57 protein-coding genes (2 of these 57 cut by a window edge) are annotated in these 57671 nt (G+C 30.8%); 38 read left to right on the forward strand and 19 right to left on the reverse strand.

The genetic code is table 11. The annotated features are described in order from the left end of the window. From DTL3_RS00265 to DTL3_RS00280, 4 genes are all read left to right on the forward strand, one after another. Nucleotides 1–613: the 3' portion of an L-lactate dehydrogenase gene (locus tag DTL3_RS00265; protein ID WP_045087021.1), read on the forward strand. 305 nt of this gene lie to the left of the window's left edge; only the last 613 of its 918 coding nucleotides appear in the window; its start codon lies beyond the left edge, outside the window; the stop codon is at nucleotides 611–613. 466 nt (nucleotides 614–1079) lie between these two features. Continuing rightward, nucleotides 1080–1829, forward strand: a complete 750-nt coding sequence (locus DTL3_RS00270; protein WP_045087022.1) for an ABC transporter ATP-binding protein — start codon at nucleotides 1080–1082, stop codon at nucleotides 1827–1829. Nucleotides 1830–1894: 65 nt separating this feature from the next. Continuing rightward, the gene (locus DTL3_RS00275; protein ID WP_045087023.1) at nucleotides 1895–2614 is read left to right on the forward strand and encodes an ABC transporter ATP-binding protein; all 720 of its coding nucleotides are present in this window, start codon (nucleotides 1895–1897) and stop codon (nucleotides 2612–2614) included. Continuing rightward, on the forward strand, nucleotides 2614–3876 hold the full coding sequence (locus tag DTL3_RS00280) for an ABC transporter permease (RefSeq protein ID WP_045087024.1): 1263 nt from the start codon (nucleotides 2614–2616) through the stop codon (nucleotides 3874–3876). The genes DTL3_RS00275 and DTL3_RS00280 overlap by 1 nt, the downstream gene beginning before the upstream one ends. 239 nt (nucleotides 3877–4115) lie before the next feature. Here the strand turns inward: DTL3_RS00280 and DTL3_RS09500 are convergent, their stop codons facing one another. Beyond that, entirely contained in the window at nucleotides 4116–4454 is a 339-nt protein-coding gene (locus DTL3_RS09500) for a hypothetical protein (RefSeq protein WP_144403441.1), read from the reverse strand. Between the two features lie 34 nt (nucleotides 4455–4488). Between DTL3_RS09500 and DTL3_RS00285 the strand changes: the two genes are divergently transcribed. Next, entirely contained in the window at nucleotides 4489–5490 is a 1002-nt protein-coding gene (locus tag DTL3_RS00285; RefSeq protein WP_231854014.1) for a hypothetical protein, read from the forward strand. 28 nt (nucleotides 5491–5518) lie between these two features. Here the strand turns inward: DTL3_RS00285 and uvrA are convergent, their stop codons facing one another. The 5 genes from uvrA to DTL3_RS00310 all read right to left on the reverse strand — a co-directional run bounded on the left by uvrA (nucleotide 5519) and on the right by DTL3_RS00310 (nucleotide 12615). Continuing rightward, nucleotides 5519–8371, reverse strand: a complete 2853-nt coding sequence (gene uvrA, locus DTL3_RS00290; protein WP_045087026.1) for an excinuclease ABC subunit UvrA — start codon at nucleotides 8369–8371, stop codon at nucleotides 5519–5521. A 104-nt stretch (nucleotides 8372–8475) separates the two neighbouring features. Further along, on the reverse strand, nucleotides 8476–9699 hold the full coding sequence (locus DTL3_RS00295; RefSeq protein WP_045087027.1) for a uracil-xanthine permease family protein: 1224 nt from the start codon (nucleotides 9697–9699) through the stop codon (nucleotides 8476–8478). 83 nt (nucleotides 9700–9782) lie between these two features. Further along, nucleotides 9783–10622: a dihydroorotate dehydrogenase gene (locus DTL3_RS00300; protein ID WP_045087028.1), complete on the reverse strand. Its 840-nt coding sequence runs from the start codon at nucleotides 10620–10622 to the stop codon at nucleotides 9783–9785. After that, nucleotides 10613–11335 carry an iron-sulfur cluster-binding protein gene (locus DTL3_RS00305; protein WP_045087029.1) on the reverse strand — a complete coding sequence of 241 codons (723 nt, stop codon included), beginning with the start codon at nucleotides 11333–11335 and terminating at the stop codon, nucleotides 10613–10615. The genes DTL3_RS00300 and DTL3_RS00305 overlap by 10 nt, the downstream gene beginning before the upstream one ends. After that, the gene (locus DTL3_RS00310) at nucleotides 11326–12615 is read right to left on the reverse strand and encodes a dihydroorotase (RefSeq protein WP_045087030.1); all 1290 of its coding nucleotides are present in this window, start codon (nucleotides 12613–12615) and stop codon (nucleotides 11326–11328) included. The genes DTL3_RS00305 and DTL3_RS00310 overlap by 10 nt, the downstream gene beginning before the upstream one ends. 480 nt (nucleotides 12616–13095) lie before the next feature. Between DTL3_RS00310 and DTL3_RS00315 the strand changes: the two genes are divergently transcribed. From DTL3_RS00315 to DTL3_RS00360, 10 genes are all read left to right on the forward strand, one after another. After that, on the forward strand, nucleotides 13096–13653 hold the full coding sequence (locus tag DTL3_RS00315; RefSeq protein WP_045087031.1) for a macro domain-containing protein: 558 nt from the start codon (nucleotides 13096–13098) through the stop codon (nucleotides 13651–13653). Beyond that, complete coding sequence (locus DTL3_RS00320) at nucleotides 13650–14993, forward strand: acyl-CoA synthetase family protein (RefSeq protein ID WP_045087032.1); 1344 nt, start codon at nucleotides 13650–13652, stop codon at nucleotides 14991–14993. Before DTL3_RS00315 ends, DTL3_RS00320 begins: the two co-directional genes overlap by 4 nt. A 16-nt stretch (nucleotides 14994–15009) precedes the next feature. Then, nucleotides 15010–17733, forward strand: coding sequence for a DNA polymerase I (polA, locus tag DTL3_RS00325; RefSeq protein ID WP_231854015.1), 2724 nt, complete (start codon nucleotides 15010–15012; stop codon nucleotides 17731–17733). A gap of 307 nt (nucleotides 17734–18040) precedes the next feature. After that, nucleotides 18041–19372 (forward strand): 30S ribosomal protein S12 methylthiotransferase RimO, encoded by a 1332-nt coding sequence (gene rimO, locus DTL3_RS00330; protein ID WP_045087033.1) that lies wholly within the window; start codon nucleotides 18041–18043, stop codon nucleotides 19370–19372. Then, the gene (gene pgsA, locus DTL3_RS00335) at nucleotides 19341–19859 is read left to right on the forward strand and encodes a CDP-diacylglycerol--glycerol-3-phosphate 3-phosphatidyltransferase (protein WP_045087034.1); all 519 of its coding nucleotides are present in this window, start codon (nucleotides 19341–19343) and stop codon (nucleotides 19857–19859) included. The genes rimO and pgsA overlap by 32 nt, the downstream gene beginning before the upstream one ends. A gap of 33 nt (nucleotides 19860–19892) precedes the next feature. After that, nucleotides 19893–20510, forward strand: a complete 618-nt coding sequence (thpR, locus tag DTL3_RS00340; protein ID WP_045087035.1) for an RNA 2',3'-cyclic phosphodiesterase — start codon at nucleotides 19893–19895, stop codon at nucleotides 20508–20510. Beyond that, nucleotides 20497–21618, forward strand: coding sequence for a recombinase RecA (gene recA, locus DTL3_RS00345; protein WP_045087036.1), 1122 nt, complete (start codon nucleotides 20497–20499; stop codon nucleotides 21616–21618). Before thpR ends, recA begins: the two co-directional genes overlap by 14 nt. A gap of 6 nt (nucleotides 21619–21624) precedes the next feature. Beyond that, entirely contained in the window at nucleotides 21625–22113 is a 489-nt protein-coding gene (locus DTL3_RS00350; RefSeq protein WP_052670177.1) for a regulatory protein RecX, read from the forward strand. A gap of 53 nt (nucleotides 22114–22166) precedes the next feature. Further along, a complete protein-coding gene (rny, locus tag DTL3_RS00355) occupies nucleotides 22167–23657 on the forward strand; it encodes a ribonuclease Y (protein WP_171820615.1) in 1491 nt (496 codons plus the stop codon). 288 nt (nucleotides 23658–23945) lie between these two features. Beyond that, a complete protein-coding gene (locus tag DTL3_RS00360) occupies nucleotides 23946–24518 on the forward strand; it encodes a hypothetical protein (RefSeq protein WP_144403444.1) in 573 nt (190 codons plus the stop codon). 104 nt (nucleotides 24519–24622) lie between these two features. Here the strand turns inward: DTL3_RS00360 and DTL3_RS00365 are convergent, their stop codons facing one another. The 12 genes from DTL3_RS00365 to DTL3_RS00420 form a co-directional block, all read right to left on the reverse strand. Beyond that, nucleotides 24623–25129, reverse strand: coding sequence for a ferritin-like domain-containing protein (locus tag DTL3_RS00365; protein WP_052670179.1), 507 nt, complete (start codon nucleotides 25127–25129; stop codon nucleotides 24623–24625). 134 nt (nucleotides 25130–25263) lie between these two features. Then, nucleotides 25264–25908, reverse strand: a complete 645-nt coding sequence (locus DTL3_RS00370) for a YciC family protein (protein ID WP_045087037.1) — start codon at nucleotides 25906–25908, stop codon at nucleotides 25264–25266. Nucleotides 25909–25988: 80 nt separating this feature from the next. Then, nucleotides 25989–26327 carry a hypothetical protein gene (locus DTL3_RS00375; RefSeq protein ID WP_231854016.1) on the reverse strand — a complete coding sequence of 113 codons (339 nt, stop codon included), beginning with the start codon at nucleotides 26325–26327 and terminating at the stop codon, nucleotides 25989–25991. Between the two features lie 77 nt (nucleotides 26328–26404). Beyond that, nucleotides 26405–26935, reverse strand: coding sequence for a class I SAM-dependent methyltransferase (locus DTL3_RS00380; protein WP_052670181.1), 531 nt, complete (start codon nucleotides 26933–26935; stop codon nucleotides 26405–26407). A gap of 33 nt (nucleotides 26936–26968) precedes the next feature. Next, the gene (locus DTL3_RS00385; RefSeq protein ID WP_045088496.1) at nucleotides 26969–27706 is read right to left on the reverse strand and encodes a Nif3-like dinuclear metal center hexameric protein; all 738 of its coding nucleotides are present in this window, start codon (nucleotides 27704–27706) and stop codon (nucleotides 26969–26971) included. Next, a complete protein-coding gene (locus tag DTL3_RS00390; RefSeq protein ID WP_045087038.1) occupies nucleotides 27706–28197 on the reverse strand; it encodes an adenosine-specific kinase in 492 nt (163 codons plus the stop codon). Before DTL3_RS00390 ends, DTL3_RS00385 begins: the two co-directional genes overlap by 1 nt. Nucleotides 28198–28272: 75 nt before the next feature. After that, nucleotides 28273–28743 carry a YbhB/YbcL family Raf kinase inhibitor-like protein gene (locus DTL3_RS00395; protein WP_045087039.1) on the reverse strand — a complete coding sequence of 157 codons (471 nt, stop codon included), beginning with the start codon at nucleotides 28741–28743 and terminating at the stop codon, nucleotides 28273–28275. 265 nt (nucleotides 28744–29008) lie between these two features. Continuing rightward, nucleotides 29009–29803: a Nif3-like dinuclear metal center hexameric protein gene (locus DTL3_RS00400; protein ID WP_045087040.1), complete on the reverse strand. Its 795-nt coding sequence runs from the start codon at nucleotides 29801–29803 to the stop codon at nucleotides 29009–29011. Nucleotides 29804–29931: 128 nt separating this feature from the next. Further along, nucleotides 29932–31302 carry a tyrosine phenol-lyase gene (locus tag DTL3_RS00405; protein ID WP_045087041.1) on the reverse strand — a complete coding sequence of 457 codons (1371 nt, stop codon included), beginning with the start codon at nucleotides 31300–31302 and terminating at the stop codon, nucleotides 29932–29934. Nucleotides 31303–31322: 20 nt separating this feature from the next. Then, complete coding sequence (locus tag DTL3_RS00410) at nucleotides 31323–31949, reverse strand: hypothetical protein (protein WP_144403445.1); 627 nt, start codon at nucleotides 31947–31949, stop codon at nucleotides 31323–31325. 272 nt (nucleotides 31950–32221) lie between these two features. Next, nucleotides 32222–32596 carry a RidA family protein gene (locus tag DTL3_RS00415; RefSeq protein WP_045087042.1) on the reverse strand — a complete coding sequence of 125 codons (375 nt, stop codon included), beginning with the start codon at nucleotides 32594–32596 and terminating at the stop codon, nucleotides 32222–32224. Between the two features lie 718 nt (nucleotides 32597–33314). Beyond that, entirely contained in the window at nucleotides 33315–33899 is a 585-nt protein-coding gene (locus DTL3_RS00420; RefSeq protein WP_052670183.1) for a DUF2179 domain-containing protein, read from the reverse strand. Nucleotides 33900–34123: 224 nt separating this feature from the next. On the opposite strand from DTL3_RS00420, the gene DTL3_RS00425 reads away from it, so the two are divergent. The 22 genes from DTL3_RS00425 to fliY all read left to right on the forward strand — a co-directional run bounded on the left by DTL3_RS00425 (nucleotide 34124) and on the right by fliY (nucleotide 56349). Next, nucleotides 34124–35620, forward strand: coding sequence for a hypothetical protein (locus DTL3_RS00425; protein WP_045087043.1), 1497 nt, complete (start codon nucleotides 34124–34126; stop codon nucleotides 35618–35620). 25 nt (nucleotides 35621–35645) lie between these two features. Continuing rightward, entirely contained in the window at nucleotides 35646–37103 is a 1458-nt protein-coding gene (locus tag DTL3_RS00430) for a S1 domain-containing protein (protein ID WP_045087044.1), read from the forward strand. A 131-nt stretch (nucleotides 37104–37234) separates the two neighbouring features. Then, nucleotides 37235–37909, forward strand: coding sequence for a response regulator transcription factor (locus tag DTL3_RS00435; RefSeq protein WP_045087045.1), 675 nt, complete (start codon nucleotides 37235–37237; stop codon nucleotides 37907–37909). Then, entirely contained in the window at nucleotides 37872–39218 is a 1347-nt protein-coding gene (locus tag DTL3_RS00440; RefSeq protein ID WP_052670184.1) for a sensor histidine kinase, read from the forward strand. Before DTL3_RS00435 ends, DTL3_RS00440 begins: the two co-directional genes overlap by 38 nt. 90 nt (nucleotides 39219–39308) lie before the next feature. Further along, nucleotides 39309–40442 (forward strand): cysteine desulfurase family protein, encoded by a 1134-nt coding sequence (locus tag DTL3_RS00445; RefSeq protein ID WP_045087046.1) that lies wholly within the window; start codon nucleotides 39309–39311, stop codon nucleotides 40440–40442. Nucleotides 40443–40480: 38 nt separating this feature from the next. Continuing rightward, complete coding sequence (locus DTL3_RS00450) at nucleotides 40481–41359, forward strand: YicC/YloC family endoribonuclease (RefSeq protein WP_045087047.1); 879 nt, start codon at nucleotides 40481–40483, stop codon at nucleotides 41357–41359. Between the two features lie 100 nt (nucleotides 41360–41459). Beyond that, nucleotides 41460–41747, forward strand: a complete 288-nt coding sequence (locus tag DTL3_RS00455) for a DUF370 domain-containing protein (protein WP_045087048.1) — start codon at nucleotides 41460–41462, stop codon at nucleotides 41745–41747. Between the two features lie 3 nt (nucleotides 41748–41750). Beyond that, nucleotides 41751–42398, forward strand: a complete 648-nt coding sequence (gene gmk, locus DTL3_RS00460) for a guanylate kinase (RefSeq protein WP_045087049.1) — start codon at nucleotides 41751–41753, stop codon at nucleotides 42396–42398. Beyond that, nucleotides 42382–42573 carry a DNA-directed RNA polymerase subunit omega gene (locus DTL3_RS00465; protein WP_045087050.1) on the forward strand — a complete coding sequence of 64 codons (192 nt, stop codon included), beginning with the start codon at nucleotides 42382–42384 and terminating at the stop codon, nucleotides 42571–42573. The genes gmk and DTL3_RS00465 overlap by 17 nt, the downstream gene beginning before the upstream one ends. Before the next feature lie 702 nt (nucleotides 42574–43275). Further along, nucleotides 43276–44550 carry a serine--tRNA ligase gene (gene serS / locus DTL3_RS00470; protein ID WP_045087051.1) on the forward strand — a complete coding sequence of 425 codons (1275 nt, stop codon included), beginning with the start codon at nucleotides 43276–43278 and terminating at the stop codon, nucleotides 44548–44550. 7 nt (nucleotides 44551–44557) lie between these two features. After that, entirely contained in the window at nucleotides 44558–45259 is a 702-nt protein-coding gene (locus tag DTL3_RS00475; RefSeq protein WP_045087052.1) for a 16S rRNA (uracil(1498)-N(3))-methyltransferase, read from the forward strand. Between the two features lie 17 nt (nucleotides 45260–45276). Then, the gene (locus tag DTL3_RS00480) at nucleotides 45277–46113 is read left to right on the forward strand and encodes a mechanosensitive ion channel family protein (protein ID WP_045087053.1); all 837 of its coding nucleotides are present in this window, start codon (nucleotides 45277–45279) and stop codon (nucleotides 46111–46113) included. Between the two features lie 130 nt (nucleotides 46114–46243). Next, on the forward strand, nucleotides 46244–46933 hold the full coding sequence (locus DTL3_RS00485; protein WP_045087054.1) for a hypothetical protein: 690 nt from the start codon (nucleotides 46244–46246) through the stop codon (nucleotides 46931–46933). Further along, a complete protein-coding gene (gene fliK, locus DTL3_RS00490) occupies nucleotides 46920–48755 on the forward strand; it encodes a flagellar hook-length control protein FliK (protein ID WP_045087055.1) in 1836 nt (611 codons plus the stop codon). Before DTL3_RS00485 ends, fliK begins: the two co-directional genes overlap by 14 nt. Next, complete coding sequence (locus tag DTL3_RS00495; RefSeq protein WP_045087056.1) at nucleotides 48748–49410, forward strand: flagellar hook assembly protein FlgD; 663 nt, start codon at nucleotides 48748–48750, stop codon at nucleotides 49408–49410. The genes fliK and DTL3_RS00495 overlap by 8 nt, the downstream gene beginning before the upstream one ends. A 75-nt stretch (nucleotides 49411–49485) precedes the next feature. Further along, complete coding sequence (locus DTL3_RS00500; RefSeq protein ID WP_045087057.1) at nucleotides 49486–51624, forward strand: flagellar hook-basal body complex protein; 2139 nt, start codon at nucleotides 49486–49488, stop codon at nucleotides 51622–51624. A 46-nt stretch (nucleotides 51625–51670) separates the two neighbouring features. Further along, the gene (locus DTL3_RS00505; protein ID WP_045087058.1) at nucleotides 51671–51859 is read left to right on the forward strand and encodes a flagellar FlbD family protein; all 189 of its coding nucleotides are present in this window, start codon (nucleotides 51671–51673) and stop codon (nucleotides 51857–51859) included. 36 nt (nucleotides 51860–51895) lie between these two features. Next, nucleotides 51896–52675: a motility protein A gene (locus DTL3_RS00510; protein ID WP_045087059.1), complete on the forward strand. Its 780-nt coding sequence runs from the start codon at nucleotides 51896–51898 to the stop codon at nucleotides 52673–52675. A gap of 20 nt (nucleotides 52676–52695) precedes the next feature. Next, a complete protein-coding gene (locus DTL3_RS00515; RefSeq protein ID WP_084217063.1) occupies nucleotides 52696–53571 on the forward strand; it encodes an OmpA/MotB family protein in 876 nt (291 codons plus the stop codon). Between the two features lie 30 nt (nucleotides 53572–53601). After that, nucleotides 53602–54129, forward strand: coding sequence for a flagellar basal body-associated FliL family protein (locus DTL3_RS00520; RefSeq protein WP_052670186.1), 528 nt, complete (start codon nucleotides 53602–53604; stop codon nucleotides 54127–54129). 14 nt (nucleotides 54130–54143) lie between these two features. Continuing rightward, nucleotides 54144–55226 (forward strand): flagellar motor switch protein FliM, encoded by a 1083-nt coding sequence (gene fliM, locus DTL3_RS00525; RefSeq protein WP_084217065.1) that lies wholly within the window; start codon nucleotides 54144–54146, stop codon nucleotides 55224–55226. After that, nucleotides 55219–56349, forward strand: a complete 1131-nt coding sequence (fliY, locus tag DTL3_RS00530) for a flagellar motor switch phosphatase FliY (RefSeq protein ID WP_045087060.1) — start codon at nucleotides 55219–55221, stop codon at nucleotides 56347–56349. The genes fliM and fliY overlap by 8 nt, the downstream gene beginning before the upstream one ends. On the opposite strand, the gene DTL3_RS00535 is transcribed toward fliY, so the two are convergent. Continuing rightward, on the reverse strand, nucleotides 56341–57069 hold the full coding sequence (locus DTL3_RS00535) for an MBL fold metallo-hydrolase (protein WP_045087061.1): 729 nt from the start codon (nucleotides 57067–57069) through the stop codon (nucleotides 56341–56343). The two genes, fliY and DTL3_RS00535, sit on opposite strands and share 9 nt — an antisense overlap. A gap of 135 nt (nucleotides 57070–57204) precedes the next feature. Here DTL3_RS00535 and DTL3_RS00540 point away from each other — a divergent pair, with 135 nt between their 5' ends. Beyond that, nucleotides 57205–57671, forward strand: partial view of an ABC transporter ATP-binding protein gene (locus DTL3_RS00540; RefSeq protein ID WP_045087062.1) — the 5' portion only. It continues 1270 nt past the right edge of the window; the window shows 467 of its 1737 coding nt (coding positions 1–467); it begins with the start codon at nucleotides 57205–57207; the stop codon falls past the right edge of the window.

The raw sequence follows: 57671 nt of genomic DNA on the forward strand, positions 1-57671 counted from the left end.
TATTAAAAAATATGCTCCAAATAGTATCGTTATAAATATTACTAACCCTGTTGATGTTATGAGTTATGTTGCTTGGAAAACAACGGGCTTTGAATCTAACAGAGTAATTGGAACTGGTACTATATTAGATACAGCAAGACTTAGAGCATTGATTGGTTACAATTGTGGAATTTCACCTATGAGTATCCATGCCTACATAATAGGTGAACACGGTGATTCTGAATTAGCAGTATGGAGTTCTGCTATGATTGGAGGAGTTCCTATAACAAATTTCTGTGAAGATTGTCCTTTTGAACAAAAATGTAATTTGCAGTTAGAAGAAATTTTTGAAGAGGTTAAAAATTCAGCCTATAAGATAATAGAAAAAAAGGGAGCGACCAATTATGGTATAGCTTCTGCTACCGCTGCACTTGCAGAAGCTATAATAAAAAATGAAGGAAGAGTATTCACTCCATCAGTATTAGTAGACAATGTATATATTGGATATCCAGCTATAATTAATAAAGATGGAATAGAAAGAATTGTTAATATTTCGTTGAACGAAGAAGAAAACGAAAAATTTGAGGTATCAAAGAATATAATCAAAGAATATATAGAAAAAATTAATATCTAAATGCTCTTTAACGCATTTTGTTGAAATAATTTAAAATACTTAACCAGGTAAAATAATGTCTATAATTGTATTAGAACGAATAGGTTAATTTTTGGTTAACTTAATATATAGTTTAAATTAATTAATCATTTTTAGTATTATTACGTAGTATAATAGACCGAAATTATTTTAGTGAAACAATTAACTTTTAAGGAGAATAACTCTGAAAAATCAAAAAGTTCTTTTATTAATATTATTAACTGTCATTTTCATTGCATCTTTTATGTTAACAGGATGCGACAAAAGTAGTATTAGTATAGGTATGATAGGAAATAAGATGCCATATCGGATCTCTTATCATTTTCACTTGTTCTCTGGACAAAAAAACGGAACGGTTAAGGTTAAGAATGAACAAATAATAAATATTGAATATAAGGAAGTTTTAACGTTTCTTGGAAAGTCAAATAATTCTTAAGGGGGCTTTTAATTGATAAAAGCAATTAATCTTACAAAAAGATTTAAAGATTTTACTGCCGTCGATTCAATCAATTTGCTAATAAAACCTGGTGAGATATATGGATTCCTTGGACCAAACGGTGCAGGAAAAACTACTACTATTCGTATGCTAACAGGAACTTTAAAACCTACATCTGGTGAAGTTTTAATAATGGAAAAAAGCTATAAAGATTATGAGTTAGAAATAAAAAGAAACATAGGTGTCGTTCCTGATGAACCTAAGATGTATGAGAACCTTAAGGGTAGTGAATTCATTGAATTTATTATAAACGTATATAAACTAGATCCCAAAGAAGCTTACAATAGATTTGAAGAAATTTGTGAAGCTTTCAACATAGACTATATCAACAATTTTATCGGAGACTACTCACACGGTATGAAACAGAAATTAATGGTTGCATCTGTTTTGATGAGGAAACCAAAAGTAATATTTTTAGATGAACCAACTGTAGGTTTAGACGCAAAGGCTACAAAAATACTTAAAGAAATTCTTCATAAATACAAAGAAGAAGGTTGTTGCATATTTTTAACCACTCATATTCTAGAGATTGCAGAAAAAATGTGTGACAGAATAGGAATAATTGATCATGGTAGAATAATCGCAGAAGGAACTCTTGAAGAACTTCGAACCCTTTCAAAAACTGGAAGTACAAGTTTGGAGGATATATTCTTAGAACTAACCGGTGGGGAAGAAATAATGGATATCATCAAAGATTTATAAACAATAATAATTTAGTTTTTCTTAGATTACATCCATAAAAAGGAAAATAAATAAGGGGGAAACTAATGATAGCTTTAGAAGTGTCTAATTTGGTAAAAAAATACGGGGATTTTGAGGCAATAAAAAATATCTCTTTTGAAGTGCGTCAAGGTGAAATTTTTGGATTGATAGGCCCCAATGGTGCAGGAAAAACTACAACATTAAGAACAATCTCAACTTTAATTCAAATCACCTCGGGATATATAAAAGTTTATGGTTATGACGTAAAAAAAGAAGGATCTCATGTAAGAAAAATTATTAGTTATTTACCGGAGGATGCAGGTGCCTATAGAAATTTAACTGGAAAAGAATATTTGGAGTTTGTTGCTAAATTTTTCACCAAAGACAAAAATAGTTTAAAAAAGATGACAGATAAAGGTATTGAAATTGCAAATCTTAATGAAAGAATAAATGCAAAAATTGATACCTATAGCAAAGGAATGATGAGAAAACTATTAATCGCTAGAGCTATGATGACAGAACCTAAATTAGCAATTTTAGATGAACCTTCTTCAGGGTTAGATGTTATTAATGCACGTGAAGTCAGAAAAATAATTAAAGAAAGCGTTAATAACGGAAAAGCTGTTTTACTATCTTCGCACAATATGTTAGAAGTAGAATATATGTGTGACAGAATTGCTCTAATAAACTCAGGAAAAATCGTTGAAGTTGGAACTCCAAAAGAATTAAAAGAAAAATACCAAGCCCCAAATATTGAAGATGTGTTTATCGAGGTGATTAAATAATGTTTTTTAACATGTTTAAGAAAGAATTAAAAGAAGTTTTGACGATCGGTTCAATTATTTCAATAGCTGCTATGTCATTCGTTTTTGCTATGATCGGTCAAAGTGTTGGAAATATAGAAGAAAAGCTTGAAGTTAAACCGGCTATTGGCTTAATTAATAATGACAATGGTATATTTGGTATAATCTCAACACAAATTTTACAGGAAACTTCTGATATTATTTACAATGGTTCTGACAAAAGTGCTGGTTTACAAGAGGTAATTGCTGAAAAGGGAATTGCCTTGATTGAAATTCCTTCTGATTTCTCTGACTCCATTTATAACAACGAACAGGGTAAACTCAACATCAATTGGGTTGTTCAAGGAGTTGGTCCTTTTGATGGTATTTCGTCAGATGTATTAGACTATGTTTTAAATGCTGTTGAAAAAGAAATATCTAAGATCATAATTACACAAGAACTAGATTTAGATCCTAATTTAATCTTAAATCCTTTAACAACATCCCAAACTACGTTCTTGAAAGAAAAAGAATTTAGAGGACTATCTCCTAATGAACTCATCAATACTTTTAGCACACAGTCTTATCTCATACCAACACTAATTATGATGATTATTATGATGTCAGGATCATCTATTATTTCTTCAATGGGATTAGAAAAAGAAAACAAAACCTTAGAAACTTTGTTAACTCTACCCGTAAAGAGAAATTATATAATCTTAAGTAAAATAATTGCAAGTACAATAAGTGGACTAATTCTTGCAGCTATTTACATGGTTGGAATGACTTATTACATGAAGTCTTTTTCTTTTTCCGGTGTGGTAGATTTACAAGCATATAATTTAACCCTTAATATCTATGATTACACACTTATGGGACTCTCTGTTTTCATGTCACTTTTAGCAGGATTATCACTATGTTTGGCGTTAGGTTCTTTTGCCAAAGATTACAAGAGTGCCCAATCTTTGCTCTTTCCAGTAACTGTATTGGCAGTCTTTTCTATGCTTATGACAATGTTTATGGATTTTTCAACGATGCCTACTTTTATCAAAATTTTCATTTTTATTATTCCTTTCTCGCATCCGATGATGGCTATGAAATCTTTGATGTTAAAAGAATACGCTCTTGTCATATCTGGTATTATTTATTCTAGTATCTTTGCTGCAATAATGATAATAATTACAATATTAATATTTAACAGCGATAGATTACTGGTTGGCAAACTTCAGAAAAACAAAAAAAGCGCTAAAAATCTTGTTTCATAATAGGGGGTATAACTAAAAATGAAAGATTTAATTTTGCTTTTGAAATTATCATATAAAAATAAAGCCCGACCTACAAAAAATCGAAAAGGCCAAATTGTTAGACCAAGTGTAATTTCAATATTGATAGGATATTTACTCGTACCATTGATTTTTATTGCTGCTTTTGTACCAACATTGATTTACACATTAAAAAGTGTGAACCTTAACATTCCTTTATCTCAACTTGGAATGGCCTATAATTATACATTGCTTGATCTTTTATTAGCGCCAGCTTTTCTAATGTCTTCGGCGCTTTTCATACTACAATTCTCTCCGCTAATTATTACGTCTTTGTATGACAATGATATGAATCCCTTGCTTTTATCTATGCCAATAAGAAGATCAACTATCTTTTTTTCTGCAGCAATAGACAGCTTGATTATGTCAGGAATGGCAGGTTCAGCAGTTTTTTCAATAATTATCTTATATCTTGTCATACAAGGTTCAAATTTGTTTTTCGCTATCTTGTCAGCAATTGGTTTTTTATTATTTTTGTTATCCATTTCATTGTTAATAGGATTAGTCATGTCATTTTTCATTGGGAAAACCTCTGCAAAACGTTTAGGTCAATTGATGTATTTCGTTGCAATAATTCTTATTGTGCTAGTTCCGCAAATCTTACCACAAAAAATGGGCTCCAATCCGGAAGATATTTTAGAAATGTTTGGCAACAGTGTCAAAATTTTTATGTCTCCTATCTGGCCTCACACTCAATTCATGTTGGCCTCAGATGGAAATATTTATTCATTGATTTTCATTTATGTAATTTCAGCTGTAATCTTTTATCTTATATATAGATACTCAACTAATTTAGATTTTTCAACTGCACGAAAGAAATCTAAAGTTAATAAAGTAGAAAAATTTAAAGGAAGTCGACAACCCTTACTCAAAAAAGAAATAAAATTGCTATTTAGAAATTCTCAGTTAATATTTATGATACTTTATCCATTGATATTTCCGATCATTTTTTCTTTTTCAGGCATTAATAAACTGACTTACATTGCAATGTTGTTCATGCTTATTGCAGCAAACTATACAGCTTTGATTACATCTATGATGCTCGCAGAAGAAATAAAAATATGGCCAGTTCCTAAATTATTTCCTTACTCCACAAAAACCATGGTTAACTCGAAAGTTTTGCTTTCTTCCAGCCTTTTTGTCATAGAATTTTTGGCTATCTCTCTCGTTTATTTTTTCGTTTTTGAAACTAACTTTTTTGAATTGTTCCTTATTATTCCAACATTGATTTTACTTTATTATTCGTCACTAATCGGTGCTAGATTTTTTCTTTCAGATCCAAACAGAGATGTATCTCAAAGTAACAAAGTATTTAAAGGTAAAGAAATTTTAATAATTGAAAGTATAACCATGGGGTATGCAATAGCTATTTTTGGTTTACTTCTTTTATACGACGTTATATTAACAGAAGGTCTAATGTGGATTTTCGAAAAAATGGGAATGTTTTTATCCTCTGTGATTATTTTAGGAACCGTTTTAACATTGATGTTGATCATTATCTTTTCGATTAGAAAAGAACTTAAAAAAATTGATAGGTACATAGAACAAATGGAATAAAATAAAGCTCCTTAAAAGGAGCTTTATTTTATTTATTAACAACTTTATTAACGTTTTTCTCCAATACTTTGCTTAGATAATAGCCTGTATATGTTCCGCTTTCTACTATATCTTCAGGAGTTCCAATAGCAACAACCCTACCGCCATTTTCTCCACCATCAGGACCTAAATCTATTATGTAATCAGCATTCTTTATAATATCTAACTCATGCTCAATAACAATAACTGTATTACCTTTTTCAACTAATAAATTGAGAACTTTAAGCAGCTTTTTAATATCCTCAAAATGCAATCCCGTTGTAGGTTCATCAAGAATATAAATCGTATTTCCCGTTGCTTTTTTTCTTAATTCAGAAGTTAACTTTATTCGTTGGGCTTCTCCACCTGATAAAGTCGTCGCAGGTTGGCCCAATCTAATATACCCCAATCCTACATCCTGCAATAACTGCAATATGTTATTTATCGCAGGTAAATTCCTAAAAAAATCCAAAGCTTCATCCACTGTCATATCCAAAACATCAGAAATATTTTTACCTTTATACGTAACCTTCAAAGTTTCTTTGTTGTACCTTTTACCTTTACATACATCACATGTAACATAAACATCTGGTAAAAATTGCATCTCAATTTTTAAGACCCCATGCCCCTTACATGCTTCACATCTTCCACCTTTAACATTAAAACTAAATCTTCCTTTGTCGTATCCCCTTATTTTTGCTTCAGGAGTCTGGGCAAAAACTTCTCTAATAAAATCAAAAACACCTGTATATGTAGCAGGATTACTTCGAGGTGTTCTACCAATTGGGCTCTGATCTATTGAAATTACGCTATCTATATATTCCAACCCTTCAATTTTTTGATATTTACCAGGTCTAGTTTTAGAATTGTACAATTCTTTCTGAAGAGCAGGATATAATGTATCCATAATCAATGAAGATTTACCAGAACCAGAAACTCCAGTTACTACAACAAATTTACCCAAAGGTATCTCCACATCTATATTTTTCAAATTGTTATGGGATGCACCTATAATTTTCAAAGATTGATTCTTTTCTACCCTCTTTTTTTCTAATATCTCTATTGTCTTTTGCCCTGCCAAATATTTTCCAGTTAAAGAATTGCCCGGGTTTTCAATTAACTTATTGGTAGGTCCCTGATAAATTACTCTGCCACCATTGGCGCCTGCGCCAGGCCCTAAATCTATTATATAATCTGAAGATCTTATAACATTTTCATCATGCTCTACTACTATTACTGTATTGTCTAGATCCCTAAGCTTTTCTAAAGTATCTATTAATTTATCATTATCTCTTTGATGAAGTCCAATAGTTGGTTCATCTAGTACATAGGTTACACCAGTTAAACCTGAGCCTATTTGGGTAGCAAGCCTTACTCTTTGAGACTCTCCACCTGATAGAGTAGTAGCATTTCTACCAAGTGTCAAATAATCTAGTCCTACATCAACCAAGAAAGTCAATCTTCTTTTAATTTCACGAAGTAATTCTCTAACAATTTCCATTTCAAATTCACTTAAATGCAAAGTTTCAAAGAATACTTTTAATTCTCCTATTGGTATTTCAGTAATGTCATAAATATTGTAACCATTAAGTTTAACGCTTAACGCTTCTTCTCTTAGTCTTTTACCTTTACAAGTTTGACATGTTTTTTGAATCATAAAATTATTTTCTATCCAATCTTTGATTTCTTTTGAATCTGTTTCTCTATACCTTCTTTCGTACCAATTAACCATACCTTCAAATTCCCTTGTAAACTCATATGATTCTCCATTACTTTTTGAAAATGAGAAATCTATTTCTCTATTTGTACCATATAATAGTGCATTTATAATCTTCTGTGGCATATCCTTTAACTTTTTTGAAGGATCTTCTCCATAACTTCTCACAACTTCCTTCATCATATTTACCATAAAAGTATCTTTGCCCATATTCATAGCTGCTCCATCTTCTAGAGATTTATTCATATCAAATATATAGTCGGGCTCTACTTCTAATTTAAAACCTAATCCATGACATTCTGGACATGCACCATATGGGCTATTAAATGAAAAGAGTTTTGGATTTATTTCAGGAAAACTGTATCCACATTTAGGACACGCCAAATTTTCGGAGAACATTTGAATTGAAAGAACTTTTTCATCTTTATCCACTTCTCTAATTTCTACAAATCCTTCTCCTTCTTTTAATGCAATTTCAACAGCTTCATATATCCTCTCAAAGTTATCCTTTCGCAACTTTATTCTATCCACTAAAAGATTTATAGTATGTCTAACTGTTTTAGTTAATGAATCAACCTCATCAAGATCAAACAGTTCTCCATCAATTTCTAACCTTTTAAAACCAGAAATTTTCATGTTACTTATTTCTTTTCTGAATTCACCCTTTTTTTCTTTTGCTATTGGTGCAAAGATGTATAACCTAGCATCTTCTTTAAAATTTTTATAAATATTATCTACAATCTCGTCTACTGTAGAACTTTCTAACGGTATTTCACATTTTGGACAAAAAGCTTTTCCAACTCTTGCAAACAAAACTCTTATATAATCGTATATTTCTGTTATGGTTCCTACAGTAGATCTTGGATTATGACTAACAGATTTTTGTTCAATTGCAATTGCGGGTGAAAGGCCTTCTATTAATTCAACGTCTGGTTTTTTTAAATTTCCTAAGAATTGTCTAGCATATGTTGAAACAGACTCTAAATATCTTCTTTGACCTTCAGCATATATAGTATCTAGCGCTAAAGTAGATTTTCCTGAACCTGATAAACCAGTTATTACAGTAAATGTATTCTTAGGTATTTGAATATCAATGTTTTTTAAATTATGTTCTCTCGCCCCAATTATTCTAATCCACTTTTCCATAAGAAGCCTCCCACTGTTGTAAAGTCAACAATATTATACTACTCAAAAATTAATTCTATGAGAAGCTAATTTTATCTTTTGAAAAAATGCCGAAAGACTCCCTTTCACTTAATTTCTATGTACTCTTTTTTATCTGAAACCTTGACTTTTTTATCTGCTTTTTTTAGCAGCTCATCGGGAAGAATTAGATTTAAAGAAATTCCAACTAACGAACTTAAAGCCACTCCTGCCATTTCAAAATTTCCTATAGTTATTTTTACCCCACCTAGTCCAATAGTAAGCATCACTGCAATAATCATTAAAACTTTAGGATTATCAAAATTTACCTTAGAATTAGCTAATGTTTTAACCCCAATTGAGGCTATCATTCCAAAAAGAATAAAACTCACACCTCCAATTACTGCATGTGGAATAGTCTGTAAAAATAAACCGGCTTTATTAAAAAAAGAAAATGCTATTGCAAGAACTGCTGCAATTCTTAATGTTCTAGGATCATAATTTTTAGTTATGGCAAGTACCCCAGTATTTTCACTATATGTAGTATTAGGAACAGAACCCATTAAACCTGCAAACATTGTAGCTAAACCATCTCCAATTAATGTCCTGTGTAAACCCGGATCTTTGACAAAATCCTTACCAACAACACTACCATTAGTAGTTATGTCTCCAATATGTTCCATAAAGGTGGCCAACACAACTGGAGCAATTATTAATATTGCATCCAACCTAAACTTAGGAATTACAAACTCGGGAACAGCAAACACTGATCCTGCTTTTAATATAGAAAAATCAACCTCACCCATTAAAGATGCTACTATGTATCCTACTGACATTCCAATAATAACTGATAAATTACTTACAAAACCTTTTGTCAATGTAGAAATTAATAAAGCAGTTGAAAGAGCAACTAATGCTATTATCCAATTTTCAGAGGCCATACTTACTGCAGTTGGAGCTAGTGTCATGCCAATAATTATTATCATTGTTCCTACAATATGTGGTGGAAATAATTTCGAAATTTTTTCTACCCCTACGATCTTAACAATCATCGCAAAAACCAAATAAAGAGCTCCCGCAACAACAGAACCCCCAGCAGCATAAGCATAATCTCCTGTTTGGGTAAAAACAGTGATTAAAGGTGCTACAAAAGCAAAGCTAGAACCAAGAAAAACAGGAACCTTCATCTTAGTACAAATATGAAATATAAGCGTACCAACCCCTGCAGAAAATAAAGCTAACTTTGGATCTATACCCACCAATAATGGAACTAAAATAGTTGCACCAAACGCAGCAAGCAAGTGTTGTAACCCTAAAACAAATTTTTTCACTAAACTCCCTCCCTGTTTATTTGCTCTTTTTACTCACTTTAGAAATTATAAAATGTGCATTATATATTAGAAACAACAAATATTCACAAATCGTCAATAATATTAATTGGTAATTGTGGATCCATCATAACTCCATAACCAATACCTACTAAAGTCGCCCCAACTTTTAAAAATTCTAAAACATCAGCTTTGCTAACAACGCCTCCCATCCCAATTATAGAAACATCAGGAAAGATTTTTTTAACTCTGTAAATACAGCTCAAGGCCAAAGGTTTTATTATAGGACCACTTACTCCTCCAAATCCACGTGAAAGTTCTACGGGATTATTCTTATCTAAATTCACTTTAGTCCCTTTTGGAGCGTTAATAAGGGTTAAACCATCAGCCCCGTTTTCAAGTACAATTTTAGCCAACTCTTCCAAATTACATTCAATACCTAGTTTTACAAATAAAGGCTTTTGCGATATCTTACTCGCTTGTTTAACAATCTTTTTTGTTTCTTCTAAATCATTTAAGATCGTGTCGCCTCCCTTATCAACATTAGGACAAGAAAGATTGAGTTCAATAATTTTTATATTGGTATTGTTAAGATTTTTGATCATATAACAAAATTCTTCAACGTTATAACCTCCTATACTTGCAATAACGTTGGTATTGAGTTCGTTTAAAAATGGCAGATCATCATTTAAAAAGGAGTCAAACCCCGAATTTTCTAATCCTATTGAATTAATTACTCCATTATCAATGTTTATTATTCTTGGTGGTGGGTTCCCAATTTTAGGCTTAAAGGTAATAGTTTTAGTTGTGAATCCTCCGAGTTTAGATAGATCTATGAATTCATTTAATTCTCTACCATTTCCTCCAGGTCCCGAAGCAATAACAATTGGATTTTTAAATTTAATCCCAAGAACATCTACTTCCACTCTAAATTCACCTCATTTGCTTTGAAAATAGGTCCATCCTTACATACCATCTTAACACCAGCTACAGTTTGAACAGGACAACCCTTACATAAACCAGACCCACATCCCATATTTTCTTCAAGGGAAACATAAGAACGATTCTTCATATTTGGAAAAGTGTCAAAAAAACTATTTAACAATCCTTTACTACCGCAAAGTATGGCTCCTGAATTTTCCAGTTTTTCTTGATTTTGAGATAGAAATTCTACTGGAGTCATTCCCATAATGTCGTCTATGAACAAAGTCAGTTTTGGAAGAATTGATTGTATGTATACCTCTTTAAAAGAAAATAGTGTGTCTTTTACTAACTGTGGATATTCTTTAGAAAAATAAATTAAAGGTGCTGAACCACATCCTCCACCTAACAGAATATATTTTTTTGTTAAATCAATTTTGTTGATTATTGGTACTCCATATGGTCCTCTTATAAGAAGAGAGTCTCCATACTTCAGAGAAGAAATTTTCTCAGTAAAAGATCCCACAATTTTTATTAGAAAAGATAAATAATTACCCTTTTCATCCATTACTGAAAAGGGTTTTGGTAAATTGAGAGAATCTAATAAATTTAACATAAAAAATTGACCAGGTTTTGAATTGAAGGTTTTATTTGTCTCAACAGTTAGAACAAAATAGTCTTTAATTACTTTTTTTTCAATAACTTTAACTAGTTCCACGTAAATCTTCCTCCTATAATTTTTATTACACCTGATACCATAACCATTTCTATTTTCCCAGGCAATGTTGAACCTAAAAAGGGAGTATTTTTTCCTTTAGAGACAAGTGATTTCTCTTCAACAAGCCATTCTTTTTCCAAATCCAATAAAACTAAATCAGCCAAATATCCCTCTTTTATATCTCCTATTAATCCCAAATCAAAAATCTTCGCAGGAAAATAAGTTACTTTATCAATTAACCTAGAAAAATCTATCTCATGGTTTTTAGAAATTAATATCAGGGATGAAAGCAGGGTTTCTACACCTGAGATCCCGTATGGTGCTTTAGTAAAATCTACAGATTTTTCTTCTTTAGTATAAGGTGCGTGATCACTTACAATAATATCTATAGTTCCATCTTTTATTCCTTCTATTAGGGCTAATTGATCATCAATTGTCGGAAGTGGGGGATTAACTTTTTTACTGGAAGAAAAATCTGAAATACTTTTGTCGGTAAAAAGAAGGTGATTATGAGTAACCTCAGAAGTAACTGGAATATTCTTTGTTTTTGCATTTCTTATTAAGTCAACTGACGATTTTGTAGAAAGATGAGCAATATGAATATGAGATTGAGTATATCGAGCCATTTCTATATCTCTAGCTACCATTATAGATTCAGCTACATCGGGAACCCCTGAAATACCATAATAATTAGAATAAAACCCCTCTCTAATACAACCCAGTTTTGATAACTCTTTGACTTCACAATGATTAATAATAGGTTTTTTTATCTTTTTTGTTATTTCCAAAGCTCTTAATAATAAATATGGATCTTCAACAGGATTTCCATCATCACTAAACGCCACAATCCCTCTATTACTAATCTTTTCCATCTCAACTAATTCTTTTCCTTCTCTTTTTTTTGTTACAGCTGATATAGAAAACAATTTAGCTAAATTAAGTTTTTCTGACTTTAGATTCAAATAATCTACAAGATAGGGATTATCAATGCAAGGATCCGTATTCGGCATCACCCCAACAGAAGTTACCCCACCATTCAATGCAGCTTTTAATCCTGTTTCTAAATTTTCTCTCTCTTCAAATCCTGGGTCCCTTAAATGAACGTGCATATCTATTAAACCTGGAATAAGTTTTTTAAACTTCGCATCAATAACCAAATTAAAATTACCCTCTATCTCTGTATCGCTAATCTGGCTTATTCTTTCATTTTCAATAACTATATTTTTTATTCCATTCGTTGAATGAGAAGTTGTATTGGCATTTTTTATAAGTATCTTCATAATTCCTTCCCCTTTCTAGATTATTATGAACTTAAGAATCACAGAACTATTTTTTATACTTATTCAAAGTTAAAAAGTACTAAAAGTGCCAAGCCTATTTCTATAGCGAATATAGAAAAAAAGCACCTGCCTACAAAGACAAGTGCTTTTTATAATACTTAGATATATAATAATTATTGGTTTCTACATATAATAATATATATTTATTTTTTTGGGTGAAAAAAAAATCCTGCATTTATATTTTTACCTACCTAATATTTATTGATAAATATTTTACCATCACGATTATTTATTTTGATTGCTTTACTGTTAATTTTGAAATAATATCAAGTTAACCATGCCCCCACTCCTTGTCTTTCTAACAAATATTTATTATTCAAAATCTGTTATAATATTAGAAATATAATACTTTATAATTTTTCTGTTAGTAATAATATTTATATTTCTAAATAGGTATCTGTGAATGTGGAGGAATAAAAAATGAACAAAATTGTAAATCAAATTAATTTAAATAACGTTTTTATAAAAATCATATATGGAGACATCACGGAAGAAAAGGTTGACGCAATTGTCAATGCTGCTAATTCTGAATTAAAACATGGAGGGGGTGTAGCAGAAACAATTGCAAAAAAAGGTGGGCCTACCATACAAGAAGAATCAAATGAATATGTTAAAAAACATGGATTTATTAAAACCGGAAATGTAGCAGTAACTGGTGGAGGAAAACTAAATTGTAAATATATAATTCATGCTGTAGGACCTATTTGGAAAGATGGAACAAATAATGAAGAAATACTTTTATATAGCGCAGTTTATAACTCATTAACAAAAGCTGATGAGTTAGGGCTAAAATCAATCGCACTTCCCGCAATCAGCGCTGGTATTTTTGGCTATCCAATTGAAAAAGCAGTAAAAATGTATTTTGCAGCCGTTTATGATTTTATTTGTCACAGCTCTAAATCTTTAAAAGAGATACGTTTTGTTGTGTATGATGAAAAACTATTAGAATACTTCTTGAAAGAATTTGATATTCAATGAGTTTTGTACGAACAGTTTACTTTTATAACAATCTTAGAAAAAATCTTTCAAAATCAAGAGAAGAAATTTTAAACATAAGAAAAACTAAATTCAATAAACTAGTAAAGTATGCTTATGAAAACATTCCCTTTTATAAAGCATATTATACTTCTTTTGGAATTAAGAAAAAAGATCTTGAATCTATTAATATTACAGATTTACCTACGATAAACAAAGGTATTTTGATGGATAACTTTGATAAATTCTTTATCGATAAAAGAATTACAAAAATACAGGTTGAAAAATTCTTATCAGATAACCCTGATCCAACATCCTTATTATTTAATAGATATTATGTAATTCACAGTTCAGGGACCAGCGGTAAAGTAGGTTTCTACTTATATAGCAGAAAAGAATGGGATTTTATAAAGGCTATATCCACAAGAATATTTTCTAATTTTACTATTACTCGAAAAAAATATGCTTTTTTAGGTGCAATTGATGGACATTATGCTGCAATTAGTCTTTTTTTATCCCCTTTACATCAGGTTGAGCAGTATTTTTATAAAGATTACCTTGTGATGGATATAAATCGCCCCTTACAAAACTATGTGAATGTATTGAATGAGTTTAAACCTCAAATTTTAACAGGATATCCAAATGGCATAAAAATATTAGCTGAACTTCAAAAGAAAGGTACCTTAAATATATACCCCCAAAATATTGTAACAGGAGGAGAAATCTTACAAAAAGATACAAAAATATTTATAAAAGAAGTGTGGGACAAAGCAGAATTAACCAACTCTTATGCAACTTCAGAATCATTGGCAATGGGGGTAGCCCGTGACGATCTTGATGGAATGTACATTTATGATGATGCTATTTGGCTTGAAATTCAAGAAAGTGGTTCTATATTAACCAATTTATATAATTATACCCTACCTCTTATAAGGTATCAGTTATCTGATAGTTTTCGTACATTAAGTGATAAAAATACAATATGGCCATTCACAAAAGTTGATGAAATAATTGGAAGAAGTGAAATAACTCCTATATTTATAAACGAAGACGGAGAAAAAGACTTTATACATCCAATAGTAATCGCTGAAATCTTTGTAGAAGGAGTAACTGCCTTTCAGTTTGTTCAAACCAGTGACGTATCTTTCATATTTAAAATCGTTATTTCTAAAGAATCCAAACTTTCTGAGACTCAAATAATCAATAATGTAAGAACAAAACTGAGCAATCTTCTTCAGAAAAAAAACATGAAGAATGTTTCCTTTGAAATTGAGGTCGTTTCAGAGTTAAAACCAGATCCTAAAACAGGAAAATTCAGATTAATAACAACTAATAAACAATAATTATTATAACGAGAAGGTGAGTAAAATAGGAGATTTATACTTAATAGATGGTTCTGGAATTGCATATAGAGCTTTTTTTGCATTAGGAGAATGGATGAGCACAAGTGATGGCATCCCAACTAATGCAATTTATGGAGTTACTAGAATGCTTTTAAAATTATTAAAAACATATGTTAAAAAAGATGAAGATTCCATTATTTTTGTTATGGATAAAAAGACTACTACATATAGAAATGAACTTCTTGAAAGTTACAAGGCACAACGGCCTGAAACTCCTGAAAAATATATTCAACAGATACCTTATATTTACGAACTTGTTGAAAATTTAGGTATCAAAGTAATCGCTATGGACAACTATGAGGCTGATGATGTTATTGCCTCCATTGTTGAGAAAAAAAAGAATCTTTATGATAAAGTATATATTATAACTTCAGATAAAGATATGATGCAGTTGGTAAAAGATAATGTATTCATTTTAAGGCCTGAAAAAGGCATTAGTGAAATTGTACTTTACGATGCAAAAGAAGTTGAAAATAAAATGGGTGTACCTCCAGAAAAAATTCAAGATTTATTAGCCCTTATGGGAGATGCTTCTGATAATATTCCTGGAGTAAAAGGAGTGGGTGAAAAAACTGCTCAAAAACTTCTTAAAGATTTCGAAAATCTAGAAGACATTTTTAATAATTTAAACAAAATAAAAGGGGCAGTTAAAAAAAAGTTAGAAGAACAAAAAGAAGAAGCGTTTTTAAGCAAAAAATTAGTCCAATTAATGACCGATGCACCTATAGAAGATATTTACAAAGATGAAGAAATCATATATAGAGGATTTAAAAAAGAATTAAAAGATTTGTTAATTCGTTTAGAATTTAACTCTATTTTGAAAGAATTAGATTTAGCTGAATCGCAAGATCAAATAAACAATGAAATAACAATGCAAAATACGGAGAATAAAGGAGAAAAGAGAAATTATTCATCAAAAGGAAAATATTCAATTTTCTCATCACAAAATTACAAAGAATTGTTTAAAATAATTGATGAACATGAAATCATTTCGATAGATTTCGAAACTACCTCATTGGACCCTTATGAAGCTGATCTGGTTGGAATAGCTATATGCATTAAACCATTTGAAGCTTATTTTTTAGATCTGTACAAAGACGATAAACGATGGAAAATAACAGAGGAACTGATAAATTTAATATCTAAAAAGAAGATAGTCGGACAAAACCTAAAATATGACGTATCAGTTTTGAAAGTTAATGAATTAAATCTAAACAATATTTATTTTGATACCATGATTGCCGCTTATCTCTTAAACCCTGACAGCAGAAGATTCAATCTTGATGATCTAGCAAAAGAATATTTAGATTATAAAACAATAAAATATAAAGAAATAATGGGAAACAATAATAAAAGTGACCTAAAATTATTAACCTTAGGAGATATGGACAAGAAAACAGTTGCTGATTATGCCGGAGAAGACGCAGACATTGCATATAGATTATTTGAAGTATTGAAACCTAAGTTAGAAGAATTTGACTTAATTGCCTTATTTGAAAAAATTGAAATGCCAACCATTAATGTTCTTTCCGAAATGGAAGTAAATGGCGTATATTTTGACTTAAAAGAATTAAAAGAACTTGAAGAAGAATATAACAAAAAATTAGATAGTTTACTTTCTCAAATGAGAAAAATGGCAGGATATGATTTTAATCCAAACTCTCCTAAACAGGTTGGAGAATTACTTTATGATCATTTAGGCTTAAAAGGAAAAAGAAAAACCAAAAGTGGTTCATATTCTACTGACGCTGATTCTTTAGAAGCTTTAAAAGATGAACATCCAATAATTGCAACGCTTCTAGAATATAGAAAGTATCAAAAACTTCTCTCAACTTATATAATCGCCATCCCTAAATTGGTAAATAAAAAGACGGGAAGGGTTCATACTTCCTTCAATCAAACCGGAACAGCAACCGGAAGACTAAGTAGTAGCGAACCTAATTTACAAAATCTTCCTATACGAGAAGAAGAAGGAGAAAGAATTAGGAAAACCTTAAAAGCCCAAAAAGAAGATTATTGCATATTAAGCGCAGATTACTCACAAATAGAATTAAGAGTTTTAGCTCATATAACAAAAGATCCTATTCTAATTGATGCTTTCAAAAACAATAAAGATGTACATTCACTAACAGCTGCTGCAATATTTGGTGTAAAATTAGAAGATGTTGACCAAAATATGAGAAGAATAGGCAAAACTGTTAATTTTTCTCTAATATATGGTTCATCAGCATATGGCCTATCTGAAAATCTCGGAATACCTGTAGAAGATGCCAAAAACTTTATTGATAAATACTTTGAAACGTATAAAAAAGTCAAAGAAATTCAGGAAGAAAGTTTAAAATTAGCAAAAAAGAATGGATATGTAGAAACAATTTTTGGCAGAAAACGATTCTTAAAAAATATCAAAACATCTAAGTCAGAATTAAAAAGAATCGCTATAAACGCCCCTATACAAGGAAGTGCAGCTGATATTATGAAACTGGCGATGATAAATATATATAATGAACTTCCAAAAGAGGCTAAGTTAATACTGCAAGTTCACGATGAAGTATTGATAGAACTACCAGAAGAAATTGTAGATAAGGTCACAACAATCGTTAAAAATTGCATGGAAAATGCTGTAGAATTAGATGTTCCTTTGAAAGTAGATGTAACTGTTGGTAAAAGTTGGCAAAAATAAATATTATACATATGTATAATATTTATTAAATTATATTCTTCTTTTTTTAAAAAAAATCTGATATAATTCAATTAACTAAAATATTATAGTGTAATTGATAAACTAAAACTAGCATGATTATTACAAAGTATAGAAAATTGAATCTACAGAAATTAAAATATTGATTTTATAAGGGTACAATGGTGGAGTTTTCCTCCACTTGTTTGAATTATAATATCTTTGAAAAGTGAAATTTTAAATTATTAATTGAATATAAGTTTTAGAATTTTTAAAGTGATTATAAACAAAGAATTCATGGAGGTAATTGATGAACAGGTTCCATATAGTGAAACTAGGTTGTCCAAAAAATGACGCTGATTCAGAAATCCTTAGAGGTATACTGGAAAGTAAAGGCTATGAATATACATCCAATCCTGCAAATGCAAATTATATTTTTATAAATACATGCGGTTTTATAGAAGACGCCAAAAAAGAAAGTATTGAAGTGATATTTGAATATCTTATGCTTAAGAATGAAAAAAAAGATTTAAAAGTTATTCCATTTGGTTGCCTGTCAGAAAGGTATTATACAGAAATATTAGAAGAAATACCCGAGCTTGATGGGCTTTATGGCGTATTATCGCCCTATACTATTGTTGACAAATTAGAAAATGGCGTGTGTATGTACAAAGATACAGAACCAGAAACTATTTATGAATATAAAGCTAGATCTAAGCCTTCTGAATATTATGCATATGTTAAAATTGGTGATGGATGTAACAGAAATTGCACTTTTTGTTCTATACCTTCCTTTAAAGGTAAACCAAAAAGTCGGGATATAATTGATATTAAAAAAGAAGTCGAATTTCTGGTTAATAATGGTGTGAAAGAAATCATTTTAGTATCGCAAGATAGCTGTTTATATGGTGTTGACAATTACAAAAAACAAGCTCTACCTGAGTTATTAAAAACGTTAAACACCATAAAGGGTGAGTTTTGGATAAGGGTAATGTATTTACACCCAGATTTTTTAAATAAAGAAATAATTGAAACCATTCATTACACTGATAAAGTAGTTAAGTATTTTGATGTACCTATTCAACACATTTCTTCCAACATTTTAACCAGAATGGGTAGGATAAAAAAGAAACAGGATTTAATTAATCTAATAGAGCAAATAAGAAAATATCCATCCGCAATAAGAACAACTTTAATGGTAGGATTTCCAGGCGAAACCGAAGAAGATTTTTTTGAGCTTATAGATTTTGTAAAAGAAATAAAGTTTGAAAGGCTTGGAAGCTTTACTTATTCTAAAGAAGAAGATACACCTTCATATAACATGCCAAATCATGTAGATGAAGAAACAAAAATAAAGAGACAAGAAGAACTTATGAGCACTCAACAAAAAATATCAAGTGAAGTTATGAACTCTTTTGTAGGAAAAACTTTAAAAGTATTAGTCGAAGAACAAGAAGATAATGTTTATATTGCAAGAACTTATCTTGATGCTCCAGAGATTGATGGAAACATCTTTTTTAAATGCAAGAAAAAGATAAAGCTTGGGGAGTTTGTAAACGTAAAAGTAACCGGAAATTATGAATACGATCTGGAAGGAGAAGTAGTAGAGAATGAATATTCCCAATTTATTAAGCCTTTCTAGAATATTTCTAGCTATACCTGTCTTTATACTAACAGCATTAGGAGAAAAATATTTCATAGCAGCATTAATAGTATTCATTGTTGCTTCGTTAACAGACTTATTTGACGGATTAATTGCTAGAAAAAAGGGACAGGTTACTGATCTTGGCAAATTTCTTGATCAAATATCTGACAAAATACTAATAAATTCTACTTTTATTGCATTATTAACCACAGGAAATATTCCTGGATGGTTTGTAGCATTAATTGTTGGCAGAGATACGTATGTTAGTGGTCTTAGAATGTTTTTAGCAAGTAAAGATATTATTATACCCGCTGACATCTTAGGAAAAATAAAAACAGTTCTAGAAATAGTCTTAATTGTATTGATTTATTTGCAACTTTGGAATATTCTTAGCAATATCTTGTTGTACTTAACACTTATCATAAGTTTGGTCTCTGCTGCAAATTACACTATCAAAAATTTGAAAGCATTTACAGAGGCTTAACGAAGTTAAGTAACACAAAGGAGGAGCTTTATTATGATTGAGTCAAAGAAAACTAAGCAGCAGTTAGATGCAGATAAAGTTCGATCATTTATCGCAATCGAAACCAATCAAAAAGTTAAAAAAACTTCTGATGAACTTATAGAAAAACTAAAAAGAATGGGTTTTAGAGCTTCCTGGACGAAAACAAGCAATACCCATTTGACACTTTTTTTTCTTGGTGATCAGAATATTACTAAATTAGCTCAGCTAGCTTATAAAATAGGAGACAGGCTTGCTGGATTTCCAACCTTTCATTTCTATGTTGAAAAATTAGGATTTTTTGAAAGGAACTCTATTCCTAGGGTGTTATGGCTAGGAATAAGAGAAGATACCACCTTAAATGGGTTATATGAAGAAATAAAAAAAGTTCTCAAAATGTGTGAGTTTGAAGTAAAAGAAAATGTTTTTACACCGCATATCACTATTGGAAGAGTTAAAAACTATCCTAAACATTGGAAAGAACTTTTAAGTTCAACTAGTTTTGAAGAAATAAAAGTTTTTGTCAATTCAATAGAGATATATTCTTCAGAGTTGACAAAAAATGGACCTATGTACAATAAGTTGTATACAATTGATTTTGAGGGAGGCGTAATAATTAATGGCCAAAGATGATTCTAAAGATATCAATAAAGATGCTTTGCTTGAGAAGTTAGTCAAAGAGCTTGAAAAAACGCATGGAACAGGATCTGTAATGATAATGGGAAAAGGTTTAGACAACAGAGATATTTCTGTAGTTCCTACAGGATGTTTATCTCTTGATATAGCATTAGGTATTGGGGGTTATCCTAGAGGAAGAATAATTGAAATATACGGAAATGAGGCATCAGGAAAAACAACTCTTGCACTTCAAGCACTAGCAGAGGTTCAAAAATTGAACGGAATAGCTGCGTTTATAGATGCCGAACATGCTTTAGACATAGAATATGCTAAAAAACTTGGGGTTGATGTAGATAAATTAATTGTTTCTCAACCCGATTTTGGAGAACAAGCCTTAGAAATTGTTGATTCATTGGTTCGCTCTAATATTGTGGATATAATCGTTGTAGATTCAGTTGCAGCTTTGGTTCCAAAGGCGGAAATCGAAGGTTCTATGGGGGATGCACATGTAGGACTTCAAGCAAGACTAATGTCTCAGGCATTAAGAAAATTAGCTGGCAGTGTAAGTAAATCAAAGTCTATTGTTATATTCATAAACCAAATAAGAATGAAAATTGGCGTATTATATGGAAATCCTGAAACAACTACTGGTGGAATTGCTTTGAAATTCTATTCTACAATAAGAATTGAAGCTAGAAAGGGAGCAGCAATAAGAGAGGGAAAAGACCAAATAGGAAATGAGAGTGTTCTAAAAGTTGTTAAAAATAAAGTTGCCCCGCCTTTTAAAGAAGTTAATGTTGATATGATATTCGGTCGAGGATTTGCAAAGGAAAACGATATATTCAATTTAGCCTTAGAAGAAGGCTTAATTCAACGAAAAGGTGCATGGTTTTCGTATATCGATGATAAAGGTGAAGAAATAAGTTTAGGACAAGGCAAAACTAATTCTGTTGCTTATCTTATCCAGAATCCTGATATTTTGGATTATCTAGAATATACAATAAGAAAAAAACATGGAATCGTGGTACCTGATTATCTAACAGAAAAATTTGAGAAACCTAATAAAGCAAAAAATAAAGAAACTGAAAAGGAAAAGGAAAAATCAAAAGAGAGTGAGAAATAAATAAAGTTGAAAAAGAAAAATCCAAAAATTGATCCTTTTGACGAAAAAGCAGCTGAAAAAGCTGCATTGAGTTTAATAAAATATAGAATAAGATCAGAAAAAGAACTTTTTCAAAGGCTAAAAATGAAAGGTTTTTCTGAAGAAACTTCTTTATCAATAATTGAAAAATTCAAAGATAGTGGACTGTTAAATGATGAACTATTCGCTTATTTATTTAGTTATGATAAATTAACCCTTGATAAAAAGGGACCCATGTTCATAAAAAACGAACTAAAACGGCTAGGTGTAGAAGAAAAATACATAGACAAGGCATTAAATAAAATATCTGATGAAATAGATTTACATGAAATAGCAACCGAAATTGCAAGAAAATATTACACTAAAACCAAAGATGAGCTTAAAACTAGGAAATATTTATATAGAAGAGGTTTTGAGCCAGACATAATAAACTGTGTTATAGAAGACTTGAGAGGTGATCAAAATTGGGAGAATTAATTATAACAACTATAATTTGTGCATTTGTTTTTATTTTATCGTTATTTTTAGGGATTAACATTGGTAATAAAAAAGTCATAGGTTCTTTAAAAGAGAAAAAAGCAAACCTTGAATCTGAATTAGAAAGCAAACAAAAAGAAATACAAGAACTTTTACAAAAAGCTGAAGAAGAAGCAAAAACTTTAAGGCAAAAAGAAATTGTACAAGCTAAAGATGAAATACAAAAGTTACGAGAACAATTTGACCTAGAAATAAAAAAGCAGAGAGACGAACTAAAATCCATGGAAGACAGGTTAATTCGAAGAGAAGAGCTTTTAGATAAAAAAGAAGAAAATATAGAAAAACTTAAAGAAAAGTTAGAATCACAAATTGCTAATACCCATCAACTAGAAGTTGAATTAGAAACCAAATTAAATGAAATTGCAAAAATTTCAGAAGAAGAAGCTAAAGAAATAGTCTTAAAACAAACAAGGGAAAAATATGAATTAGAAATCGCTCAGAAATTCAAAGAAATTAAAGAACATTACGAAGAAGAATCAAAAAAGTATGCAAGATGGGTAATTACTACAGCTATTCAAAGATACGCATCAGATGTAACAGCGGAACTTACTACCTCTACCGTTTCACTACCTACTGATGACATGAAAGGTAGAATTATTGGTAGAGAAGGAAGGAATATACGAACTTTTGAGAAACTAACAGGTACCGATCTAATAATTGATGATACACCAGAAATTGTGGTAATATCTTCTTTTAATCCTTTAAGAAGAGAAATTGCTAAAAGAACCTTAGAAATGTTAGTAGCAGATGGTAGAATTCATCCAGCAAGAATTGAAGAACTATACGAAAAATCAAAAAAAGAAGTTGAGGAATATATTAAAGAAGTTGGAAAAGAAGCTGTGTTAAGGGTAGGAATCAAACAACCACATAATGAAATCATAAAATTACTTGGAAGGCTAAAATTCAGAACAAGCTATGGACAAGATGTTTTGGAACATTCCATAGAAGTGGCTCAATTTGCTGGGCTTATGGCAAGTGAGTTAGGTCTTAACGTAGAATTAGCCAAAAGAGCTGCTCTATTTCACGACTTGGGAAAAGCAGTTGACCATGAAGTTGAAGGGTCGCATGCATTAGTTGGAGGTCAGATTGCAAGAAGGTATGGAGAAAAAATGGAAGTAGTGAATGCAATTCAATATCATCATGATGAAGTTGACCCAATGACACCGGAAGCAGTCTTAGTCGCAGCAAGCGATGCACTATCCGCTTCTAGACCAGGAGCCAGAAAAGAAACTTTAGAAAATTATATAAGGAGAATCGAGCAACTCGAAGAAATTGCAAAGAGTTTCAGACATGTTGATAAGGCTTATGCAATTCAAGCTGGAAGAGAACTGAGAGTTATCATTCAGCCAGATAAAGTAGATGATTCTATAGCTGAAAAATTAGCTCATGATATAGCTGTTCAAATCGAAGAAAAAGTTCAATACCCTGGTGTTATTAAAGTTACTGTTATAAGAGAAAAACGAAGTGTAGCATATGCTAGTTAATAAATAATAATTTAACAAAAGTCAATTACCCACCGCCCCTAGAGGCGGGGGCTTGTAGAAATACAAGCTCGGTTGATTAGCCTATGTCATTAGCTTTTGCTAATGATTAGTTATAGCAGAATATATAGTCACCGTGGGATGCTCCACAAGTCCCATGCTCTGAGGGTAATGGTTAAACATCTCTGAGGGGTAGGAGAAGTGCTGTTACCATTAAACCTGCTATAACATTGGCGATGTGGACCTACAGGCTTCGGCCTGACTTACCTTGATGGAGGTAAATTGTATGGAATGAAGCCTGTTCAAAAACCATTAAAGGACGCAACATTTATGTCTACTATAAGATGGAAATTGGTCAATGCGCTGATGTGTGACTACACTTACGGTTATATTACAAAATCCAAAAGAGTAAGTCTTGGTTTGGAAAAGACACATTATAACGATGCATTTTGCATAGCAGGTGGAATTAATCAACAGAGAATAGAACCTATCTATTTTGAGCAAATTAGGAGAAACAATCGTTCACTCGAAAAGTTCTATGATGCAAAATATGTTGATATAAGAGATAAGTCTATTAAAACAGGACAAGAGCTTTTCTGTGGTAGAAGGACACGGAACAAAAACTTAAATGAAGAAAATCTTCATAAGTATCGTGGAGCTAAAAAATCAAAAGGCAGAAGAAATATTCGTAAGCAAAGATACGCTTATCAGCCTAAAGATATTGTTACCTTTGAGAGCAAAAAATATTCAGTTCAAGGTGTACAGAACAAAGGTAAATATATTAAGCTAATGGAAATGTCTAAGCCAGTTAAAACAGATTTAGTTAAGCCATATATGTTTAGGAAAGGATTTAGTATGTTTTAGAACTGCAATTCATCACCCACTTACAGAAGTGGGAGTCTGCTGGCAGGAAAATGATAAAATTAAAAAGTAGGGATGCTATAAGGCATCCCTACTACTATTTAACTCTAAAATAGAGGCTCAACTTCAACATGTTCCCAATAATCTTTTGCAGTTTTTTGATACAACTTATAAATCATGTCTCTGTGATTCTTTTCCCACTCTGCTAAATGTTTTAAAATCTTCTTGAGTTCTTCATCCTCCACTCTTTCAGCAGCTTGATTGTAAAAATTCATAAAGTCTTCTTCTATCAAATAAGCCATCCTCAAAACAGGAATATCAGATCTTAGCGCACTAAAATCCCCAGAATATGGTATTTCCTGTTCAGCTTTTTTACGAAAGGATTGACCTATATCTGTTTCTTGCCTAAAATGTACATAATCATGTTCATCTATTTCATTTATAAGACTGGTTATATAATCTGCATGATTTTTCTCCATGTTACTAAGTTCTTCAAATGTTTCTTTTACCTGTTTAATTTTTACAGTTTTTGATTTAGACTCATAAAATTGCATGCCTTCAATTTCCTTGGCTAACGCATATTCCAATATACCTAAAGCCTTTTTTTTATTCAAATAAAACACCTCCTCTATAATTTCAAATATACTCACTTTAGAAATTCTAAAATCCTTACTTTATGTATGTTTTGAATTTGATTATTTACACAAAAAATCCTCGACTTCTAATCTTCACTAACGCTAAATTTCTTTTAATCTTGTTTATTTTCTTTAACCTGAGGTTTTTGAGGAGCGACTACTTGATTGTTATCATGATAATATACATAAAGATAAGGAAGCCACAAAAACTCAAGTAAGGTTGATATATAAACACCTATATAAGGTATTAATCCCAAAAGAAATATGGCAACCAATACAATTAATATCTGGAAAAAATGTTCTGCCTTAAAAACAAAAGAAAAACTTTTTCTTATTGAATCAGCTAATGAAACATCTTCTACCACAAAAACACAAGGAGAAAAAATAAGAAAAAGTGCTAAAATAATACCTGGTATCACAAAAGCCATAAATCCTATAGAAATTAAAAAACCTACAAAAATCGAAAGTATCGTAATATCAAGAAAAAGTTTCTTAATCCTTGCAAAACTATCTCTCATGTCAGCTTTTTCATATTCTTTAAACTCGTTATACAATATTGTAGTCCATGCATAGAAAAAAGTGTTAAAAATCCCTGTTAGCATGACTGAGACAAAATAAGCGACTGGACCAAATTGGCCAATAATATCAAAAATAATAGTAAGTAATATGCTAATGAAAAGAGGAATAAGTATTATAGGCTCTTTACTAAAAGCAATTTTAAATGGTTCCACAAAAACGTTGTACAATTGTATCTTCATTTTAATTCCCCCTCGTAAGGTAGTAAATGAGTAGCAGTTAATTCAAAGGTACAAAAGTACTTATTTTTAATGATTATTAATTAGTTTATAAATTGTGAAATTATATCTTCTTGTTCCTCCTCGGAAAAATCAAAATAACTTTCAAGATAATAATGCATTATCTCATGAACTAATGTACTATAAAATATTCCTTTCTTGTGCAATACGTCAAACGGTAAGGTTACTATATAATAATCGTTTTTTGATACTATCAACGCACCTGCATAATATGAGTAAGGTAATTTAGTTAATTCAGTAAACTCTTCAAGAGAACTTGCCTCTAATACTGCGATTTGCTCATTAAACTTTATACAAAACTGATTTGAAAAATTTACTAATCTGTCATCTTCTATATGAAGGGTAGCTGGAAAATAATACAAATTAAAGGAAAAACAAACCAAAGGTATAAAAATTAACAGGATAAAAAAATATTTTGTCATTTTACCTCATTCTTCATTCACTCATAAAAGATATAGTTAATCTTTTTCTCATAAACATAGACATCCTTTTCGTATTTGCTAGGTCTCCAATTAGGAAACGTCCAATAATTAGATATTACTCGTGCACCAGGTTTTAATTCATACATAAGTTTTTTTTCTAATCTATCCATTGCAAAACTCACCTGAAAAACTGTAATAATGTCATACTGGGACAAATCAACTTTCCAAAAATTATTCCAATGAATAAAAGCCTTTCCTTTCAACCCAGCCTTTCTAATATTTATTCTTGAAATGATAACTAATAAAGGGTTAATCTCGTATCCGTGAGCTTGGATACCTTTTTTTGCAAACTCAATAACTACCCTTCCATCTCCTGAACCTAAATCAACCGACTTTTCTCCAGGTTTAATCTGGGCAAGTTCAACCATTTTTTTAACTGCTTCCTTATTACTTGGATCATAGATAGCCCCTTTCAACGAAAAAGGAATTATCCAAAAAAATAAAAAATAACCTATAGTTATAATCACAAAAATAAGCACAATCCACATAATTTCTCCTAAAGAATCTAAAATTAAATCGATTTAAATTTCGTTGTAAATATCTATAAATTCAACTTCTATACCAAAACTATTTCTGATTAAATCTCCTATATTTTTGATTCCAAAAACTTCTGTTGAATAGTGTCCTGCATTAATAAAATTAATACCCATTTCAGCAACAATATTTCTAGTTTGTTCTTTAACCTCTCCAGTTATAAAAGTATCTATTTTATTTTCAACACTCTCCAAAAAAGAGGAACCACCTCCTGAACAAACCCCAACGGTTTTTACAAATTTGTTATTTTGATAGACAAGTAGGGGTTGAGGATTGAAAAGCTTTTCTACTTGTTTATGAAAATCCATAAATAAAATAGGATCTTCGTATTCACCTATAAAGGTTACATCTACCTTTTCTTTAATATTTAGATTTAATGATTTTAGTATACTAACATTGTTTCCATATTCTTCATGTCCATCTAAAGGAAGATGATAAGCCATCAACGTCAAATTGTTTTTTATGACCTTTTCTACTCTTCTTTTTAAATATCCTTTCAGTTCAAAAAAATCTTTTCCAAAAATTCCATGATGAACCAACAAAAGATCACAGTTTTCTTTTATAGCTGTACTAATAAATTCTTCATTAAATGATACCCCTACAGCTATTTTGTTAATAGTGTGAGCCCCTTCAATCTGTATCCCATTATGGCAAAAGTCATCATAATCCCATGGTTTTAATATAGAATTTAAAAAATTCTCTAATTCAAAAATATTAATAGCCATCATCTTTTATATTGTGTAATTTTTCTCAAAAAGTCTTCCCTATTTTCAATATCCTTCTGATTTTCTATGCCTAAAGGTTTAAACCCATCAATAACACCTAAAATACCTCTTCCTTGTTCACTTTCAGCAATGATTATTTGAAGAGGATTTGCAGTAGCAGCGAAAATACCAATAACTTCTTGAACATTTTGTAATTGATTCTTTATATTTATTGGGAAACCCTCTTTCAATACAATGACAAAGCAATGTCCTGCCCCAATCTTTTGAGCATTTTCTACTGCAATTTTAATCAGCTCTTCATCATTTCCATCAAATCTTATAAGTCTTGGACCAGAGGCTTCAATAAATGCTATTCCAAACTTTAAGGAAGGGTTGGTAGTCACTATACATTCATAAATATCTTCTACAGTCTTTATAAAATGGGATTGACCTATGATTACATTTGCATCTTCAGGTATTGTTACTTGAACTAAATCTAATTTAAAATCCATAATTTTCCTCCTATACTTTCAGTTAATTAATCCAATGAAATACAATAATTTATAGTATAGACAATTTGATCTTACTCAAGTTCTTTTGTATAGTCCAACTATCTCAGCTTGTTCAATTATGTGACCGTTCATAGCTTCTAAAAGGTCCTCTTTCTTTGAACTTTCGGGTAGATCTAACTCAGTATCTAATGCATATATTTTAAAGTGATAATGATGGACTCCATGACCTACAGGTGGGCAAGGACCTATATAACCTATCTGATAAGCACTATTTTTGCCTTGTCTCATCGATATAGGAGAGGTAACTACGTGCATTTTAGGGATAGCTTCAGGTATCTCATTTACCGCTTCAATATTCCAAGCAACCCAGTGTACGAATGTGCCTCGAGGAGCGTCAGGATCATCCATTATTAATGCAAGATATTTTGTGTTATTTGGAATTTCTTCAATGATCAAAGGCGGATTAATGTCTCTCCCTTCACATGAATACTTACTCGGAATATAATCATTGTTCTTAAAAACAGGTGAAGAAATTTTCATACCCATTTCTATTCCTCCTTTGACAAACTCAAAAAAACGAATTTGTAATTAAAAACACCTACATTATTTATTATATCACAATTTGATTTAAAAAATCTGTTCTTATTGTTAAACAAACACTTACATGTCTTTGTAATTTAATAATAAGATAATTTTTGATTTTTCTGTAATGAGTAAAAAAATCCATCAAACAGAGCTTACAATCTTTTTAATAAATCTGTAGATTAATAACCAGCTTGAGAAAAGTGAAAGATATTATTAAAAGATTTTGTTAATAGACACAAAAAAGCGGTTCAAGGTCAATATAATGGACTGGAATACTTGGAAATTTTAACTTTATTAAGTTTGCAACATATTCCATACCTGGCTTTTCGCTTTCAGCATGTCCTAAAACAATCAAAGCCTTATGATTGCCTTGCCTAATTGCGTCTCTAACATATTCAGGGGCTTCCCATTCAGGACCTTCTCCATAAATTACTAAATCAAGACTTTCTTTATGAAAAAGAGGTATAATCATTTCACCGGTTCCCCTATAACCAACTAATATGCCTACTCTCCTACATTCCATTGATAAATCTCCCATATATCGTATATAATCTATATCTAAAGATTTTTTTATATCTTGTATAATCTCAAGTAAACTTTTTTTAGGAATTTCAATTATTGAATAAGTTTGACTTCTATTAACCTCATAAATATCCAAAGATAATCTCTTTAATAATCCTGCCATAATACCATCTGGTTGATATCTATGAATGTTGTCATGAAACCTAAAAATTGACAAACTATTTGATTCTATTAAGTGTAGCTTTTGCTTAAAAACCGGATCCGATTTCAAAAACTCAGTATTTCCAATATGGCTATAAAAAATCCCTTCATGAGTGATAATAAAATTATTTCCAAGTTTGATTGACTGTTCAATTACCTCTTGAGTGGCTAAAAAAGTTACAGAAATTCCAGTTACTATAGTTTCAGGATCACCAAATAGAAGTTTATCAACAGTAGCTTCACTACTTAATTTTGGAAGAACTATTGCATTAATTACATCTTGAACAGTAATTTCCATTTTTATCACCTCTTTACTGCCCTATTCTGTCTAGAAAAAAGTATCAGTTCAACATTGTAAACTCCATTAAAATAAGAACGGAAGAATTCAACAATAAAAAGAAGTATTAACTGAAGAAAATCAAGTTTTTATTCAATGGGTTTGAATCTAGCTGTAAAGAACCTTAAAACTGGGGGCTCATAGACAAATTCCAAACCTTTAATAGAATTCCGCTTATCAAATAAACTAATAACTGAATCAGCAACAACATCCATATGGGAATAAGTATACACCCTTCTGGGAATTGTTAATCTAACAGTTTCAAGTTTTGGATAACGATTTCTGCCTTTTTCATCTCTACCAGCAGATACTATTCCTCTCTCCATTGAACGTACCCCTGAATCTAAATATATTTCCGCTGACAAAGCTTGTGCAGGCAGCTCATCTTGTGATAAATGTGGCAAAAATCTTTTTGCATCTAAAAAAACCGCATGACCTCCCACTGGTTTAATAATAGGAATGCCTGCTTCATCTAACTTATCTCCTAAATATCTTACCTGTTTGATTCTATGCTCAATATAATGAAAATCTAAAGATTCATAAATGCCTGTTGCCATAGCCTCCATGTCTCTACCAGCCATACCTCCGTAGGTGGGCATTCCTTCATACACAACTACTAAAGAAGTAGCCTTTTCATATAAATCTTGATCTCTTAAAGCCAAAAAACCACCAATATTTACCAAACAATCTTTTTTCCCACTCATAGTACACCCATCTGCATAACTCATCATTTCTTTCAAAATTTCTGCTATACTTTTATCCCCATATCCAGGTTCTCTCTCTTTTATAAAATAGGCATTTTCTACGCATCTAGTAGCATCAAACATCACTTTTATACCATTTTTTTCTGAAATTTCTTTAACTTTTCTTAAATTTTCCATACTAACAGGCTGACCTCCAGCCATGTTAACGGTAACTCCAACACAAATATAAGGAATTCTATTTGCCCCAACTTCATCAATTAAATTTTGGTACTTTTTTAAATCTACATTGCCTTTAAAAGGCAACTCAATCTCAGGTTGATGTGCTTCATCTATAATTACATCCACAAATTTACCACCGTTTAATTCTATATGTGTTCTTGTAGTAGTGAAATACATATTTCCAGGAATATAATCACCGTGTTTTATCATAATTTGAGATAAAAGATTTTCTGCACCTCTGCCTTGATGAGTAGGTACAACATATTCAAAGCCATAAACCTCTTGAACAGCATCTCTGAGATGATACCAATTCTCACTTCCCCCATAAGCTTCGTCTCCAATCATCATAGACGCCCACTGATGATCACTCATAGCAGAAGTTCCGCTATCTGTTAATAAATCAATGTAAACTTTTTTTGAAGGAATTAGAAAAGTATTATACCCTGCTTCTTTCAGAACTTGGGCTCGTTCTTCTTTCGTCGTCATTTTTATTGTCTCAACAGATTTGATTTTAAAAGGCTCGGGTGGATACATCATACAAAAACACCTCCTATTTATTATTTTCCTGCAAGAAGACTCCCACTTCTGTAAGTGGGTGATGAATTGCAGTTATAAAACATACCAAATCCTTTCCTAAACATATAGGGCTTAACTAAATCTGTTTTAACTGGCTTAGACATTTCCATTAGCTTAATATATTTACCTTTGTTCTGTACACCTTGAACTGAATATTTTTTGCTCTCAAAGATAACGATATCTTTAGGCTGATAAGCGTATCTTTGCTTACGAATATTTCTTCTGCCTTTTGATTTTTTAGCTCCACGATACTTATGAAGATTTTCTTCATTTAAGTTTTTGTTCCGTGTCCTTCTACCACAGAAAAGCTCTTGTCCTGTTTTAATAGACTTATCTCTTATATCAACATATTTTGCATCATAGAACTTTTCGAGTGAACGATTGTTTCTCCTAATTTGCTCAAAATAGATAGGTTCTATTCTCTGTTGATTAATTCCACCTGCTATGCAAAATGCATCGTTATAATGTGTCTTTTCCAAACCAAGACTTACTCTTTTGGATTTTGTAATATAACCGTAAGTGTAGTCACACATCAGCGCATTGACCAATTTCCATCTTATAGTAGACATAAATGTTGCGTCCTTTAATGGTTTTTGAACAGGCTTCATTCCATACAATTTACCTCCATCAAGGTAAGTCAGGCCGAAGCCTGTAGGTCCACATCGCCAATGTTATAGCAGGTTTAATGGTAACAGCACTTCTCCTACCCCTCAGAGATGTTTAACCATTACCCTCAGAGCATGGGACTTGTGGAGCATCCCACGGTGACTATATATTCTGCTATAACTAATCATTAGCAAAAGCTAATGACATAGGCTAATCAACCGAGCTTGTATTTCTACAGCCCCCGCCTCTAGGGGCGGTGAGTAATTGACAATTTCTATATAGCAATTGCTTCAATTTCAATCAAAGCATCTTTTGGCAATCTGCTAACCTCTATGCACGACCTTGCTGGTGGTATTTCACTGAAAAAACTACCATAAATATCATTAACTTCATTAAAATGACTCAAATCTTTTAAAAAAATGGTTGTTTTTACAACATTACTTATTTTTAAACCTGCAGCCTCTAAAATAGCCTCTAGATTATTCATTACCTGTAATGTTTGATCTCGTATATTCATCTCCACCATCTGACCTGTTTTTGGATCTATGGGAAGAATACCAGAAATAAATAAAAAACCGTCAACTCTCACCGCCTGAGAATAAGGGCCTATCGCTTTTGGAGCTTCTGAAGTAGTAATTTGTTCCTTCAATATTATCCTCCTCCTCATGTAATAGTAATTTACTCACTTTAGAAATTCTAAGGTCTACATTAATTATATATATGTTTCGTATTTGATTTTTTTGCAAAATACTTACCAACTTCTAATCCTCACTAACTCTTAATTTTTTAACTTCTTTTTCTACTTGTACCAAGGGAAAGGGGAGGGCTGCGCCCTGTTACCCTTTTAAATTCAAAAACAATAATTAACCATTGCATTTTTTCTACTTGTACCAAGGGAAAAAGGAAAGGGATTCGCCCTGTTACCCTTTTCAATTCTTTTTTACTTTTTTAATTTGTCTATGAAAAAGAGAGGGTTTATACCCAAATTCTCTATAAATTCAAAACTATATTTTTTGAACTAATATTTCATCAACTTAAAAAAGAATATGAAAGCTCTGTTTATTATATTTTTAGAAGATGAAGGATTTTTTGTAGGAAAGGAGCGGCTCAATAATAAACTAAATTTTATAATCTAACTTAGGAATAGTTTAAGAAACCTCCAAAAGCTTTTGTAACATAAATTAAATGCGCCGCCCTGATACCCAATTAATTTTAAGATTAATTTTTAAAAAAGGATTTATTTTAACCCATTATATAGACAACTTCCCGAAATGACTAATATTACATATTTACTTTTTAACATTTTTTGCAATATGATATTATATAAAATAAAAAATTTCGATAAAAACTATCAATCTCATAATCTTTTATTTTCCGTTTTTAATAAACCTTCCTAACTTTTTGTCTTTAGGGGTTTTTACTGGAAATATTCCCTTGTTAACACTTCTAACCTCAGCAACTGAATAAAAAGCATTAGGATTAAACTCGTTTACTATTTGAATTATTTTATTTAAATCTTTCCTTCTTACAACACTATAAATTACTTTTACAGGGCCTCTAGCTCCTTCTGCATTAATACTAGTTACTCCAAAGTCATTGTCCCTCAAGTACTTTACTAACTGTTCTGCATCCTTATTGGTTATTATCTGTAATAAATTCACTCCCAAAGCAATTTTTTCATCCAAATATGCCCCAAGATAATTTCCACACGCAAAACCAACAGCGTAAGCTATTGCATACAATGGCTTATCTAAATTATTCATAACTTGGGATATGGCAACTAGCCAAACGCTAACCTCAAAAAAGCCCATAACAGACGACCAAAGTTTATATCCTTTTGAAACAAAAATTATCCTAAGTGTCATTAAAGTTACGTCTGTAAGCCTCATTAAAAAAATAATAAAAGGCAAAACCACATAATTAAAAATAGAGGAATCCATCCAAGCTGCCATAACTTCGCTCCTTTCAATTTCTTTACAAAATTCGTTAAATTTAAAATATGCGAGTTGAAATAATCAGAAAAAATATTGAAAATTATTTCATCGTTTCTATATTATCAAGTATTTGTTAAAAAATCAATAGTTTATCTATTAACAATTAATTTGTTTGATATGTTATAATAAAAAAGAATCCGTGTCAAAGTTTTATAAAAACATCAAACGAGGAGGAATTATGTTTGAAGAAAGTTTGCTTTTTTCTAATAGTATTAACAATTTCTTCGCTATGTTTTTCTCTTAAAATAGACAAATATTTTATAAATATTGATTTAATTGATTATAAAGAAGTTGTAGTGCCCTTCGTTTTCGTTAACGATAAAAACTATGAACAAATCATTCAGATAAAAAATCTATCTAAAAACGATTTTGTAGATATTTCATACCCTAAGACAATTTATTTAAACCCTTATGAAACTCAGAATGTAAACTTTGTCGTTTCTCCTACTAAAATAAATGTCGGTTCTTATTTCTTTTTTTTCCAATTCTCTATTGAAAATAATTTTATAAACGAGATAGGAAATATTTATTTTCCTATTTTATTTAGAATTAACATAATTCCTCAATTTGATTATCATCCCACTGTAGAAATTTACAGTGGTGATTTACATATTTCTTACGAAGATAAATTGGGAACTATTTTCCCTTTCACAATTACAAACGATAGCAATCTAATTTTAGAAATTTCAGGAAATTTTAGACTTACTTCTAAAGAAAACTCAAATTTCATTGTAGAAAAACCTTTATTTGAAGGTTACCAATCGGCAATTCTCCCTCAAACAGAAAAAGACTTTGAAATATTTATTGATCGATACCTGAAACCTGGAAAATACCGAATTCGTATGGAATTAAATTATGGGTACAAAAATTATTTACAAGAAAAATATGTATTAGAAAAAGAATTCACCATTCCAGAAACTATATATTTAGATAGAAAAGCTATTAACTTTGTGGTAAATAAAAACAAATTATATATTTCTGTGCCTAAGGAAATGAGCACCAGAGAATATATAACTACTCCACAACAAGAAACCCTAACTATTTTAAATAACGACTATATAGATGCAAATCTTTCGATTGATTTTATTAGTTCAACCGTAGATATTCCTCTAGAAAGAAGTATAAATCCAAAATATATAAGCGAGAATCCCTCAAAAATTTCTCTAAAACCAGATGAAAAAGGAGAAATTAATTTAATTGCAGACTACAGAAGAGCAAACCTTCAAAATTTAGAGGGAGAATTTTTTGGCACTGTTCAATTAATCTCAGAAGGTTACTCGCGAGAAAAAATTTTCTACAATACAACGAAAATCCCAACTGTTATAAACTTTGGTAACAACAAATATGAAGTAAAAAGTAACGTCACATCAATCGAACTAATCCCAATCAATAAATTTAATAAGAACCTAAATTTTAAAATTGATATTGAAAACACAGGTAATTCAACTTTGCTCTATCAGATTAAAATAAACAAATTCAACAAACAAATAGGCAAAAAAGTTGGTGAAGAAATTAGAATACTACCCGAAAAACCGATTCTTCCAGAACAATCAATTTCGATAAACAATCAATTAATTGTTGAATTAGGTGTGGACACCATTATAATTGATATTGAATATTATTCATATACTGATCCAAAAAGCATAATAAAAACTTACAGCTATTCATTCACGTTATAACAAGGAGAATAACAAGGAGAATAAAATGCGTAAAGTCTTCTTTCTATTATTAATTTTCATAACTGGTATAACTGGCTTTTCTAATATTCAAATTACTCTCCCCAATATAGCTTTAAAAGAGGCTTTGAAAGCACTAGAAGAAATTAGTGGTTCAACTATACTAACATCCCCCGATATCAAAGGCACTATTCATACAACAATAAACGCCATAAATCTAGAAAATGCCTTAGATAGTTTATTATACTCAACTAACTATGAATACAAAAAAATAAGTGAAGACCTTTACTTAGTAGGTAATTTTAATATAAAAATGCAAAATATGCAGAAAGAAATTTTACAAATGGAATTTAATAACCTAGATCTGAAAAAGATTCTTAATTTATTAACACTTTTATCAGAAAAAGTTTTTGTAATACAGAACTTAAATATTATTTTATTAAACAAAAATGATGAAATGCATAAATATATAAAAGCTTTATTTGAATTTCTTGAAACACAAGACAAATCAAATGATTATTTTCTTTTCTTTTCCATATATGAGATATCCGACAATGTATATCAATTTCTAAAGGAAAACGAAAAAGTTGAATATGAAAAAACATTTTTTATAAAAAATAAAAAATCTACAATAATTTTAGAAAATAATTTTGAATATCTGACAAGAATAAAAGAATTAGAATATCATCAATTAAAAATGCCTTCTTCCCAAGAAATAACATATTATAAGACACTTACTAACAATAATATCGTACTAGATTTTTCAAATAACAAATTGTTAATAAAACATTTAATAATGAAAGAAAATAACAGTATCCTTTTGAATACTAATGAAATTGGATATTTAGCTATAGAAAATGAAGAAAAATATTATATATTAGCTATAACATATCTAAATTTAAGTGATATATATATAAAAAAGAATCTTGAAAATATTGATAATTCCGAAAGTCTCTTTAATTTTGGAATAGGTTATTTGATTCCTGATGCTAAATTTATAGTTATATCAGGAATCAACCTTGGGAATAATTATATTGAAATATCTTCGAATTTTAAAGAGCATCTCGATTTTTCATTAAGTACTAATTTAGTTAATAATATGAATTTAGGTATCCTTTTTAAAAAAAATTCCAAAGAATCCAACACAAACATTTTTGTTAACGACCTTCAACACTATGACAATTTCGATCTTTATGGAAATATTATTTTGGGAGGAACTGTGAGTTTTTCCAACACCTTAACAAACAGCTTAGATTATATATCATATGACTTGTTAGTTTTAAAAGATATAATCAAAAGCGAAAACAATTCACATATCGTAACATTTGCCCCTGGCGTAGGCATTAAGGTCTCAAGAAATGATAAGTTAAAACCATATATTAATTTTGGTGTCCAATATAAATATAAATTGCTTAAATCAAAAATTAGCCTTCTGTATTATTATCAAATGAATATACACAAAATGACTTGTTCGTTGGAATTTTAACCTACAAAGTTTATTATATTTTAAAATTAGCACCAAATTTAACCAAAAAACCTAAAATTTTATACTAAACGTCAAATAAAAATCCTACAATTTTAAATGAAGAAAATTATTTTTAGAAAGGGGTTATACATATGTGTAAAATAATGGTTGTTGAAGATGATAGATCAATTTCAAGATTATTAGAGCTAGAATTAACTCATGCAGGTTACAAGGTTAAAATTGCAAAAGACGGTGAAGAAGCCTTGGAATTTTATGAAAATTTTAAGCCTCATATTATATTATTAGATATTATGCTACCCAAACTTGATGGCTTTGAGGTTGCAGAAGCAATTAGAGGATATGATCCAGATGTTGGTATAATTATGTTAACAGCTAGGGGTGAACTTGAAAATAAAATTGAAGGTTTAAAAAAAGCAGATGATTATGTTGTTAAACCTTTTGAAATAGAGGAAATACTTGCTAGAATCGAATCCCTACTCAGAAGAATGGGCAAAACTACGGATTATATAAAAGTGGGGGATATCGAAATATATCCCCAAAAAATGCAGGTGATAGTTAAAGGTGATGAAATACATCTAAGCTTAACTGAATTTAACATATTAAAACTTTTAGCAATTAACAAAAATCTTGTTATTTCGAAAGAAAAAATTATGGAAGAGGTATGGGGTTATTACGATGAAGAAAATAACAATCTAGTCGAAGTATATATAAACTATCTGAGAAAAAAAATAAAAAATTCTTCACAAAATATTGAAACGATAAGAGGTGTTGGATACGTCATTAGGGAGAGAAAAAAAGAAACCTAGCGCAGTTTTCAGGCAAACTATAGTTTTTACTTCAGTAACCATGGCGATAGTGTTTGCAATGGTTATAATTATTAGAATATTTTATGTACAATTTACTATAAGAACTTACAGTGATTTATATGCTACAGAATTAAATATAGCAACTGGTAAAAAAGAAAAAACTAATGAACCTCAAGATACTTTAAATCTACTCTATCAGCTCATGCAAGATTCAAATGTAATAAGAAGGAGTCTTGTGTCTAATAAGATTGTCATTCTTGATGGAGTACTAATATCAGACCCGTATGGTTTGATAAAAGACAAATTTAAAATCCCATATCTCCCCTATTTATATGAATATCAAGGATTATACTATCTTTTTATAGGTGTTCCAATTTTTGATTCGTCTTATTTAATTATAGGAAATCCTTCACTTGAAATTACAGCGCTTTTAAAAAGTTTTCGCGAGGTTACAACTCTTATCTTAATCTTTGGTTTTTTTCTATCTCTAGTCGTTTCATATTTTTTGGCGAAAAACACTCTTAAACCTGTTGTTAAAATCTCAGATCAAATTTCAAAAATTGATATTGACAACATAAACCAAAGAATTCCTGAACAAAATACAAAAGAATTCGACATATTTGCAAATAAACTGAATTCAATGCTAAATAGAATACAACAAGCTTTTGAATTGCAAAATCAATTTGTTTCTGATGTTTCCCATGAATTAAGGACACCTTTAACTTCTATCAATGGTTATGTCAAAATGTTGAAAAGATGGGGTAAAAACGACCCAACAGTTATGGAAGAATCATTGGATAGCATAGAATCTTCTAGCGAATACCTAAGTGATTTAGTAGAAAAACTTCTTCTCCTAACAAAAACTGATTATCAGATAGAAAAAGAAGAAATAAATTTATATTCAGTAATAGAAGATATTCTAGATTTTTTTAAACTTTCCCTCCAAGAATTTTCGGTGCAGATAAAAGGAAAGGACTTCAAAGTCAATACTTCTAAAGAATATTTATCTATAATATTAAAGGTACTTATAGAAAATGCGATAAAATATTCTAAAGATATCAAAAAAATTGATATAGAATTAAATCCTTTACAAAAGAAGTTAATAATTAAAGACTACGGAATTGGTATAGAGGAAGAAAAGTTAAAAAACATCTTTGAGAGATTCTATAAAGCTGACTCTTCAAGGTCTCAAAAGGGACATGGTCTAGGGCTTTCTATCGCTAAAAAACTAGCAGACGCATTAGACATAAAAATTACTGTGGAATCAGAAATAAACAAAGGAACTACATTCACTCTTCATTTCAAATAATAGAAAACTAATAATTTAAAAGGTAATAAGGGTCAAGCTCTCTCCCCTCACTACAAGTAACAACATAGACAAAAGGAGGAAAATTGTAAATTGATTTATTTTGACAATAATGCTACTACACCGGTAGACAAAGAAGTAGCAGAAGTTATATTAAAATATATGACTGAACTATATGCTAATCCCAATTCAATACATTCGTTTGGTGTTCAAATTGAGCAATATCTTGAAGAATCAAGAAAGACTATCTCAGAAATTCTACAAGTATTGCCTACAGAAATATTTTTTACATCTTGTGCAACAGAATCTATTAACACGGTTATACGTGGTGTTGCAAGAGCCAATAAGAACATAGGAAAAAGAATAATTACTTCTACAATCGAACACTCAGCAGTTATCAACACGTTAAAAGATCTAGAAAGAAATGGATTTGATGTAATATACATAAATGTCGATAAAACTGGAGTTATTGACCTTGAACAACTTGCAAATTCAATTAACCAAAATACTATCTTGGTCAGTTTGATGCTTGCAAATAACGAGATCGGTACAATTGAACCCATCAATGAAGCATATAACTTAGTAAAGAAAATAAATAGCAATACATATTTTCACATAGATGCTGTACAAGCCCTAGGAAAAATACCCTTTAATATTGAAATCTTCAAATGCGATTTTGCTTCTTTTTCTGCACACAAATTTCACGGTCCAAAAGGAGTTGGGATATTGTATAAAAAGAGAGGCACAAGAATGTACCCCTTACTTACTGGCGGTACACAAGAAAATGCGATGAGAGCAGGAACACAAAATGTACCAGGAATAATTGGAACAGCATTAGCTTTAGAAAAAGCTGTAGATCAACTAGAATACATGAAAACTTATATTAAACAAATAAGAAATTATTTAGCTGATAATTTAGAAAAGATTGGAGCCAAAATATTAACCCCTCTTGAAAATTCAATACCCAACACATTAGGCTTTTTCTTTCCTAACATTCGTGGCGATATTATAGTCAATGCTCTTTCAGAAGAAGAGATTTTTGTTTCTACTACATCCGCTTGTGCAAGTAAAACTCGCACAGAAAGTAGGATAATGAAAAGTTTGGGATACGATGACACTAATGCTAAAGGTTTAGTAAGAATTAGCCTATCTCATCTAAATAATCTTAACGAAGCAGAAATATTTTTAAATAAGTTAAAAAATATTCTTAATTTTTTGAATTATTGAATTTTTAATGTATAATATTAGTAAAAGGGGGTTTAAAAATGCGGAGTATGACTGGTTATGGTAGAATAAACAAAAATATTGGGGATTATGGGTATAACTTGGAGATCAAATCACTTAATTCAAAATCATTAAATTTAAATGTAATAATCTCTCCTATTTTTTCACCTTTAGAAATTAACATTCAAAACTTTATAAAAAAGCACTTTCAACGCGGTAGAATTAACATATACATAGATATTAAACTACTAAAAAGTGACGATGTCATAGATATAGATTTAGGATTAGCTAAAGCATATTACAATGCTCTTAATGTACTTGCAAATGAATTACACCTATCTGGTGAAGTAAATTTAGAAATATTACTTAAATTTAAAGATATACTAAAAGTTTCTTTAACAGATGAAAAGATAGCTCAAATATGGTGCGGATTAGAAAAAGTGTTAGAAGAAGCTACTAATATAGTTATTAACTTCCAAGAAGAAGAAGGTAAAAACTTAGAAAAAGTGATTGTTGAATACTTAAAAGAAATGAAAAGAATTGTTGACGAAATAAGTCAACATGCAGATAAAATGAAAGATACATATAGAGAATTAATTAACAATAATTTAAATAGTTTACTAACTGATTTTACTAATATAGATGAAAAAAGAATGGAAATGGAAATTACTTTGTTATCTGAAAGATCAGACATAACCGAAGAAATAGACAGACTTAACAGTCATATAAAAAGATTCAAAAATTTGTTAGAAAGCAGCGAACCTTCTATAGGCCAAGATCTAGACTTTATTTGTCAAGAAATGCACAGGGAATTTAACACCATAGCTTCCAAATCAAAACTCTTAGAGATCACTAATCTTTCGTTAGAGGGGAGATCTTTAGTAAATAAAATAAGAGAACAGGTTCAGAATGTTCATTAAATATATAATAATTGTTTATAATTGCTTAACTTTTAATATTAATTAATGTGTGGATAATTATGATTTTATGTTTTTGATAATTTTTTTGGAGGTGCTCTCTATGTATGGATTAATCAACATTGGATTTGGAAACTTGGTGGTGGGAGACAGAGTGATAGCCATAGTGAACCCTAGTTCCCAACCTTTAAAACGACTCAAAGATATAGCAGATCAACAAGGTAAGCTTCTAGAAGTCAATCACGGAAGAAAAACAAGGGCATACATTATTACTGACTCTGGTCATGTTATAGCTAGTGCTATTCAACCAGAAACAATTACCAATCGTTTTTTACAAAATTTCTACGAAATAGAAAAAGTACTTGACAAAATAAGAAAGGAAAATTTCTAAAAAATGCACGGATTACTATACGTTATTAGTGGACCTTCTGGAGTAGGAAAATCAACTCTAATAAAAAATGCATTAAAAAGTTTGAATGGATTCGATTTTTCAGTCTCTTACACAACTCGCCCTAAAAGAGATGGAGAAACAGAAGGAATTGACTACTTTTTTGTAGATGAAAAAACTTTTTTTGAAATGAGAGACAAAGACGAGTTTTTAGAGTGGGCTAAAGTTCACGGTAACTATTATGCTACTTCAAAAAGTTTTGTAGAAAAGAAATTAAAAGAGTGTAGAGGATTGGTACTCGATGTTGACGTACAAGGTGCTTTAAATATTCAAAAAAAATACGAAGAAGCCATCTATATTTTCATCCTTCCCCCTTCTATTAAAGACCTAGAAAAAAGATTAAAAAATAGAGGAACTGAAACTGCTGAAATAATGCAGATTAGATTAAATAACGCTAAATGGGAAATGTCAAAAATCGATAATTTCGATTATATTGTTGTCAACCATGAGGTTTCCGAATCGTCACAACAGCTTACATCAATTTTGGTAGCAGAACAGCTAAAACGCGAAAGATACAATGAATTAACCTCACAATTTTTCTTCTTTAAAAAACAAGAAACAGAAGGAGTGAAAGCCAATGGATTTAGAAATTAATTACGATAAAATATTAAATATTGTAAAACTAAAGTTTGCTGTTCCAGTTATAGTAGCAAAAAGAGCAGAAACCTTAAAAAATATAGATCAACTAAAGGGTGTTTCGCAGAAAAAAGATTATGTTGCCATAGCTTTAAAAGAATTAGAAGAGGGAAAAATAGTATTGAAAAAATAGAAAACCAGTTTATTATAGGGGGCGCTGCCCCCTATATGTGATATTAACATAATATGATTTCAATTATAACGGGTCTAGGGCGAAGCCCTCACCTACCTCGGTACAAGTACCAAAATCAATTGTTTATTAATGTTTTTGAATTTATAACGGGTCTAGGGCGGAGCCCTCACCCGCCTCGGTACAAGTACCAAAATCAATTGTTTATTAATGTTTTTGAATTTATAACGGGTCTAGGGCGGAGCCCTCACCCGCCTCGGTACAAGTACCAAAATCAATTGTTTATTAATGTTTTTGAATTTATAACGTCATTCTGGCCGATCTCTAACCACCCTCGTTACAAGTACCAAAACCAATTGTGTATTAATGTCTTTGAATTTATAACGGGTCTAGGGCTGAGCCCGCACCCCCTTTGGTACAATTACAAAAAGAATTGTTTATTAATGTTTTTGAATTTATAACGGGTCTAGGGCGGAGCCCTCACCCACCTCGGTACAAGTACCAAAATCAATTGTTTATTAATGTTTTTGAATTTATAACGGGTCTAGGGCGGAGCCCTCACCTCCCTCGGTACAAGTACTAAAGATTAAAAAAATTAAAAGTGGATAATTCTTTTGTAAAAATAATCAAATAAGAAAATATACATATAATAAGAATTTTGAAACTTCTGAAGACATTATAACAATATTCAATAGGAGGAAAAAAATGGTAGATCTTAAGTTCATAAGAGAGAATCCAGATATTGCTAAAGAAGCCTTAAAAAAGCGAAACAATGATACTACTTTAATCGATGAGATAATCAACCTTGACGAAGAAAGAAGAAAGCTGTTAAAAGACGTTGAAGCCCTAAGAGCTGAAAGAAATAAAAATTCAAGCCTAGTGGCAAAATTAAAGGCTGAAAATAAATCAGCTGAAGCAGAACGTTTGATTGAACAAGGAAAAGAAATCTCTGACCAAATTAAAAATCTAGAATCAGAATTAAAAGAAATTGATGAGATGCTTAACAATAAATTACTTTATATTCCAAATATACCTGATAACTCTGTACCCTACGGCAAGGACGAAAATGATAACATTGAAATACGAAAATGGGGACAACCAAGAAAATTTGACTTTGAACCGAAAGCACATTGGGATTTAGGACCAGAACTGGATTTATTAGACTTTGATAGAGGAGCAAAATTAAGTGGTTCAAGATTCACGATTCTAAAAGGAGATATAGCCCTATTAGAATTAGCCTTGATAAATTTCATGGTAAACCTTCACACCCGAGAACATGGATATAAATTCATCATGCCTCCTCATTTAGTTACAAAAGAAACTATAACTGCCACAGGTCAACTTCCAAAATTTGAAGAAGATCTATATAAAACTACAGTAGATGAACTATACTTGATCTCAACGGCAGAGGTACCTTTAGGCGGAATGCATAGAAATGAAGTACTTGAAATGAAAGAGTTGCCTCTTAAATATGTATCGTATACCCCTTGTTATAGAAGAGAAGCTGGAAGTTACGGTAAAGACGTTCGAGGAATGATTCGCCAACATCAATTCGATAAAGTTGAACTTTTTTGGTATACAACCCCAGAAGAATCTAACCAAGCTTTAGAAACATTAACCTCACATGCTGAAAAAGTTTTACAACTTTTAGGTTTGCCGTATAGAGTTATAGTATTGTGTAGCGGAGACTTAGGGTTTGCTGCTGCAAAAACTTATGATATAGAAGTATGGCTGCCTAGTTATAACAATTACAAAGAAATTTCCTCTTGCTCTACTACAAAGGATTTTCAAGCTAGAAGAGGAAATATTCGATACAAAACAAAAGAAAACAAACTAGAATTTGTTCACACGCTCAACGGTTCAGGACTCGCTGTAGGAAGAACTTTAGTTGCAATTATGGAAAACTATCAAACTCCTGATGGGAAAATTGAAATTCCTGAGTTACTAATTCCCTATATGGGCAAAAAATATATAGGTTAAAACCATAATGCCTAACGTTTTTTATGGCAAAAAAAATAATGATAAAATTTTTTTAGATGAAAAAGAAACCTCCCATTTAAAGGTTGTTAGAAAAATACCCGGCGAAGAAATAAACGTTATCACTGGGGATGGTTTTGTTTATACTGCAATAATTGATAGTATTAAGAAAAAAGAAACAATTTTGTCTATTAAAAATAAGACATCTGTAATGGAAAATTTTACACCTTATTTATCAATCTACTTTGGAATGAGCAAATGGGATAGAACACAAATTTTGTTGGAAAAGTTGGTAGAACTCAGAGTAAATGAATTTAACGTTTATTTTGGAGATAAAAGTGAAATTAAGTACATAAATTTAGAAAAATTTCAAAGAACCATAATAGAAGCTTCCAAACAAACGATTTATGCGTCAATACCTATTATAAACATGATTAAATTTGAACAAATACCTCAGGAAAATACCATAGTGTTGGATTTTGTTGATAACAAAAGAACCTTTAAAGACTTTATAAAATACAGGGATGAAAACCAAAAAATAAATATCGTAATCGGTCCTGATGCCGGATTCTCTAAACAAGAAAAAGAATTCTTTTTTGATAATAATTATCTAATAATAAACTTAGGAAAAGCTATTCTTAGATTTGAAACAGCCGCAATTTATGCTGTTTCTGCCATCAATTATGAATTTAACAGGTTATATCAAAATTAATAACAGGGGCGATTTATATGGATGAATGGGTTAAAACGATTATAATTTACTTAATTAAAATAGGTATTAGTATTCTAGTTGTTGTACTAGCAAAATATATAGCAAAGTTGATATATAAAATTATCCTCTCAACTGCTGAGAAAAGTGGAAAAGTTGCTATTAGCTATAAAAAATCGCTTATGACTTTGATAAATACTGCAATGTATATATTAGCAGGATTTATAATAATCTCTGTAATATTCACTAACCTCAGTGCTTTTTTAGCAGGGTTAGGAATAGGAGGGGTTATAATAGCCTTTGCTGTACAAGAACCTTTAGGAAACTTAATATGTGGATTTCTAATCATGTTGAACCATTTAGTCGTTGATGGTGAATCTGTAGAAATCGATGGTATCGGTGGAACTGTCCAAGAAATTGACATAAACCATGTTGTACTTAAAACTTTTGATGGAAAACTGATCCATATTCCCAGCAAACAGGTTTGGACAAATAAAATCATACACTATTGGCCTGAAGATATAAGAAGAAATGAAATAAAGGTTCGAGTTTCCTATAAATATGATATAAACCTAATCACCACAGTTTTAGATGAAGCTATAAGGACCTCAGAACTTGTTTATATAGATGATGATCACCAACCTGCAATTGTCTTTGACAGTTATGGTGATTCATCAATGAATTTTATAGTTAGATTTTGGGCTAAACGAGATAATTTTATAAGTTCAACTACTAGTGCTGCAGAATCTGTAAAACAAAAGTTTATGGAGAACAACATTGAAATACCTTACAATCAAATAGATTTGCATATTAAAGATGTAAACCCACAATTAGTTCAAAATAAAGATAGAAATTGAAAAATCAAATAACAAAAAAGGCGGACTTGTCCGCCTTTTTATTTAATAATTTTTATCTATTATTATAAAAAAATATTTAGGAATATCTATCACTTTAAAAGAACAATTAGAATGCAGGGAGGATTTTTAAATGGCGAAAAAAGAAGATAAAAATATAGTAAAAGAAAAGAAAGGTAAAGGCAAAAAAACACTTATTTTTATACTTATAGCTTGTGTTATAGCGTTCCTTCTGTTAGGTTTTGGATATATTTATTTTGAATATTCTAGATTATCTTATTTAAATCTAAACTTGAAAAATAGTTGGAGGAGTTATATAGCTTATTTAACAGATTACATCCCTGGATTGAACAAACTATCAAAATATGAATATTTAGAAATTTCCGATCCTCTATTCATTGAAAAAGAAATTATAGATGTCAGATTAAAAGCAATTAAAGAAGAAAGTCAACGTTTAGAAATTCAAAAACAAGAATTGCAAAATCTATTAGATCAAATATCACAAGAAAATGAAAAACTAATTAAACAAAAAGATGAATTAGAAAGTCTCTCAAAAGAATATAATGAAAAACTTGCTCAATTCACTGATTACAACAAAAGAATCGCAACGTTGGGAAGTTGGCTAGCAAAGTCAACCCCTGCTCAGATAGCTTCTGCATTAGTAAGAGAGGAAGTTAGTGTTGATTTACTTGTTGATACAATGCTGACTTTAGAACCAAAATCAGCTGCTGAAATTATTCAAGCTATAGCTGCAATTAATCCTCAAAAAGCTGCTGTAATCATTGCAAAAATGGGGGAAAAGGAGACAAATGAAAGCAAATAACCTAGGGATTCAAAATCTTTTAAATATATTAACAGAAAGTAAAACACCAAATAAAAACCATAAAACAATAAATTCAAGATCGACTCTTGTTTCATTTAAGAATGAGTTAGATAGTCTTTTAATCACTAAAACTACACCTGAAGTTCAAAAAAATATTAAACCTGTAGATAAAAATAAAGACCTTGAAAAATTAATGCAAGAGTCTGAATTATTAAGTTATTTAAACCTTTTTTTATGTTTTGATAACCCTAAAATAAAAATAGAAGCAAGTGAAGATTCCACCTATCTTAAAATTTTTAATAATGACAAGAAGAAAACTGTCACTTTTGATTTAAAGGAATTGATGAATAATTTCGATTACTTTCTAAAACTCAAACAAAATCAAACTAACCCTAACGCTCAAAATGAAGTTTTTGCAATAAAACAAGCATTAAATATTATTCATAATATTTTAAAAGATATCGAATTAACAAAAGAAGATGCTCAAATCCTCTTAAAGGCTATTGATATAACAACAAAAAACGTTATTAAAGAGGTTCAGAAAAGTATAACTGATACAGGTTATATAACGCCTGAACAAAAAAAATATTTCGAAAGCATGGGGATAAAGATCGATATCATGTCTGTACAATCAACCAACGAAGAAATAGTAAACCTTATAACCCTTCAAAAAGGCAAAGAGACAATAGTAATTCCTGAAAATCAAGCCATAGATGACGAAAATATTCTAAATAATTCAGTTTTAATAAAACTTACTAATAACGATCAATCTTATATTTATAATATAAACAACCCATCAAAATTTATTTATTCTGATAACAATTACACCCCATTAACTAACATAAAACCTGATATTATAAGTGAAGAAACCTTTAACACAACACTTATAAATAGCTCAGAATTAGAAAAAATTATTGTCTTTCAACCAAAAACAGAATCTAATTCGAATAATACTTATATAAACAGCATTTTATCGTTATTAGAAGAGAATGAAAACAAATCAGAAAATAGTGAAAAGTATGAAAAATCAATCACATTTGAAAAATTCTTTTTTTCAACTGACAACGAAAATAACATTGTGAACAATAACAAAAACTCATCTAGTCAAAATAATTACACCAATAATTTTAATGACAACCAAAATAAAACATACTTTGATATTCAAAAAGAACGAAAGCAAAACTATCTAAGCATAGAAGACCTAAAAAATGATCTTCAAACAAAAAAATTGAATTTAACCGAGCAAGAAAACTCTGAAATTTTGCAGGCATCTATACACTCATCAGAAAGTAATACGAATACATCATATGATATAGCTAGTAACTATATAAACATTGATAACCAGACCAACAACCAATTCGAAAGTCTTACAAACATTCATCAAAAAAATAATTTTTTGTCTTTTCTCAATACTGATGACTTAAACACTCAAATAAAAGATGTAATTATAACAAAAAACACAGAACAATTTTTTAACGAGAGTTTCTCAGTTAATGTCTCCCCACCTAACCTTGGAAAGGTTGATATACAAATAATAAAGAATGGTGAGGCAATAACTATAAACCTTGCAACAGAAAGTGAAAATGCTAAATTAACCCTTTCAAAAACAGTTCAGTCCTTAGTTGGCAACTTAAGAGATGAAGGATATAATCCCGTAGACGTAAAAATATTTGTTCATCAGGAAGAAAGCGAACCTGATTACCAACATCAACAAAACCAAAACCAAAAACAACATGAAGAAAAAAGATATAAACAAAAGGAAAAAGATGAAAACCCGATTTATACTTTTGAAGAATTTCTAAGGAGTGATTTGCATGTTTAATTCAGTATCTATGGATGATGTTTACATTAATACACTTCAAGCATATAAAAATCGAGAGATAAAAAAAGAACTAGATAAAGAGGCTTTTTTAGAGTTACTGGTAACTCAACTAAAAAATCAAGATCCAACAGAACCTTTAGACAACAAAGATTTGTTGATTCAATTATCTCAACTATCCTCCACCGAACAGATAATGAACATGAGTAATGCTGTTCAAGAAATGGTTAATTCTCAATTAGCTTTGAATAAATTACAAGCAGTTTCGCTTCTTGGAAAAGAAGTAGTGGTAAACAGCAACGTTATAAAATTAGAAAGTGGGGTTGCTGAAACCATCAATTTCGGATTAGATAATGATTCAGAAGTAATAGTCGAAATTTATGATACAAACGGTAACTTAGTAAGCTCTCAAAATCTAGGTGTAAAAAACGCAGGATTAAATTCATTCTTATGGAATGGAAGAGATAATAACGGAACGTTGCTTGCAGATGGTGACTATCTGTATGGTGTATATGTTATCGAAAACGGAGAAAAGGTTTTAACCACCGGCATTAAAAGTGGAACCGTTGAAGCAGTTAAATTTATAGATAACGAATTATATCTACTCGTTGATGGCCGAATATACCCATTCTCCGCAATAAACGAAGTGAGTGTATAAATACACCTTATTATTAACGTTATCGTATAAAAATCCTAAATCTAATAAATAATTGAAAGATGGGAGGAATATAAAATGCTCAGGTCAATGTATTCTGGAATAACAGGATTAAGAAACTTTCAAGACCAACTAGATGTAGTTGCAAATAATATAGCAAACGTTAATACAATAGGATTTAAAGGTTCAAGAACCACCTTTCAATCCACACTTTTTCAAACTTTAGCAGCAGGAAACGCCCCTCAAGACTTACTAGGTGGAATCAATCCTATGCAGATAGGATTAGGTTCTAAAATTGCCTCAATAGACAAACTAATGACTCAAGGTTCTCCAATGTCCACAGGAAAAACAACCGATATGATGATCCAAGGTGAAGGTTTTTTCATACTTTCAGATGGTGTAGGACAATATTACACAAGAGCAGGTAATTTTACAAGAGACTATAACGGATTCTTTGTAGATCCCGCTTCAGGCATGAAGCTCCAAGGATGGACCGCAAGACTAACCCCAGATGGACAAAGAATCGTTGATACCAACGATCCAATTGGAGATATACAAATATCCTCTGGACAGGTTATGCCTGCAAAACAAACCTCTTTTGTTAAACTTGCACATAACCTAAATGCTGGTGTTGGAATTCAAGATACTACTATTGTTATTAAAAGCACTTTAGGAGAAAATATTCCTGTTAGATTTAGCTTTGAGCGTGATTTAAATAACTTAAATCAAAACGTTTATCTATGGGAGGCTAAAATACTAGACACAAATTACAATTTCTCAAACTTAGCGGATAATACCTCAAGCGCTGCTCTTACTCCAACTCAAACAATAAACGGAAAAGTTGAACTAGACGATTATGGAAAAGTTATTAATTGGGTAAATTATGCAGGAGATGATAGTCCTCTATCAGACACTAGAATTTCGATCTTTGATGTAAATGGAAATATCGTTGGAATAGATGGTGAGCCTGTAACGATAGGTACTAATAATAATAATAATAATAATACTGGTACTCTTAGTGGAAGTATAAAACTAGTAGACGCTACTACCAACGAATTAGTATATTACAACCCTGAAGATATACAATTATCTTTTGATTATGATAATAATAATAATAATTACTCCTTCACAATCACATTGAAAGACTCACAGGGACAAACAATTGATTTTAATTATACTACTAACAATGGCACAGTTGGGGAATTCAATCAATTACTTAGTGAAGGAATTGTAGATGATACTACCTCACCCAATTACAAATTAACCGGCTTAAGTATAAAAGGCGTTGATGATAGTGATACTATAAATACTACTACTACTATTAACCTTCGTTCCGTTCGCGATGTCATTCAGCCTCCTGTAGCAGGAGAGATTAAGTTTGTTGATATGAACAATCCTACAAATTTTGCAACTGCAGAATATATAAGCCCTAAAACTACAACTTCAACTGTTGTTTATGATTCTTTGGGAAACTCGTATAATGTTTATCTAAACTTCACAAAAATAAATGAAAACACTTGGTTTTGGGAAGCAAAATTGGATGATGGAACCCCATTATATAAAATTACAACTGATGAACAATTAGTAAATGATCCTGCCAATGGGGTAATAGCATTTGATTCAAATGGGAATTTGGCTGCTACTAATTGGTCCATAGTAAATGGAAACATTGTACAATCTGGTGGTACTGCAGGATTTTGGTTTGATCCTGCTGAACAAGGAGCCGCCTTAAACCCTGATGTTAACCCACCATCAATTGCTGCAGCAGGACCAGTTATGGTAAGCGTTAATTTTCAAGAATTAACTCAGTTTGCAGCGCCTCATTCTATAGCTGTAACTGAACAAGATGGAAACGCACAAGGTACGCTTGATTCATTTGCAATAAACACTAATGGTGAAATAATAGGAATTTTTAGTAATGGCCTAACAGCACCACTTGGTCAGGTAGCTTTAGCGACTTTTAATAACCCTGAAGGCCTTTTGGAAGTAGGAAACTCAATGTATGCTATGAGTTCAAATAGCGGTCTTCCACAAATAGGTGTTTCTGGAGTCGGAGGAAGAGGAAGTATTATTCCTGGCGCATTAGAAATGTCTAATGTAGACCTTGCTGAAGAATTTACAAACATGATTATCGCACAAAGAGGATTCCAAGCAAACTCAAGAAGTATAACTACTGCAGATCAAATATTAAATGAACTTGTTAATATTAAAAGATAAATTTATTTTTTAAAAATATTCTAGATTATGGAATGGTGAACAATTTATGATAAAATTGACCAAATTAAATGGTGACGAGTTTTATTTAAACATTTATCAAATCGAAAAAATTGAATGTCGCCCAGACACCACAATAACTATGATGAACGGTCATGTATATATAGTTAAAGAAACGATCGAAGAAGTTATTGAAAAGATGATACAATATAATAGAAAGATATTTGGTGATAATTAATTTTAATAATATTGAGAGTTAAGAGGTGGGGTTCTAGTGGATATATCAACATTGATAGGTTTGGTATTTGCTTTGTTTGCTATTGTCCTAGGGGTAGGAACTGAATTTGGTAAAATGATCGATATTCCATCTTTTTTTATAACCGTTATAGGTTCCTTAGGAGCTACTTTTATAGCTCATCCTAGTTCAACATCTTTTAAGATTTTTAATATCTTTCTACAATCACTCAAAAATCCAAAAATTGATAATATTGAGGCACTTAGAACTTTGTATTCTTTTTCTGAAAAAGCACGTAGAGAGGGTATGATTTCATTAGAGGAAGACTTGCCGTCAATTCAAAGCGATTTTTTAAGAGATGGATTAAGGGCAGCTGTTGATGGAACCGATCCTGATGAAATCAGAAAAATTCTTGAAATAAAAATGGATATGTATGAAGAAGAACAAGAAGAAAAAATAAGTGTATTAGATACTTGGGGAACAATGGCTCCAGCATTTGGTATGATTGGAACCTTAATAGGATTGATATTATTATTAGACACCTTGACAGACCCTTCAACTATTGGTCCAAGTATGTCTATTGCACTTGTAACTACCTTTTATGGTTCTCTAATAGCCAATGTTTTAGCACTTCCTCCTGCTGAAAAGTTAAAAAGAAGAACAAATAAGTATTTAAACCAAATGAGGATGATGCTAGAAGGTGTATTATCCATTGTTCAAGGTGAAAATCCAAGATTGATGGAAGAAAAATTAAAGGCTTTTTTAAGTGCAGCCGAGAGACAAGAATACGAAAGAAGTAAAGGTGAATCAAACTTCTAGAAAAAGTTTGAGGTGAAACAGTGGCTAGAAATAAAAAAAAGTTTGAAAGACCCGAAGCAAAATGGATGACAACATTTACTGATATGACAACATTACTTTTGACAATGTTTATTGCATTGTTTGGTATGTCATCCATATCACCAGGAAAATTCCAACAAGCAGCGATGAGTATACAAAGTGCTTTTGAAGGTCAGCCTATTGGTATCCTAGTAGGTGGAAAGAGCATATCTGAAGAACCCCTCATTACCTCACAACCTGGTATAAAATCGGAGCTTTTAAAAATTGTTGAAGATGAAAAATATAAAGGAAAAATTACTATTGAGGAAACCGATAAAGGGACGATAATATCTATGAGGGATATTGCATTTTTTAGATCTGGTAGAGCAGAACTAACCGCAGAAGCTAAAGAGCTATTGTATAAAATTGGCACAATTATCTTAGAACATACTTCAAATGCTATTGAAGTCTACGGTTTTACAGACGATGAACAAGTTTTGCCAACTAGTGTTTATCCCTCTAATTGGCATTTAAGTGCTGCGAGGGCTGCTAGCGTTGTAAATTTTTTTACTGGTGAAATGAAAAATAGAAGAATGATTGAAAGAATGGCAGAAATTAATTTGGGACAATTTGATATAGATTATTATTATAATCCAAATAGGTTTTATCCAATTGGTTTAGGTGACAAGGACATTCAAAAAGATTTAGATTTACTAAAAGCAGAAATTGATTCAAGATTGAATCTAGCAACTCTAGATTATATGCAAGGAAAGTTAAGCGCAGCAGAATTTCAACAAATTAAAATCGAATTAGAAAATGAATATAACACCAAACGAGACGAATTAAGAAATCAATATAGACGAATTGATATTTTGATACTTCGTCAGAGAGTTAGATAATAATTTTTAATATTTTGGAGGTTGGATAAAGTGCCAGATGAAATCGATAATGCTCCCGAAACGAAAAAGAAAAAAAGTCAACCTAATTTTCTAATGACATTAATTATCGTTATCGTCGTAGCTTTAGCTATTTCAGGTATTACATCTTTTTTTATTGTAAAGGTACTTTCTAGTAATCTTGTAGAAAGCACTAAAACTTCTTCCCAATACTCTTCTAAGATCCCTTTGAGGGTAATTCTTTTGCAAGAGGGGGCTAGATACCCTGTTATGTTAAAAGGTGGATATGATGTTGCTGTAATTGATTCACTTCAACTAGACGTAGGAAGTACAGAAGCTAGAGATGCAATTAATGCATATAGATTAGAAATATTAGAAGCAATTAGAATGATATTTCTAAACAAAACCAGAAACGAATTGTCTACTCCATCTGGCATTGAATTGACAAAAAAACAAATAATAAACTCGGTAAATGAAATTATTGGTTTTACCGGTGAACGAGAGCAATTAGGCGTAATAAAGGTCACACTAATCATCATGACAATTACAAATGCTACATAAAAAGAGGTGTTAAAATGCCTGAAGATGAAATGCTTACTCAGGAAGAAATAGATAATATATTAAAATCTATGGCTCTTGGGGAATCGCCTGAAAAAATATTTGAAGAATTCAAAAAAGAAGAGAAAAAAATTAGAGAATATGATTTTAGAAGGCCTATGAAGTTCTCACGCGAACAGTTAAGAACTCTTCAGTTAGTTCACGAAAACTTTGCAAGAGAACTTTCTACTTATCTTTCTGGTAGGTGCAGGACTTTTGTTGATATTAAATATGCAAGTATAGATCAAATAACTTTTTCAGAATTTCAAAAATCGCTTAATGCCCCAACTTTAATGGTTATATTCTCTTCAGATATCTTTAGTGGAAGCGCTATATATCAAATGGGTTTAGATATAGGGTATGTAATTATTGATAGACTTTTAGGTGGAAGTGGTTCGACCTTAGAAGATATAAGAACTCCTACAGAATTAGAAATGAATATTTTTAGAAAAGAATGTTCCGTAATATTAAGATTACTATCAAGATCTTGGGCTAATGTTGAAGAATTTGATGTTATTTTAGAAAATTTAGAGACTAATCCACAGTTTGTTCAAATAGCCCCTTCAAATGAAATGGCTATTCTTGTCACATTATCAGTTACCATAAGAGATATTCAAGGGTTTGTTAATCTTTGTTACCCATCTTCCACCCTTGAGCCTCTTAATGATAAATTGTCAACAAGAATGTGGGCAAGAACCTATAAATACTCTCAAGAATCAAAGGATTTTTTAAAAAGAACTTTACTGCTTTCAAAACTGAAAATGTCCGCCATACTAGGTAGAACTACAGTTAGCTTACAAGATATACTGGATTTAGAAGTTGGTGATGTAGTTAGATTAGACTCCTTTCATGATGAACCTATTGAGTTAGAAATAGAAGGAACAAAAGTGTTCAAGGCTCAAATTGGTAAAATAAAGGGATTTCATGGGGTTAAAGTTGTAAAGAAAGATGAAGAATTATTAGAGAAAATCCTCATAGAAAAAAGTATTCAAGATTATCTCTCAAAACAAAAAACTTCTCCAACCAAACAATCCGAGAAGGAGATGAATCATAGTGCCTAATGACAATGAATTTTTGAGTCAAGAAGAATTAGATAAATTATTAAAAGGTATACAAAATCCTACTCAGAGAAATGAACCAAGAGAGGATGAATTAGATGAAATACTAGACATAATTGGAGAAATTGCAAATATAACGATGGGATCTGGTGCAACAACCTTATCCACACTTTTAAGAAGAAAAATCGATATAGAATATCCAGAGACAAGCATAGTAAAGTTTAAAAACATAAAGACCAACTTCAAAGGTGAACATGTTGTTATTACAGTAGAATATACAAAAGGGCTATATGGTATGAACACACTGGTTCTACCATCTAACTTAACAAACATTATAGCAAACTTGATGCTTGGAAAAGATCCTTATGAAACTACTGGTGAAATTGACGAAATTAGTTTAAGTGCTGTATCCGAAGCTATGAATCAAATGATGGGGACTGCTTCAACTTCTTTATCAGACTTTTTAAAAACTACTATAGAGATTTCTCCTCCAATAACCGAATTGCTGGATTTTTCTGATCCTACGGTTGAATTTCCTCCAATAGAAACTGACAAAGAAGCCTACGTCATTTCAGTAAAATTTAAGGTTAAGATTTCAGGCATCGCAGAAACTGTTTTCTGGCAGTTTATACCCTTAAAATTTGCGAATACAATTAAGGAAAAGCTTGAAGAAGCATATGGTATGAGTAAAGTTGATACGAAAAAAAAGCCTGAGAAAAAGGTTGAACGTACCCCTAGCGCAAATCTTTTCAAACATGAAAAGGATATCAATTCTAATGTAATCAAGGAAGGTGGTGTCAAAGTTAGACCTGTAGAGTTTGGAGAATTTGAAAAGAAGGAAGATAGTATATCAGAACAAATAGACTTTTCTAAGTTAGAATTATTAATGGACGTTCCTTTAGAGATAAAAGTTGAACTAGGGTCAGTAAGGATGACACTTAGAGAAATATTAGATCTTCACGAAGGATCTTTAATACAATTAAACAAACTAGCCGGTGAACCACTTGATATATATGCAAACGATAGACTGATTGCAAGGGGAGAAGTAGTGGTTATTGATGAAAACTTTGGAATAAGGGTTACAGAAATTGTTTCATTAAGGGAGAGAATAAAAACCTTAAAGTGAAGCCAATTCTGTTAAAGCATAGCCCTCATATTTTTTACTCAATGGAACGTTCTTTTTTTTATCTAACAAGTATTTAGTTTGCTCAAGAACAAGGTCCTTTGAGCCAGCTTTTCCATGCCCAGGTAAAATCTTTTTTATCTTTAAGCCTTTCATATTCTGTAGTATACTCGTCCATTCTTCAACATCTGAATTTAATATTTCTGCATGAACCCTTGAGAATACAAGATCCCCCGTTATGATATAATCTTGGGGTTTTAAAGTATAGATTGTAGAATCAGGTGTATGCCCTCCAACAACTTCCGCAGCTATAATATTATCCTGAAAAACCATGAAAAAAGATTTCTCAAAAATAAAAATATTTTTTTGGTTTAAAGCTTCTTTTAAATTATTGAAATTATATTCTGCTATTTTTGAAGTCTCCATTAAAAAATTTTTATCCATACTTGCTAATAAATCAAAAGTTGTTTTGTTTAAGAAAATGTCTACTTTTCTATCGCTAAAAATGCCTCCAAAAGTATGATCGGGATGAAAGTGGGTAAAAAAAATTTTTTTAAGTACTTTTGAGGTCTTTTGTTCAACTATGCTTGTCATTTCTTCAAATTTTTGTGGATAAAGAGAACTATCAAAGGCTATTAAACCATCACTATATTCAAAAAAATAAACACTGCTTGCCCCATTTTCAAACCAAAAATTATATACAGAATCATGTCTTTCGAACATTTTATCACCTTAAATTTAAATATTATTATAATTAATATTATCATAACATATTTTTATGGAAAAGTTATTAACATTCGTAATTCTGAATGATATAATAAAAGTAAGGAATGTAAACTAAATGTAGATTATTAAAATATGGATGGTGAAACCTTGATAAAAAATTTTCTCAAAAAGCATTGGTGGAGATATCTAATAGGGGTAACATTTCTAATAACAGTTGATGTAATACAGATTTTCATTCCAAAGCAGATTGGAAGTATTATTGATGCTGTGGGGTTAGCTGTCCCAGATATGTTGTATGTGAATTCTTTGATCTTTAGAATATTGATGCTTGCAGTTGGTCTAGCAATAGGAAGAATATTCTGGAGAATTACAATCAATGGAACAGCTAGACTTTTTGAATTTCAACTTCTGAACAATATGTTTCAACATATCATTCACTTAGATCAAGACTTTTTTGATAAATGGCGTACTGGAGATTTGATGACAAGATTTACCTCTGATGTATACCTGCTAAGGCGTCTTATGGGTAACTCTATAATCATGATAGTAGATGCAGTTTTCATGACTTCGCTAACAATAATTGCAATGGGTAGTTTTGT

Origin of the sequence: Defluviitoga tunisiensis (genome assembly GCF_000953715.1) — a bacterium.
Classification (GTDB): Bacteria; Thermotogota; Thermotogae; order Petrotogales; family Petrotogaceae; genus Defluviitoga; species Defluviitoga tunisiensis.

Excerpts from the sequence above, each read along its gene's own strand:
- DTL3_RS00275 (WP_045087023.1), top strand. The coding sequence starts at position 1,895 with ATGATAGCTTTAGAAGTGTCTAATTTGGTAAAAAAATACGGGGATTTT.
- DTL3_RS00280 (WP_045087024.1), top strand. The coding sequence starts at position 2,614 with ATGTTTTTTAACATGTTTAAGAAAGAATTAAAAGAAGTTTTGACGATC.
- DTL3_RS09500 (WP_144403441.1), bottom strand. The coding sequence starts at position 4,454 with ATGAAAAATGACATGACTAATCCTATTAACAATGAAATGGATAACAAA.
- DTL3_RS00285 (WP_231854014.1), top strand. The coding sequence starts at position 4,489 with ATGTATTTCGTTGCAATAATTCTTATTGTGCTAGTTCCGCAAATCTTA.
- uvrA (WP_045087026.1), bottom strand. The coding sequence starts at position 8,371 with ATGGAAAAGTGGATTAGAATAATTGGGGCGAGAGAACATAATTTAAAA.
- DTL3_RS00310 (WP_045087030.1), bottom strand. The coding sequence starts at position 12,615 with ATGAAGATACTTATAAAAAATGCCAATACAACTTCTCATTCAACGAAT.
- DTL3_RS00315 (WP_045087031.1), top strand. The coding sequence starts at position 13,096 with ATGAACAAAATTGTAAATCAAATTAATTTAAATAACGTTTTTATAAAA.
- DTL3_RS00320 (WP_045087032.1), top strand. The coding sequence starts at position 13,650 with ATGAGTTTTGTACGAACAGTTTACTTTTATAACAATCTTAGAAAAAAT.
- rimO (WP_045087033.1), top strand. The coding sequence starts at position 18,041 with ATGAACAGGTTCCATATAGTGAAACTAGGTTGTCCAAAAAATGACGCT.
- pgsA (WP_045087034.1), top strand. The coding sequence starts at position 19,341 with ATGAATATTCCCAATTTATTAAGCCTTTCTAGAATATTTCTAGCTATA.
- thpR (WP_045087035.1), top strand. The coding sequence starts at position 19,893 with ATGATTGAGTCAAAGAAAACTAAGCAGCAGTTAGATGCAGATAAAGTT.
- recA (WP_045087036.1), top strand. The coding sequence starts at position 20,497 with ATGGCCAAAGATGATTCTAAAGATATCAATAAAGATGCTTTGCTTGAG.
- DTL3_RS00360 (WP_144403444.1), top strand. The coding sequence starts at position 23,946 with ATGAAGCCTGTTCAAAAACCATTAAAGGACGCAACATTTATGTCTACT.
- DTL3_RS00370 (WP_045087037.1), bottom strand. The coding sequence starts at position 25,908 with ATGAAGATACAATTGTACAACGTTTTTGTGGAACCATTTAAAATTGCT.
- DTL3_RS00380 (WP_052670181.1), bottom strand. The coding sequence starts at position 26,935 with ATGTGGATTGTGCTTATTTTTGTGATTATAACTATAGGTTATTTTTTA.
- DTL3_RS00385 (WP_045088496.1), bottom strand. The coding sequence starts at position 27,706 with ATGGCTATTAATATTTTTGAATTAGAGAATTTTTTAAATTCTATATTA.
- DTL3_RS00390 (WP_045087038.1), bottom strand. The coding sequence starts at position 28,197 with ATGGATTTTAAATTAGATTTAGTTCAAGTAACAATACCTGAAGATGCA.
- DTL3_RS00395 (WP_045087039.1), bottom strand. The coding sequence starts at position 28,743 with ATGGGTATGAAAATTTCTTCACCTGTTTTTAAGAACAATGATTATATT.
- DTL3_RS00400 (WP_045087040.1), bottom strand. The coding sequence starts at position 29,803 with ATGGAAATTACTGTTCAAGATGTAATTAATGCAATAGTTCTTCCAAAA.
- DTL3_RS00405 (WP_045087041.1), bottom strand. The coding sequence starts at position 31,302 with ATGATGTATCCACCCGAGCCTTTTAAAATCAAATCTGTTGAGACAATA.
- DTL3_RS00410 (WP_144403445.1), bottom strand. The coding sequence starts at position 31,949 with ATGAAGCCTGTTCAAAAACCATTAAAGGACGCAACATTTATGTCTACT.
- DTL3_RS00420 (WP_052670183.1), bottom strand. The coding sequence starts at position 33,899 with ATGGCAGCTTGGATGGATTCCTCTATTTTTAATTATGTGGTTTTGCCT.
- DTL3_RS00430 (WP_045087044.1), top strand. The coding sequence starts at position 35,646 with ATGCGTAAAGTCTTCTTTCTATTATTAATTTTCATAACTGGTATAACT.
- DTL3_RS00435 (WP_045087045.1), top strand. The coding sequence starts at position 37,235 with ATGTGTAAAATAATGGTTGTTGAAGATGATAGATCAATTTCAAGATTA.
- DTL3_RS00450 (WP_045087047.1), top strand. The coding sequence starts at position 40,481 with ATGCGGAGTATGACTGGTTATGGTAGAATAAACAAAAATATTGGGGAT.
- DTL3_RS00455 (WP_045087048.1), top strand. The coding sequence starts at position 41,460 with ATGTATGGATTAATCAACATTGGATTTGGAAACTTGGTGGTGGGAGAC.
- gmk (WP_045087049.1), top strand. The coding sequence starts at position 41,751 with ATGCACGGATTACTATACGTTATTAGTGGACCTTCTGGAGTAGGAAAA.
- DTL3_RS00465 (WP_045087050.1), top strand. The coding sequence starts at position 42,382 with ATGGATTTAGAAATTAATTACGATAAAATATTAAATATTGTAAAACTA.
- serS (WP_045087051.1), top strand. The coding sequence starts at position 43,276 with ATGGTAGATCTTAAGTTCATAAGAGAGAATCCAGATATTGCTAAAGAA.
- DTL3_RS00475 (WP_045087052.1), top strand. The coding sequence starts at position 44,558 with ATGCCTAACGTTTTTTATGGCAAAAAAAATAATGATAAAATTTTTTTA.
- DTL3_RS00480 (WP_045087053.1), top strand. The coding sequence starts at position 45,277 with ATGGATGAATGGGTTAAAACGATTATAATTTACTTAATTAAAATAGGT.
- DTL3_RS00485 (WP_045087054.1), top strand. The coding sequence starts at position 46,244 with ATGGCGAAAAAAGAAGATAAAAATATAGTAAAAGAAAAGAAAGGTAAA.
- fliK (WP_045087055.1), top strand. The coding sequence starts at position 46,920 with ATGAAAGCAAATAACCTAGGGATTCAAAATCTTTTAAATATATTAACA.
- DTL3_RS00495 (WP_045087056.1), top strand. The coding sequence starts at position 48,748 with ATGTTTAATTCAGTATCTATGGATGATGTTTACATTAATACACTTCAA.
- DTL3_RS00500 (WP_045087057.1), top strand. The coding sequence starts at position 49,486 with ATGCTCAGGTCAATGTATTCTGGAATAACAGGATTAAGAAACTTTCAA.
- DTL3_RS00505 (WP_045087058.1), top strand. The coding sequence starts at position 51,671 with ATGATAAAATTGACCAAATTAAATGGTGACGAGTTTTATTTAAACATT.
- fliM (WP_084217065.1), top strand. The coding sequence starts at position 54,144 with ATGCCTGAAGATGAAATGCTTACTCAGGAAGAAATAGATAATATATTA.
- DTL3_RS00535 (WP_045087061.1), bottom strand. The coding sequence starts at position 57,069 with ATGTTCGAAAGACATGATTCTGTATATAATTTTTGGTTTGAAAATGGG.